Raw genomic sequence first — 56,548 nt, 5'->3', positions numbered from 1 at the left:
CGGCAGCACGATCTTCCACATCACTTCCCACGTCGTGCAGCCAATGCCGTAAGCCGACTCCTTGAGCAGAACGGGCGTGACTTCGAACACGTCGCGCATGACCGAAGCGATATACGGAATGATCATGATCGCGAGAATCACGCCGGCGCACAGAATGCCGATGCCGATGGGCGCGCCCTGGAACAGCGCGCCGACGATCGGCATGCCGCCGAGCAGCGAGCCGAGCGGCTTTTCGAACCACTGCGCGAAGATCGGCGCAAACACGAGCAGACCCCACATACCGTAGACGATCGACGGGATCGCGGCGAGCAGTTCGATGGCGATGCCGAGCGGGCGGCGCAGCCACGCGGGCGAAAGCTCGGTGAGGAACAGCGCGATGCCGAAGCTCACGGGCACGGCGATGATGAGCGCGATGATCGAGGTGGCGATCGTGCCGTAGATGGGCACGAGCGCGCCGAACTGCTCGCTGGGTGGATCCCAGTCGGCAGTCCAGAGGAATGCGAAACCGAATTTCTGGATCGTCGGCAACGAGGCGATGATCAGCGACACGATGATGCCGCCGAGCAGCAACAACGTGACGATGGCGGCGAGGCGTGCGAGGCCGCCAAAAATGATGTCCCCTGCCGGGCTGGGCGCTTTTTGCTGCGCGGCGTTGCCGGGCGGGTTCGACACGAGCGGGACGTCGGACATGGTGACCTGGGTTCCAGTTGCCGCGAGCGCGGGGCTCACGACGTTGATGCAGCCGTGGGACTGCAGATCGCCCGACTTCCGGCCGTTAATACTGACGACTCAGCCGGAAGGCGGACGGCACATCTTGGACAGCGCGGTTTCAGGCAAGCCACAAGCGAACAGGCCGCGCGCGTCACGCGGCGGCCTTTTTTTACGCTTGCCTGACGCCTTGCTTACTCAGCGATGGCTTTGCCGCTCGCGTCCTTGACCTTCTCCTTCCACTGCGACTTGATTTCGGTCACGACCGACTGCGGCAGCGAGATGTAGTCGAGGCTGTCAGCAGCCGGCGTGCCATTCTTGAACGCCCAGTCGAAGAACTTGAGCGTTTCCTTGCCCTGGTCCGGCTTGTCCTGTGCCGTGTGCAGCAGCACGAAGGTCGCGCCGACGACCGGCCATGCGTCCTTGCCCGGCTCGTTCGTGAGGATCTGGTAGAACGACTTCTTCCAGTCCGCGCCAGCGGCCGCTGCCTTGAACGTTTCGGTGTCCGGCTGAACCACAGCGCCCGACTCGTTCTTCATGGCAGTGTAGACCATGTGGTTTTGCTTCGCGTACGCCCACTCGACGTAGCCGATTGCGCCCGGCAGACGCTGCACGAAGGCCGCGACGCCGTCGTTGCCCTTGCCGCCCGTACCCGTCGGCCAGTTCACGGTCGTGCCTTCGCCGACCTTGCTCTTCCAGTCGGGGTTGACCTTCGAGAGGTAGTTCGTCCAGATGAAGCTGGTGCCCGAACCGTCGGCGCGGCGGACCACGGCGATGTCGAGATCAGGCAGCTTGACCTTCGGGTTCAGTGCGACGATGGCCGGATCGTTCCACTTCTTGATCTTGCCGAGGTAGATGTCGCCGAGCACCGGGCCCGACAGGGTGATCTCGCCCGGCTTCACGCCCGGCACGTTGATCGCCGGCACGACGCCGCCGACCACCGTCGGGAACTGGAACAGGCCTTCCTTGGCCAGATCCTCGTCCTTCAGCGGAGCGTCCGAGCCCGCGAAGTCAACGGTCTTGGCTTGAATCTGCTTGATGCCGCCCGACGAGCCAATGCCCTGGTAGTTGACCTTGCCGCCGCCCGACTTTTGATAGGCATCCGCCCATTTCGTATAGATCGGTGCTGCGAAGGTGCTACCCGCGCCGGTGATGTCAGCAGCCTGCGCTGCGATCGCGAAGAGCGCGCCAGCAACGCCAGCGAGCGCGGTTTGCATCAATTTCATGAGACCTCCAGTGTGTGAGCGGATGAACGACACCGCGAAGCTTAGGGGGTCTCTGTGACAGTACCGTGACGATTCATGAAGCGAACGTGACAGTTCGATTACTGGCTGAAAGGCGCGTGGATATGCGTCTTGGGCGATTTTGCAAGCGCGGTTGCGGCATGGCCTGCACGTGCTTTGATAGCTAAAAAGCCCGCCAGGCGGGCGTTTGGCGGCCGCCTGGGGTCCGATGAAAAATTCGAGGATTTCCTCGAAAATGGTTTGCAAACCGTTATGCGATTGTTTTAAACGTTTGCCTGCTTGCGTTGTGACGCCGAATAAATCGCAAAAAAAGATGAGCACGACGGCCAGTTGCCACGTCGTGCCCATCGGTTTGGTGCTGGCGCGACCCAGTCGCGCGGTTTGCGCGACTGACTCGCCGGCGATCACGCGATCGAACGCTTTACCACGCTGGCGATCGCCTCGGCGTAATGCAGCGTGTCGCGCTCCTCGCGGGCCTCGACCATCACGCGCAGGACCGGCTCCGTCCCTGAGGCACGAATCAACACACGACCCTTGCCCTTCAATTCTGCCTCGGCGGAAGCGATCGACTGCTGGATCTCGGCGTTGCCCTTCCAGTCGGCGCCCTGCGCGATGCGCACGTTGATGAGCTTCTGCGGAAACAGCTTCACGCCGTCGAGGAGCTGCGCGATCGTCTTGCCGCTGCGCTTCATCGCCGCGAGCACGAGCAGCGCCGAGACGATGCCGTCGCCGGTCGTGTGACGGTCGAGCGACAGGATGTGGCCCGAGCCTTCCGCGCCGAGCTGCCAGCCGCGCTCGCGCAGTTGCTCGAGCACGTAGCGGTCGCCCACGTTCGCACGCACCAGTTGCACGCCGAGGCCTTCGAGCGCCTGTTCCACCGCGAGATTGGTCATGAGCGTGCCCACCGCCCCTTCCACCTTGCCGTCGGTCGCGATGCGGTCCTTCACGAGCACGTAGAGCAGCTCGTCGCCGTTGTAGAGGCGGCCCTGGGCATCGACGATCTGGAGCCGGTCGGCGTCGCCGTCGAGTGCGATGCCGAGGTCCGCGTGATTCGCACGCACCGCGCGCACGAGCGCGTCGGGCGCGGTCGCGCCCACGCCGTCGTTGATGTTGAAGCCGTTCGGCGACACCCCGATCGGAATCACGTCCGCGCCCAGCTCATGGAACACGTGCGGCGCGATGTCATAAGCCGCACCGTTGGCGCAGTCGATCACGAGCTTCAGGCCGCGCAGATTGAACGCCTGCGGGAACGTGCTCTTGCAGAACTCGATGTAGCGGCCGCCCGCGTCGTGCAGGCGGCGTGCGCGGCCAAGCTGCTCGGACGGCGCGCAGGCGAGCGGCTGCTCGAGCTGCTCCTCGATCAGCGTCTCCACCTCGTCGGGGAGCTTGTTGCCGTCGGCGGAGAAGAACTTGATGCCGTTGTCGTAGTAGGGATTGTGCGAGGCGCTGATCACGACGCCCGCGGCGAGCCGCAGCGCGCGCGTGAGATAGGCGATGCCGGGCGTCGTCATCGGACCGGCCAGCATCACGTCGATGCCCGCAGCCGACAGCCCCGCTTCCAGGGAGGCTTCGAGCATATAGCCCGAAATACGCGTGTCCTTGCCGATCAGCACCGACGGGCGCGGCCCGGATGCCGCAGCCGCCCCCGCGAGCACCTTGCCCGCGGCATAGCCTAGCCGAAGCACGAAATCGGGCGTAATCGGCGCCTCGCCGACCTTGCCACGCACCCCATCAGTTCCGAAATAACGACGTCCCATCTTTCTACCCCTCGGTTTGGTGCTGCTTTGTCCTGTATTGTGGCGCCTGGATCTGCTCCGGCGCACTTCGCGCCCGCCGGCGTTCTGCGGGCGATGGCTCAGTCTTGTGTAGCCGACGTAGCGGCGGACATCGCGTCGCGCATCGCCGCCCAGACCTTGAGTGCGTCCACGGTGGGCGCCACGTCGTGCACGCGAATGATCGACGCACCGCGCTCCGCCGCGCACACGGCCGCCCCGACGCTCGCCGCCACGCGCTCGGGCGCGGGCCGGTTCACGAGCGCGCCGAGCATCGACTTGCGCGACATGCCGGCCAGGATCGGATACGGCGCGACACCTGCCGCAACCTCGGGCGCCGTCGCGGGCAGGTGCGCGAGCAGCGCGTAATTGTGCTCGACCACCGACTTGCCGAAGCCGAAGCCCGGATCCACGCTGATACGCGCCTTCGCCACGCCCGCCGCTTCGAGTTCGGCACAACGCCGGGCGAGAAACTCGCGCACCTCGCGTACGACGTCCGCGTAATCGGGCTCGCCCAGTTGCATCGTCTGCGGCTCGCCGAGCATGTGCATCACGCACAGCCCGCAGTTGCTCTCGCGCACGGCCTCGATCGCGCCGGGCATCCGGAAACCCCAGATGTCGTTGATCATGTCGGCGCCCGCCGCCAGCGCCGCGCGCATGACTTCGGGCTTGTACGTGTCGATCGACAGCGGCACGTTCGCGCCCTTGAGCTTTTCCACCAGCGGAATCACCCGTTCGAGTTCCTCGTCGAGCGGCACGGCCGGCGCGCCGGGGCGCGTCGATTCACCGCCGATGTCGATGATATCGACGCCGTCGAGCATCATCTGCTCGGCGCGGCGCAAGGCGTCGCCGAACGCGATATAGCGACCGCCGTCGGAAAACGAGTCGGGTGTGGCGTTGAGGATCCCCATGACGAGCGGACGCTCGAACGTCAGCGTGAAGCGGCCGCACGCGAGCGGTTCAGGTGGGAGACTACCTTGCGAGGAGATGTTGGGCACGTCAGAAAACGTCAGATGTGTAACGAGATGCGGCGGCACAGCGGCACGCCAGAAATGCAAAACGGGCCGATGTGAACTTCACACCGGCCCGCAACTTTACTCGATAAGGATCACGCCGGTGCGGTCGCGCTACCGGGCTTGACTTCGGTGCCCGTGCTGCCGCCCGACGATGCGTCGCCCGGCGACGGCGTGCTCTTCGGCGAGCGAGGCGGACGGCCGGCCATGATGTCGTTGATCTGGTCGGCGTCGATCGTTTCCCACTCCATGAGGGCCGCGGTCATAGCTTCGACCTTGTCGCGGTTCTCGTCGAGCAGGCGCTTCGCGAGGTTGTACTGCTCGTCGAGCACGCGGCGGATTTCCGCGTCGACCTTCTGCTGTGTCGCTTCCGAGATCGCACGCGTGAAGCCCTTGCCGAACGGGCCGCCGTCGTTGTCGTCGTCGGCGTAGACCATCGGTCCGAGCGCGTCGGTCATGCCGAAGCGCGTGACCATGGCGCGGGCCGTTTGCGTGGCCTTGTTGAAGTCGTCCGAGGCGCCCGTGCTGATCAGGTTCATGAACAGCTCTTCCGCCACACGGCCGCCGAACAGGATGGCCAGACGATCCAGCAGATAGTCCTTCGAGTACGTTTCGTTGTCGTGCTCCGGCAGCTGCCACGTCACGCCCAGCGCGCGACCGCGCGGGATGATCGTGACCTTGTGCACCGGGTCCGCCTTCGGCAGCAGCTTCGCGATCACCGCGTGACCCGACTCGTGGTACGCCGTGGCGCGCTTCGCTTCTTCGCGGATCACCGCCGACTTGCGCTCCGGACCCATGAAGATCTTGTCCTTCGCGTCTTCGAAGTCCTGCATTTCGACGATGCGCTTGCCGCGGCGCGCCGCGAACAGCGCAGCTTCGTTCACGAGGTTCGCAAGATCGGCGCCCGAGAAGCCCGGCGTGCCGCGTGCGATCACCGCTGCATCCACGTCGTTGGCGATCGGCACCTTGCGCAGGTGCACCTTCATGATCTGTTCGCGGCCGCGGATGTCCGGCAGGCCCACATAGACCTGGCGGTCGAAACGGCCCGGACGCAGCAGCGCCTTGTCGAGCACGTCAGAACGGTTGGTTGCCGCGATCACGATGACGCCCGAGTTCGCCTCGAAGCCGTCCATCTCGACCAGCATCTGGTTCAGCGTCTGCTCGCGCTCGTCGTTGCCGCCGCCCATGCCGGCGCCACGATGGCGGCCGACCGCGTCGATTTCGTCGATGAACACGATACACGGCGCGTGCTTCTTGGCCTGCTCGAACATGTCGCGCACGCGGGCCGCGCCCACGCCGACGAACATTTCGACGAAGTCCGAACCCGAGATGCTGAAGAACGGCACCTTCGCTTCGCCGGCAATGGCGCGTGCCAGCAGCGTCTTACCCGTACCCGGAGGGCCGACGAGCAGCACGCCGCGCGGAATGCGCCCACCCAGCTTCTGGAATTTTTGCGGATCGCGCAGGAAGTCGACGAGCTCGGACACCTCTTCCTTCGCTTCGTCGCAGCCGGCGACGTCGGAGAAGTTGACCGCGTTGTTGTTCTCGTCGATCAGGCGGGCGCGCGATTTACCAAAGGAGAACGCCCCGCCTTTGCCGCCCCCCTGCATCTGTCTCATCATGTAGAACCAGAACACGATGATGAGTATGGTCGGCCCGAGGTAGTACAGCGCGGAAACGAGCGCGTTCGGCTCTTCATCGGCCTTGCCGCTCACCTGCACGCCATATTTCATCAGGTCGCCGACCATCCAGATGTCGCCTGGGGAGACGATCTGGTATTTCTGGCCATCAGCCGGAGTGACCGTGAGGTTCCGCCCCTGCACCACGACGCTCTTGACCTTGCCGTTCTTCGCGTCGTCCATGAACTGCGAATAGGAAACGCCTTCCTGGACACGGGGCTTGTCGAACTGCTTGAACACCGTAAACAGCACCAGTGCGATTACCAGCCACACTGCTGCCTTCGAAAACATGTTGTTGTTCAAAGCACCACTCCTTCACTCATAGATGGGCGCCTACATTTGCCTTGCGACTGCGACACCACCAAAGCATTCTAATCCAGTACACGGACCCCTGCCATAACGTTTCGCTACCGCAGGAATAGCCCGAGCGCCTTGTCCGGACCGCCTCTCGGGGTCATTTTGCGACCAGATTGCGCCATTTGCACGGCAATCATGCCCCGTTTAACAGGGACGCTTCAGATGTTTACCCAATATAAACGTTTCGGACGATTTATCACGCGAAGCCTTCGGTTTGCGCGCCGCCACGACCTTGAACTGCTGCTTGAACTTCTCGACGATCTGACTGTAACCGCTGCCGTGGAAGCATTTGACTAAAAGGGCTCCATCGGGTTTCAGATGATTCTGCGAGAACTCGAGCGCGAGGTCGCACACGTGCTCGATACGCGCCGCGTCGGCCGACGCGACCCCCGAGAGATTGGGCGCCATGTCCGAAATTACAAGGTCGACCGGGCGGCCGCCCACCAATTCTTCCAGTTGCGCGAGCACGTCGTCCTCGCGGAAGTCGCCTTGCAGGAACTGCACGTCGGAGATGGGTTCCATCGGCAGGAGATCGAGCGCGATGATCGTGCCGTCGATGCCACCCTGCCGCTCTTCGTCGCGCTTCGTGCCTTGCGCGAGCTTGTTGCGGGCGTACTGACTCCAGCTGCCGGGCGCCGCGCCCAGGTCCACGATCACCATGCCGGGGCGGATCAGCTTGTCCTGCTCGTCGATTTCCTTCAGCTTGTAGGCAGCGCGGGCACGATAGCCCTCCCGCTGCGCCATTTTCACGTACGGATCGTTGATATGGTCGTGCAGCCACGACTGGTTGAAGCGATTTTTTGCCATTAAAGATGAACTCTTGCTGCGTGATTCCGCGCTTTTAGCGGATAATACGCGTTTTATTCGTGCGGCCGTCGCGGCCCGCCTGGCCGGATGTTTGTTGCTCCGCCGGCGTTTTTTGGCCCGCGCCCTGCCGTTCCCCACGGTTTTCCGTTGTTCCGACGCGCTTTGCCCGCTGGCGGCCCGCTTTTCGCGGACCGCAATCCACGTCTGCCCAGGTTGTCAATTCACGCCTGTCGACCCGCGCGGCGCCGTCATTTTAGTCGAGTCTGCCACATCCCATGCCCGCCCTCACTCTTTCCGCCGAGCAGCGCTCCGAGCTGCGCTCCCAGGCTCACGCGCTCAAACCGGTCGTGCTTATCGGCGCCGAGGGACTGACCGACGCTGTCCTCAAGGAAATCAAGGTTCACCTGGCCGCCCACCAGCTCATCAAGGTGCGCGTGTTCGGCGACGAGCGCGAAGAGCGCCTCGCGATCTATGAAGAGATCTGCGACCGCCTGAGCGCCGCCCCGATCCAGCACATCGGCAAGCTGCTCGTCATCTACAAGCCCGAGGAAGCCAAGGCGAAGGCCACGACCGCGCGCGCCGGCGCCCGCGGCACCGTGTCGCGCCCGGCCGCCGACGTGCCGAGCGCGCGCGAAGCGGGCAAGCGTGGCGCCGCGCCGCGCACCGTCAAGGTCGTCAAGGCCAGCGACAACCCCATGCGCAAGCCGAAGGCGCAAAAGGTGACGGTCAAGGGCAACGAGCGCGTCACGCAAGGCGGCAACATCAAGCGCGCCAAGAAGCGCCAAACCAGTTCCAAGCGAGCCCACCAGGGTTCGAAGTAAAAAAGCGCGGCCTTCGAGCCGCGCTTTTTTTCGCCTGAACCGGCTTCAGGCCACTTTCAGCGCGGCGCGGTTTCCATGCGCTGCGCCAGCGTGCCGCGTGCAGAAGGCAGCAGCCAAACGAGCCACGCACCCAGCAGGCTCTGCACGAGATAGAACAGGCTCGACACGCCGTGCAGCAAGCCGAAGCGGCTCGCATACGGCGAACTGGCCACGTCCATGCCCGCGCTCATCGCCTGAACGCGCAACGCGTTCATGAACGGCTGCAGCGCGAAATAGCCGATCAGCACGCACAGCAGCATCACGGCCAGAATCCAGCGCAGCCGGCGATAGCCCAACGCGCCGCGGCGCACGAGCACGCTCGAGAGCCCGAGCAGCAGCACGCCGCACACCACGCCGATCAGGCCTTCGAGGCGAAACAGCTGCGCGGCGAGTTCGCCGGCCACCGGCCTTTCGAGCGATGCGAACAGCACGGGCGCGACCGCATAGCCGATGGTCAGCTGACTGCCGACCCACAGCATGGCGAGCAGCCCGAAGAGCCGGTGCGGAACGAGCGAAACGGGAGTGGCGGAACCCACGTGGCTTGCAGTACTCACGTCGACGCGCCCTCAGACGTAGCGAACCTCGATGACCTCGTACTCGCGCACGCCGCCAGGGGCCTGCACTTCGGCGACATCGCCTTCGGACTTGCCGATCAGCGCACGCGCGATGGGCGAGCTAACCGAGATCAGGCCGTGCTCGAGATCGGCTTCGTCGTCGCCGACGATCTGGTAGGTCACCGTCTTGCCCGAGTCGAGGTCTTCGAGATCCACGGTCGAGCCGAACACCACGCGGCCGTCCGCTTCGAGCGTGGCCGGGTCGATGATCTGCGCGGCCGCCAGCTTCGACTCGATCTCGGCGATGCGGCCTTCGATGAAGCCCTGCTTTTCCTTTGCGGCGTCGTATTCCGCGTTTTCCGACAGATCGCCCTGCGCGCGCGCTTCCGCGATCGAATTGATGACCGCCGGACGCTCGACGGATTTCAGGCGCTGCAACTCTCCGCGGAGTTGGTCTGCACCGCGCTTGGTCAAGGGAATCGTGCTCATAAACAACTCGTACGGCCCACGAGGGCCTAAAGGAGACCGCGCCACGCACGCTTGTCGCGCACGTTGCGGCCATAAAAAAATTCCGCGGTTAAGTGCATCCCGCGAGGGCGGCTGCGCGGTCTGGCGCAGCCTGAAAACCCTGTTGGGACGCCGCTTAACCGCGGCACATTCAGCTTTTGTAGCCTGCCTCGTCGAGCGTTAGACAGACAATTGAAGCCTTAGTTTAGGCGAGCATGGAGGCCTTGTAAATCATAGACTTCCAGGTTCTTCAGGTAGCGCAGACCCTCGACGGCCGCGCGTGCGCCCGACATCGTCGTGTAGTAGGTGACCTTGTTGGCCTGCGCGCTCATGCGGATCGAACGCGAATCGGCGATCGCCGAGCGGGTTTCGTCGACGGTCGTGAAGACGAGCGAAATCTCGCCGTTCTTGATCATGTCGACGATGTGCGGACGGCCGTCCTTCACCTTGTTCACGACCTTCACCGGCACGCCGGCCGCCTCGATCGCGGCAGCCGTGCCGCGCGTGGCGACGATCGGGTAGCCGAGTTCGTGCAGCATGCGCGCGACTTCGACAGCCTTGGGCTTGTCGGCGTCCATCACGGTGATGAAGACGGTGCCCGACTCCGGCAGGCGCGAGCCCGCTGCGAGCTGCGACTTGAAGAGCGCTTCGCCGAAGGTCTTGCCCACGCCCATCACTTCGCCCGTGGAACGCATTTCCGGTCCGAGCACCGGGTCGACGGTCGGGAACTTGATGAACGGGAACACCGCTTCCTTCACGCTGAAGTACGGCGGCACGACTTCCTTCGTCACGCCCTGCTGCGCCAGCTTCTGGCCGACCATCGCACGCGCCGCGATCTTCGCGAGCGGCAGGCTCGTGGCCTTCGAAACGTACGGCACGGTACGCGAAGCGCGCGGGTTCACTTCCAGCACGTAGATGATGTCCTTCTTCGAACCATCGTCCTGCGGCACTTGCTGGATCGCGAACTGCACGTTCATCAGGCCGACCACGTTCAGCGCCTTGGCCATTGCGGCGGTTTGACGCTTGAGTTCGTTGACCGTTTCCTTCGACAGCGAGTACGGCGGCAGCGAGCAGGCCGAGTCGCCCGAGTGCACGCCCGCTTGCTCGATGTGCTCCATCACGCCGCCGATGAACACGTCCGTGCCATCGGAGATGCAGTCCACGTCGCATTCGATCGCGTCGTTCAGGAAGCGGTCGAGCAGCACCGGCGAGTCGTTCGACACCTTCACGGCCTCGCGCATGTAGCGCTCGAGGTCGCGCGGCTCGTGGACGATTTCCATGGCGCGGCCGCCCAGCACGTACGACGGACGCACGACGAGCGGGTAGCCGATTTCGTCGGCGAGCTTGAGCGCTTCGTCTTCGGCGCGTGCCGTGCGGTTCGGCGGCTGGCGCAGGTTCAGGGCCTGCAGCAGCTTCTGGAAGCGCTCGCGGTCTTCTGCGGCGTCGATCATGTCCGGCGACGTGCCGACGATCGGCACGCCGTTCGCCTCGAGGTCGAGCGCGAGCTTCAGCGGCGTCTGGCCGCCGTACTGCACGATCACGCCAAGCGGCTTTTCCAGGTCCACGACTTCGAGCACGTCTTCGAGCGTGAGCGGTTCGAAGTACAGGCGGTCGGACGTGTCGTAGTCGGTCGAAACGGTCTCGGGGTTGCAGTTGACCATGATCGTTTCGTACCCGTCTTCGCGCATGGCGAGCGCGGCGTGCACGCAGCAGTAGTCGAACTCGATGCCCTGGCCGATCCGGTTCGGGCCGCCGCCCAGCACCATGATCTTCTTGTTGCTGGTCGGGTTCGCCTCGCACTCTTCCTCGTAGGTCGAGTACATGTAGGCGGTCTTCGTGGCGAACTCGGCCGCGCAGGTGTCCACGCGCTTGTAGACCGGGCGCACGTTCAGTTCGATACGGCGCTTGCGCACATCCGTGGCGTTGCTGCCGAGCAGCTTCGCGAGACGGCGATCCGAGAAACCGCTTTGCTTCAGGAAACGCAGCTCGTCCTTCGAGAGGCTTTCGAGCGTGCGGCCCTTGACGGCCTCTTCCTTCTTGATAATTTCTTCGATCTGCGCGAGGAACCATGGGTCGATCGCGGTTTCTTCGAAGATCTCTTCGCGCGTCATGCCCACGCGGAATGCGTCGCCCACGTACCAGATGCGGTCCGGACCGGCTTCGCCGATCTCGCGGATGATCTCGTCGCGGCTGGTGGTTTTTTCGTCCAGACCGTCCACGCCGACTTCGAGGCCGCGCAGCGCCTTCTGGAACGACTCCTGGAACGTGCGACCGATCGCCATGACTTCGCCCACCGACTTCATCTGCGTGGTCAGGCGCGGGTCGGCTTCGCGGAACTTCTCGAACGCGAAACGCGGAATCTTCGTGACGACGTAGTCGATAGTCGGCTCGAACGAAGCCGGCGTCTGGCCGCCCGTGATTTCGTTCTTGAGCTCGTCGAGCGTGTAGCCCACGGCCAGCTTCGCCGCGACCTTGGCGATCGGGAAGCCCGTGGCCTTCGAAGCCAGCGCCGACGAACGCGACACGCGCGGGTTCATTTCGATCACGATCATGCGGCCCGTGCGCGGGTCGATCGAGAACTGCACGTTCGAGCCGCCCGTATCCACGCCGATCTCGCGCAGCACCGCGAGCGAGGCGTCGCGCAGGATCTGGTATTCCTTGTCGGTGAGCGTCTGCGCCGGCGCAACCGTGATCGAGTCGCCGGTGTGGATGCCCATCGGGTCGAGGTTTTCGATCGAGCAGACGATGATGCAGTTATCCGCCTTGTCGCGGACCACTTCCATCTCGTATTCCTTCCAGCCGAGCAGCGACTCTTCAATCAGCAGTTCGCGCGTGGGCGAGAGGTCGAGACCGCGCTTGCAGATCTCTTCGAACTCTTCACGGTTGTAGGCGATGCCGCCGCCCGAACCGCCGAGCGTGAACGACGGACGGATCACGACCGGGTAGCCGCCCGTGCCGGTGGCTTCGGCGATTTCGCCTTGCACCTTGAGCGCCTCTTCCATCGAGTGCGCGACGCCCGACTTCGCCGAGCCAAGGCCGATCTTCGTCATCGCGTCCTTGAACTTCTGGCGGTCTTCGGCCTTGTCGATGGCTTCCGGCGAAGCGCCGATCAGCTCGACGTTGTACTTCTTCAGCACGCCGTGGTGGTGCAGGTCCAGCGCGCAGTTCAGCGCGGTCTGGCCGCCCATCGTCGGCAGGATCGCGTCGGGGCGCTCCTTCTCGATGATGCGCTCCACCACTTCCCACGTGATCGGCTCGATGTAGGTGACGTCGGCCGTGTTCGGGTCGGTCATGATCGTCGCCGGATTGCTGTTGACGAGGATGACCTTGTAGCCTTCTTCACGCAGCGCCTTGCATGCCTGCGCGCCCGAATAGTCGAACTCGCACGCCTGGCCGATGATGATCGGACCCGCGCCGATGATGAGAATGCTCTTGATGTCTGTCCGCTTGGGCATAACGCTCTCGCTAAATATTCCTGTGTCTTTTACGTCTGACGGCTCGCGGTGACTCAGCTTGCCGCCCGGGTGCGCGCGTGGGCCGTTCTTCGAACCGGCTCGCTGCGCACCCTGCTCTGCTCTTGCGCTCGAGGCGGCGCTTACGCCGTCTTGGCCTTGTCCATCAGCGCCGTGAAGCGGTCGAACAGATAGCCGATGTCCTGCGGACCCGGCGACGCTTCCGGGTGGCCCTGGAAGCAGAACGCGGGCTTGTCGGTCAGCTCGAAGCCTTGCAGCGTGCCGTCGAACAGCGAAACGTGCGTGACGCGCGTGTTCGCGGGGAGCGTCGCGGCGTCCACCGCGAAGCCGTGGTTCTGCGACGTGATGACGACGCGGCCGTCGGCGAGATCCTTCACCGGATGGTTCGCGCCATGGTGGCCCGTCTTCATCTTCATGGTCTTCGCGCCCACGGCGAGACCCATGATCTGGTGGCCGAGGCAGATGCCGAAGGTCGGGATGCCGCGCTCGATGAAAGCTTGCGTCGCCTTGATCGCGTAGTCGCACGGTTCCGGGTCGCCGGGGCCGTTCGAGAGGAACACGCCGTCCGGGTTCAGTGCGAAGGCGTCTTCAGCCGTGGCTTGCGCAGGCAGCACCGTGACGTCGCAGCCGCGCTCCGCCAGCATGCGCAGGATGTTCTGCTTCACGCCGTAGTCGAACGCCACGACCTTGTACTTCGGCGCCGATTGCGTGCGGTAGCCTTCGCCCAAACGCCATTCGGTGGTGTTCCACTTGTACGGCTTGTCGGTCGAGACGACCTTCGCGAGGTCCAAGCCCGCGAGGCCCGGGAACGAGCGCGCGAGTTCGATGGCCTTCGCTTCGTCGTCGGAGCCTGCGAGGATCGCGCCGTTCTGCGCGCCCTTGTCGCGCAGGATACGCGTGAGCTTGCGCGTATCGATGCCGGCGATGGCGACCACGCCTTCGTCCTTCAGATACTGGCCGAGCGTGCGCTCCATGCGGAAGTTCGAGGCGAGCACGGGCAGGTCGCGGATGATCAGACCGGCGGCATGGACTTTCGTGGCTTCGACATCTTCGGCGTTGACGCCGACGTTGCCGATATGCGGATACGTGAGGGTGACGATCTGGCGAGCGTAGCTCGGGTCGGTCAGGATTTCCTGATAACCGGTGATGGCCGTGTTGAACACGACTTCACCGATCGTATGACCCGGCGCGCCGATCGAGTAACCACGAAAGACCGTGCCGTCGGCGAGCGCGAGCAGAGCGGGAGAGAATGACGGCAACACGGGAGACTCCTTGGGGGAGCACCCTGTGCCGACCTGTTATCCGACGTTGCGATCTTGCGACCTGTGGGAGCGGCTGCGGCGTCGGCCCCCCTTTCCGTGAGGATCAGGATGCGCGCGCGGCTCGCTCGCTTGCGCGACCTCTTCGTGCGGTCGACCGTTGTGGCGCCGGGCCACGAGCGCGCGTTTGTGACGCAGGATCGGGCGGCAGCCGGCCAGTTGACGATGAAGCGCGGGCGGCGGATGAACGGATGGGAGGAGGTAGGCGCTAGGGTGCGGGTTGATAAGCTCAAACCTTGAAATTATAGCGCGAAAGTCACCTTTCCTTCAAATTTCAGGATGACGCTGGCGACGGGGAGCGTGCTCGCAGCCCGGTGCGCGGCGCTTTCCACTATAGCGGGCGGGAGCGCGGCGGCAAGCGCCGCTCGAAGTGTTACCCATGTCCCCGCACACCTGTTACCCATGTCTGCGCTCACACCCACCAATGAAAACGCCGCCACCTGGCGGGGTGACGGCGTCAAACACAACAAAAACGGAAAAGTGATCGGAGCGAAATACCATGCGCTGCCCCCGCAACGCATGTTTGAGCACCCTTCGCCAGCCGCTATTTTGTATGGTGTTTCTGCGTGTGGGTTTCGGCCTTCGGGCGGCTCGCCGCACCCTTCGACGCCTTGCTGGGCGCAGCGCTGACCGTCTTTGCCTTGACAGGTTCGGAAACCTTGACAACCTCGGTGCGCGCGCGACCGTGCTTCTTATCGTATCGCGACTTCGACCCGGTGTCTGCAACGCGGGTGCCAATTCGCTGCACGCCACCACCAGAAACGTTCGTTGCCAGACGCTCCGGCCCGGGTTCGCTCGGCATCGCCTTGTTGACCGGCACGTGCAACACCAGCACCTGGCCCGGCGCAACGTAGTCGCGGCGGGTCTTGTTCCATGCCTTCAACTGGCCGAGCGACACGCCATAGCGGCTCGCCACCGCTTCCATCGACTGCTTGCGGCGCACGCGGATCAGCATCTTGCGCGTGTCGGGCACGTCCGGCTCCATGGCCAGCACGGCGCTTTCCGCCACGTCGGCGCTGATGTCCTCGTCGTCGCCGTCGTCGGTGCGCGGCACCACGAGCGTCGAGCCCGCCTTCAGTCGCATGCCCGCCGGAATCTTGTTCACCGACATCAGCGTGTCGGCGTCCACGCCGATCTTCTGCGCGATCGCCGCCGGCGTGGCGCGCGAGTCGGTCGTGTAGACGGTCCACGACGAAAGCTGGCCGGAATAGGCCTTCAGGTTGCGCTCGAACGCGCTCGCGTTGTCGAACGGCAGCAGGATCTGCGGATCGGTCGCGCCGAGAATCACGGGCTTCTTGAACGACGGGTTGAGCGAGCGGAACTCGTCGGTCGTCATGTTCGCGAGCTTGGCGGCGACGTCCACATCGATGTCGTGCGAGGTCGTGACCGTCACGAAATACGGGTGGTTCGGAATGGACGGCAGCGTGAGCCCGTACTGCTGCGGGTTCATCACGATGTTCTTGACCGCCTGCAGCTTCGGCACGTAGTTACGTGTTTCGCTGGGCATGCGCAGGCTCTGGTAGTCGGTCGGCAGGCCCGCCGCCTCGTTGCGCGCGATGGCGCGCTGCACGTTGCCCTCACCCCAGTTGTAGGCGGCCAGCGCGAGATACCAGTCGCCGAACATGTCGTGCAGGCGCGAAAGATAGTCGAGCGCGGCGCTGGTGGAGGCCAGCACGTCGCGGCGCTCGTCCTGCCACATGTTCTGCTTGAGGTTGTAGGTGCGGCCCGTGCCCGGCACGAACTGCCACATGCCGGCGGCCTTCGCGACCGACAGCGCCTGCGGGTTGTAGGCGGACTCGATGAACGGCAGCAGCGCGAGCTCGGTAGGCATGTGACGCGCCTCGAGCTCTTCGACGATGTGATAGAGATACTTCTGCGAACGCTCGGTCATGCGCGCGACGTAGTCGGGCCGCTGGGCGTACCAGTTGGCGTTCATGTCGACGAGGTCGCTCTGCAGGTCGGGCATCTGGAAGCCGCGGCGAATGCGCGCCCAGAGATCGGCGTCGGGACTCGTCAGCTGATCGACGGAGCCTTGATCGACGTTAATGGTTTCTTTCGCAGCGGAGGTCTTACGAATGAGGTCGGCGTTGGCCTGGGCGTTGGCTGGTGCTAGAGAAGTCGCAGACGGTCCCCCGCTCGCACAGGCGGCGAGCATGAGGACCAGCAGCGCACTGATTATGAATCGCATGAAAATCTACATCCGCATGGCTGGAATTTGCAGCCGATAGTACGGAACGCGTCCGTTTCCGTCAATCGGAATTATTGGAAAAAAAGCCATGAAATCCGCAGCTTGGGCGTGATTCCATACGATTGGGTTGAGCATGCCCCCTGACCCGGCTGGGTCAGCGGAACCGATTCTTCCATTCACGCATCATTGCGAAAGCCGCCAGCCGGTCCGGCACCGATTCGTGCAGCGCCTCGGTGAGCGCGGCTTGCACCGCCGCATCGCCCGCGCGCAGGAAAGGATTGACGGCGCGCTCGTGCGCGATCGTCGTGGGCAGCGTCGGCACGCCGCGCTCGCGCAGCGCCGCCGCCTCGCGGCTCCAGTCGCGCAGATCGGCGTTCTCCGGATCGCAGGCGAGCGCGAAGCGAATGTTCGACAACGTGTATTCGTGTGCGCAATGCACATGGGTATTGCCGGGCAGCGCCGCGAGCGCGTCGAGCGAGTCGAGCATCTGCGCGGGGGTACCCTCGAAGAGGCGGCCGCAGCCGCAGGCAAAGAGCGTGTCGCCGCAGAACACGTGAGGCGTGCCGGCGGCATCCGCTGCCTGGAAATAGGCAATGTGGCCACGCGTATGGCCAGGCACGTCGATCACCGTCAGGTCGAGCGCGGGTGCATCCAGATGGACGGCGTCGCCGCCCTTCACGCGCGTGACAAACGCATCGAGCGGGCCGAGCGCCTCGCCGGCCGGGCCATATACGGGCACGCGGGCGTCGTCGAGCAGATCCGCCACACCGCCGACATGGTCGTTGTGGTGATGGGTGAGTAAAATAGCGACGAGCCGCCAGCCGCGCTTCGCGAGGTACGCGCGAACCGGAGCGGCGTCGCCCGGATCGACGGCAACGGCATTCCGGCCGTCCGAAACGACCCAGATGTAATTGTCTTCAAACGCCGGAACCGGTACGTACTCGTAGGCGCACGCATCGCTCGAACGCGCGTACTCAAGCGGACTCTTCATGGGGCGACGTATTCTTCGACATGTCTGACCGATTGATTATAGACTGGCCCGCCTGGACCGCCTCACCCGCTGGCAGGTATGTGCTCGGCTGGGAGCAGGAGCAGCTCGACCGCGTGGTGTCGAACATATTCGGCTACCATGCGCTGCAGCTCGGCCTGCCGCAGCTCGACGCCCTGCGCGAGAACCGCATGTCGTGCCGCGGCCTCGTGCTTGACGCCGCCAGCGCCGCGAGCGCGCCCTACTCCGTACCCGGCGCGGCGGCCCATGCGCACCCGAACGGCGGGCAACCGTCGCCCGACGCGGGCGGCGCAACCCCAGACCGCGCCCCGGCTGCGGGCGGCAGCACGTTGCTTCACGCGCCCGCGGGCCGCAGCGCCGTCTGGTGCGACTTTCTCGATCTGCCGTTCGAGGCGCAGAGCGTCGACCTCATCGTGATGCCGCACACGCTCGAATTCACGAGCGACCCGCACCGTCTGCTGCGCGAAGCCGAACGTGTGCTGATGCCCGAAGGGCAACTGCTGATCGTCGGCTTCAACTCGCTTTCGCTGTGGGGTGCGCGCCAGTCGGTCGGCAAGCTGACCGGCCATCCGTTCCTGCCCGCGCGCCAGGACCTGATCGCCTTCACGCGCCTGAAAGACTGGATCAAGCTGCTTGGCTTCGAGCTTGAACGCGGGCGCTTCGGCTGCTATCGTCCGCCGCTCGCGACGGACCAGTGGCTCGGCCGCTACGGCTTCATGGAAGCCGCCGGCGACCGCTGGTGGCCGATTTTCGGCGCTATCTATATGGTGACGGCGATCAAGCGCGTGCGCGGCATGCGCCTCGTCGGCCCACTGAAGGTCAAGAAGCCGGTGCTGGCCGCGAGCCTGAAGCCCGCGGCGACCACGCCTTCCCCAACACGCAACAAGGACTCATGAGCACACCCGACTTCGTCGAAATCTTCACGGACGGCGCCTGCAAGGGCAACCCCGGCCCCGGCGGCTGGGGCGCGCTGCTGCGCTTCGGCGCGCAGGAAAAAGAACTGTTCGGCGGCGAGGCCGGCACGACCAACAACCGCATGGAGCTGATGGCGGTGATCGCCGCACTCGACGCGCTCAAGCGCCCGTGCAAGGTGATCGTGCACACCGACTCGCAGTACGTGCAAAAAGGCATCAGCGAGTGGATTCACGGCTGGAAGAAGAAGAACTGGATGACGGCCGCCAAAACGCCGGTCAAGAACGACGACCTCTGGAAGCGCCTCGACTCGCTCGTCGCCCAGCACGAGATCGAGTGGCGCTGGGTGAAGGGTCACGCCGGCCACCCCGAGAACGAGCGCGCCGACGCGCTCGCGAACCGCGGCGTCGCCACGCTCGCCGAACTCTGAGACCGCGGCTTTCCAGGACCGCTTCGCGGCTGCCTCACGCTTTCACGCCTTACAAGACATGCGCCAGATCATTCTCGATACCGAAACCACCGGCCTGAACGCCCGCACGGGCGACCGCATCATCGAAATCGGCTGCGTCGAGCTGGTGAACCGCCGGCTCACGGGCAACAACCTGCATTTCTACGTGAACCCGGAGCGTGACAGCGACCCGGGCGCACTCGCCGTGCACGGCCTCACGACCGAGTTTCTCTCCGACAAGCCGAAGTTCGCCGAAGTCGCGGACGAGATCCTCGACTTCATTCGCGACGCGGACATCATCATCCATAACGCGCCGTTCGACATCGGCTTTCTCGACGCCGAACTCGCGCTGGTCGGCAAGCCGGGGTTCAAGGAGCACTGCGGCGAGGTGATCGACACGCTCGTGCAGGCCAAGCAGATCTTCCCCGGCAAGCGCAACTCGCTCGACGCCCTGTGCGACCGCTTCGGCATCAGCAACGCGCACCGCACGCTGCACGGCGCGCTGCTCGACTCGGAGCTGCTCGCCGAGGTGTATCTCGCGATGACGCGCGGCCAGGAAAGCCTCGTGATCGACATGCTGGGCGAGCACGCCGCACCCGGAGCGGCCGCCGCGCCGCGCATCCAGCTCGGGTCGATCGATCTGCCGGTGATCATGGCGAGCGACGAAGAAATCGCCGAACACAACGCCGTGCTCGACGGCCTCGACAAGGCGATCAAGGGGACATCGGTTTGGCGCACCGAGCCGGCTCCCGCCGAAGCCAATGCGGCCGATGCGCAAAATGCTTAAAAAGGGCTTTACAAGAGCGAAAACACCCTGCATAATCTCAATCTCTTCGGGTGGTTAGCTCAGCGGTAGAGCACTGCCTTCACACGGCAGGGGTCACTGGTTCGATCCCAGTACTACCCACCAGAATTCCTGGTGTTGGTAACGACAAACACCGAAGAATAAAAGGCCTCGTTGCGAAAGCAACGAGGCCTTTTGCTTTGGGCTTCGGCTTTACGCGAAACATCCGATCGGCGCGCTTCACTGTCAGCAATCCGAATCAACCAATAGAACGGGTTTTCTGTTTCGCAGCGAAATTGACGACCTGAGTGCGCCCTACTCGCCGCCGGTATCGAGACCGATGCCGCGCGCCATGCCCGTGGCCGCGAAAACCATCACGACGAGCAAGAGCGTCTGCCATCTGCCGATAAGTGCGTATTTCCGCGCGCCGGTGAGATCCGGCACGTCGCCGCGCCGCACGGCGAGGCGCCAGCGCAGCAGCGCCATCATGGGGACGATCTCGAGCAGAAGGATCAGCACGAGCGCGGCCATCTTCACGAGAAAGAGCGGTTCGTGGATGTAGTACTCGGCGCCCTTCTCGAAACCACCGAACGCACGCATGGCGCCAGTGACGATCAGGACGACCGCCGAGCCGCCCCAGCCGTTGTCGGCGCTGAAGATCATCGGCAGGTCTTCGGTGGACGTGCAGCGGCGCAGGCCGCGCGTGCGCCGCAGGATCGAAGCGAGCGCGAAGCCGAAGGCGAGCAGATGAACGGCAGCGAGCAACCAGCGTATCGGCATTGCAACTCCTTCCGGTGGACGACAGGAACGGCAAGCAATGGTAAAGCGGCTAGTGCGCGGATGGCGCGCAATGCGGCCGGGCAGCGGGTCGTCAGGCCTGCCTGAGCGCGGCGTCGAGGGCGCGTGCAGCCGTGCGGTCGCCTTCGGAGGCGAGCCCCACGCGAAACACAGTCTGACGGTTGTGGCCCGCCGCAGCGGGCGAATCCCAGAGCAATTCGATCTTTGCGCGGCGCGCAGGCTTGCCCGCGGGCGCCGCAGCAGAGGATGCGGATGCCGGCCGCTGCGCAGCGGGCGCGCCCGGCTCAGGCGTGGCCGCAGACTGGCCGGCCCCCAGCGCCGCGGTGGAATCCGCAGAATCCACCGAATTTGCGGCATCCGAAGCAGCAACCGGTTCGGCGACGCCACCCGCGGGCGCAGGATCGTCGGTCTGCGGCGGCGCGGGCAAGAGCGCGGGTCCGGACGCAACGGCCCCGCCCCGCGGCGCGCCGGAGAGCCAGCGCACCGACAGCTCGCGGGCATCGTACTGGCCGACCTTGCGGCTCTCCTGCCAGACGACCGTCGTGCGCGTCGCGGCATCGATCGACACGGCGAAGCGGCCGATCGCGAAGCGCCGCGCCGCGAAGTTGCTGCGCCAGAGAGCGCGCGGCCGGCAGATCCAGACCACGGCCGCATAGAGCGCGGGCGCGGCCACGAGCCAGCCGTTGGTGTCGGCCACGGCGTGGAAGGTGCGCCGCCAGCCGGCGGTCCAGACGAACACGCCGATCGAGCCGATTGCGAACAAGAAGCCGAGCACGCCGAAAAAGCGCAGCGCCTGACGCAGCCACTGGGGCAGCGGGTGAAACGGCCGCTCGACGCGCGCCCTGGCGCCCGGCAGCACGATCAGCAGAAACAGGAAGACGAGATTCAGGCTCGCCGCCGGCGACGACGCCATGCCTTCCAGCGCGGCGACGAAGTTCATTTGCGCCATGGAGTGCAGCCAGCGCGCGAGGATCACGAGCCCGATCGCGCGCAGCGCGAAAAGCGTCCCGGCCCCGGGTACGGTGGCCGTGGGCGTCGGTCGGGTTCTGGCCAAGGGTATTCTCCTCTGTCGACCAGAGTCGACGCTTTAGCGTCTTACTCTGGTCCCATGCATAGCTGTTGCCCGGAGTCGACGCTTTAGCGTCTTACTCCGGTCCCATGCAAAGCTGTCGACCAGAGTTCGCGCTTTGGCACGTCACTCTGGTCCCATGCAAAGCACGCTTTCGTGGGCGCCGCGGATTTTACGGCACGGCCATTATAGGGACATTAAGCGTGCGCCTCACCCGCCGCCGCCGCGAATGCGACAACGCCCCGGTGCATAGGCACCGGGGCGTTGGAAAAGCGGGAAAACCGGGCGCGCCGCAGCGCATCCAGTTTCGGTCGTACCTTAGCCGGCGTTGACTTCGCGCAGCACGGTGCGATGCTTCTGGCGCAGCAGTTCTTCGTACACGGCCACGTAGTTGCGTGCCATCACCTTCGACGAGAAGCGCGCCTCGAACGCAGCGCGCACCTTCTCGCGCGACAGCGTCGACAAACGCTTGACCGCCGCGACTGCGCTGATTTCGTCTTCCACGACGAAGCCCGACACGCCGTTCTCGATGACTTCCGGCACCGAGCCGCGCTTGAACGCGATGACCGGCGTACCGCAGGCCATGGCTTCGATCATGACGAGGCCGAAGGGCTCCGGCCAGTCGATCGGGAACACCAGGGCATGCGCATTGCCGAGGAACTCGCGCTTTTCGTGCTCGCCGATTTCGCCGATGTACTCGACATGCGGCAACGCCATCAGCGGCTTGATGACTTCTTCGTAGTAGGCGCGGTCGGCCTTGTCGATCTTGGCGGCGACCTTGAGCTTCATGCCCGCCTGGCCGGCGATGCGGATCGCGCGGTCAAGGCCCTTCTCCGGCGAAACGCGGCCGAGGAATGCGAGGTAGCCGGGCTCGACGTTCGGAATCGGCGTGAGCACGTCTTCCGGCAGGCCGTGGTACACGGTCTGCTGCCAGTTGGCTTGCTGCAGCGGAATGCGCTGGTTGTCCGAGATCGACACCACCGGCACGTCGTTGAACGCATTGAACACCGGCTGCAGTTCGGGCAGGTCCAGACGGCCGTGCATGGTCGTGACGAACGGCACCGGCTGGCGCTGGAACAGCGAGAACGGGTAGTAGTCGATGTGGAAGTGCAGCACGTCGAACTCGTCCGCGCGGCGGCGAACTTCTTCGAGCAGCAGCATGTGCGGAGCCATCACGTCGCGAATCGTGGGGTCGAGGCGCAATGCCTGCGGCCAGAACGCTTCGAGCTTTGCCGAGGTGATCGAATCGCCGCTGGCGAACAGCGTGACGTCGTGGCCCTGTTCGACCAGCGCTTCGGTCAGGTAGGAGACCACCCGTTCCGTGCCGCCGTACAGCTTGGGAGGAACCGCCTCGTGCAACGGAGCGATTTGAGCGATTCGCATAGTGGTGAACTCCTTCCTCGTAATAAATCGGGCAATAGACTGCAAATTTGACAATCGACCTATGCAGGCTGCGGCTTCCTTGTCGCCACGCGCCTTACAGGCGTTCCATACCGCTAACCGCGCCGGAAATCCGGACACAGACCCGACGCAGTTGTGAAGCGGCAAGAGAGCGCACACGCGGCGGTTCAGGCGGTAAACGCGCAGGGTTCGCGGCCGTTGACACAGAAGCTGTCAAATTCCCTACGCTGTCCGAGTCGGCATTATCCCGGTCCAGGGTAAATACCGGCTAGATCATTTCAAAGTCTTTACGTTGTTACAAACCGGAAACACTCCGCAACCCATTGTTTTCCAAGAGAGTTCTAGATTGGGTGCTGCGCTGCGGGAAGCAACTGCGCGAGATTGTCGCGGCCCTTGTGCGCATGAATCGATCCTGCTCGTTTCCTGGTTCGCAACCGGCGGACAGCGTGTTGCGAGCAAGCACAGCGCTTTTCCGAATGCAATCCGTAATTCTATCTCTAAAACACCTATCTCTAAAACGGTCCACGATTCCTGTTGAACCTCCACTGCAACAACGTGTCCCCAATCTGTATCCCGCGCTATCGTGTCGCGATATGATGCGCGTCCGCCGGGCACAGGCGGTGCGCGAGACCCATGGGGTGTTTACAATGCGGTAAGTCCGCCTTCGTTGCCGTGCGCCCGAAGCCGTTCGTCGCCTCAGCGCCCGCCATCTTCCTTGAACTTGCACGGACGAAATTCCGTCAGACCGACCACCCGATCAATTGGAACATCTGACCATCGCTCAGCGTAACGCCCACAACGCAAAGCTTGCGAGCTATGCGCGGCACCCGCTCGCGTTCCTTTTCCGCTACATCAAGCGCCATCCGTTCGCCCACACTGTCGTGCTCGCCAGCGTGTTCGCGGCAGTCGGTTGCGCGCTTGCGTCGCAGTACGCCATCAAGCATCTGATCGACGTGCTCGGAGCGGGACGCCATCATCCGGGCCCGCTGTGGACCGCGTTCGCCATCCTCGTCGGCCTGATCGCCGCCGACAACCTGCTCTGGCGGGTCGGCGGCTGGTTCGCGGCGCACACCTTCGTCGCCGTGACGGGCGACCTGCGGCGCGACCTCTTTCAGTATCTGAGCGGACACTCGCCCACTTACTACGCCGAAAAACAGCCCGGCACGCTCGCCAGCCGCATCACGGCGACGTCGAACGCCGTCTACACGGCCGAGAACACCACCGCCTGGAACGTGCTGCCGCCCTGTATCGCCGTGGCCGGCGCGATCGTCATGATCATCGCCGTGAACCCGCTGATGGCGGCGGGGCTCCTGCTCTGCTCGGCGATCCTTTCGGTGATCCTCTTCAAGCTGGCCGGGCGCGGCTCGTCGCGCCACCACACCTTCGCCTCGAAAGCGGCCGCGGTGGATGGCGAGCTCGTCGACGTAATCGGCAACATGGCGCTCGTGCGCGCTTTCGGCATGACGTTCCGCGAGCAGAAGCGCTTCGGTTCGACCGTCAAGGCCGAACTCGACGCGCGCCGCTCGAGCCTGCTCTACCTCGAAAAGCTGCGTCTGCTGCACGCCGTGATCACGGCCATGCTGTCCGCCGGCCTGCTCGGCTGGGCGCTGTGGCTCTGGGATCAGGGCAAGGCGACGTCGGGCGACATCGTGCTGGTCAGCTCGCTCGGTTTCACGATCCTGCACGGCACGCGCGATCTCGCCGTGGCGCTCGTGGACGTGACCCAGCACGTGGCACGCCTCGCCGAGGCCGTGCAGACGCTGCTGGAGCCGCACGGCATGCCTGACCGCGACGACGCCAAGGAGCTCGTGGCCCAGGGCGGCCGCGTCGATTTCGAAGGCGTGACCTTCGCGTATCCGCACCGCAAGGCGATCCTCGACCATTTCGACCTGCGCATCGAGGCCGGTCAGCGCGTGGGCCTGATCGGCAAATCGGGCGCGGGCAAGACCACGGTGCTCGCGCTGCTGCAGCACTTCTACGACGCCCAGGGCGGCGCGATCAAGATCGACGGCCAGGACATCGCGCACGTCACCCAGGACAGCCTGCGCCATGCCATCGCGCTCGTGCCGCAGGACATTTCGCTGCTGCACCGCTCGATCTACGAAAACATCGCCTACGGCCGCCCCGAGGCGAGCCGCGAGGAAGTGCTCGCCGCGGCCCGCGAGGCGCGCTGCGCCGAATTCATCGAAGCGATGCCCGAGGGCTACGACACGATCGTGGGCGACCGCGGCGTGAAGCTGTCGGGCGGCCAGCGCCAGCGCATCGCGATCGCGCGCGCCATTCTCAAGAATTCGCCGATCCTGCTGCTCGACGAAGCCACCTCGGCGCTCGACAGCGCGTCCGAAGAGGCCATCCAGCAGGCGCTCGACCGGCTGATGGTGGGCCGCACGGTGATCGCGATCGCGCACCGCCTCTCCACGCTCAACAACTTCGACCGCATCATCGTGATGAGCGCGGGCAAGGTGATCGACGACGGCAGTCCGGAAGAGCTGCGCAACCGTCCGGGCCTCTACCGCGACCTCCTCGCCAAGCAGTACGGCAAGCAGTCCACGCTGCATCTGGGCAGCAAGAAGGCCGACGAAAAGCACGTGGCCTGACACCACCACCGCGCAGGCAGGCGCCTTGCCCGCTGCGTCTCGCCCCGGACGCCCAAACGCAAAAAAGCCGCTTCAGTGCATCGACTGAAGCGGCTTTTTTTTCGCTCTCGTACGGGTGCGCGAGGCGCGGGTATTCAGCCCTGCGCGCGCTCGAGCGGCGGCGCGCTCACCCCTTGCCGCACGCTGACCCGGCCGAGATCGCGCATGAAGCGGTCGCGCCAGACCGAGACATTGTTCTCGCGCAGCTGGGCCATCATGTCCTGATAGCGCGCGAGGCGCTCGGCAAGCGGCATGGCAAGCGCGGTGCCCAGCGCATCGGCCATGCCGTCGATATCGAGCGGATTGACGATCAGCGCGCCCGACAGCTCCTGCGCCGCGCCGGCGAAGCGCGAGAGCACGAGCACGCCCGGATCCTCGGGATCCTGTGCCGACACGTATTCCTTGGCGACGAGGTTCATGCCGTCGCGCAGCGGCGTGACGTAGCCGACGTTCGACGCCCGGAACAGCGCGGCCAGCACCGCCCGTTCGTACTGGCGATGGATGTACCAGATCGGCGTCCAGTCGAGTTCCGCGTAACGGCCGTTGATGCGCCCCGACTCCGCCTCGAGGCGCAGCCGGATGTCCTGATACGCGTGCAGGTCGGCGCGCGTAGGCGGCGCGATCTGCACGAACGAGACCTTGTTGCGCTGCGCCGGCGCGTGGTCGAGCAGGCGTTCGAAGGCGCGAAAACGCTCCACGAGCCCCTTCGAGTAATCGAGCCGGTCCACGCTCATGATCACCTTGCGTCCGTGCAGCGTGGACTTGAGCGTGCGCACCGGCTTGCCGCGCTCGCCGGCCTTGGCGAGTTCCGCGATCTCGTCGGGATAGACGCCGATCGGGTAATCGCCCGCGCAGAGCGTCTGCCCGAACGCCTCGATGCGCGTGAGGCCGTCCGGCTGCAGCGCCGTCGTGCCCCCCGCCTCGTTCACGATGTAGTCGCAGAACGCGCGCAGATCGGGTTTGGTCTGGAAGCCGAGCAGGTCGAACGCGCACAGCGCCTCAACCAGCTCGCGATGCGGCGGCACCGCGAGCAGCACCTGCGAGGCCGGAAACGGAATGTGCAGGAAGAAGCCGATGCGGTTCTTCACGCCCGCCGCGCGCAACGCCTGGGCGAACGGAATGAGGTGATAGTCGTGGACCCAGATCACGTCGTCTTCGCGCAGCAGCGGCACGAGTTGCTGCGCGAGCCACGCGTTCACGCGGCTATAGCCCTCGTATTCGTGGCGGTCGTACTGGACGAGATCGGCGCGGTAATGGAACGCGGGCCAGAGCGTCGCGTTCGAGAACCCGCGGTAGTACTGGTCGTAGTCGCGCCGCAACAGGCCGATGGTGGCGAAGGTGACGGCCCCGCGCTCCTCGAGCGCGATCTGCGGCTGGCCGGAGGTGAGCACGTCCCCGCTCCAGCCGAACCACATGCCGCCGGTTTCCTTGAGTGCGTCGTACACGCCCACCGCGAGGCCGCCCGCGGCTGGACCGCCTTCGGAAATCGGCGCGACGCGGTTCGACACGATGATCAATCGGCTCATGAGGGGCGGGGTCCGTGCAGGAAATCGGGAAGGCGTGGCGCGCGCGAGGCGAGGCTTCGGCTCGGGCAAGGCAGGCAATCTACTTGGGTGATGGAGCGACGCATGCGTGCGATCACCGGGCGCCCGGCATGGCCGCAACGAGCGAGGCGAGCCAGCCGATCAGCGCGTCGACCGAGTCGACGCGCGTCTGCGCGATGGTGTCGCCGCCGCCGACCTTGATCGACAGCCCGCCCAGCGCGTTGACGACAGAGAAACCCTTCTCGTCGGTCAGGTCGTCGCCGGCGAATACCGGGCTGCGGCCCGCGAACGGCGGCTCGTCGAGGAACGCGCGCAGCGCGCGGCCCTTGTCGACGTCCTTCGGCTTGATTTCGTAGACCATCTTGCCGGGCTGCAGCACGTAGGCGTCGGCGTAATCGGCGGCGAGGCGCTCGGTCGCCGCGCGCGCTTCGGCCTCTCGCTCGGGCGCGTTGCGGTAGTGCAGCGCGAGCGACGCGCCCTTGATCTCGAGCAGCATGCCCGCATGCGTACGCACCACTTCCGCGAGCACCTGCTCCATGTGCAGCAAGCGCTGGTCGTTGAAGCCGACACGCTGCGTGTCGCCGTTGGCATCGCGCCGCTCGGCGCCGTGCAGGCCGGCGACGGGCAGATCGGGCATGCCGAGGAAACCGTCGATGCTCTCGATGCCGCGCCCGGAGACGATCGCCACCGCGCCGTGCGTCGCGCGGCGCAACTCGCGCAGCAGCGCGAGCATGTCGCGACGAACGAGCACGCCATCGGGCGTGGGCGCGAGCTCGACGAGCGTGCCGTCGAAGTCGAAGAAAAATGCCGTCTGTTCAGGCGGCAGGACTGCCGGAAGTGCTTGCATTGCGTTCTTTTCACCCATCGGCCTGCTGGCCGGGTATGGCCCCGGGCTGCGCCCAGGGAAAGTGTGCGAATCTTACCGCGCCTTGGATCGATTATCGAGAAAGTAAGGGGCTGACCGCCTGTGCAGGCATCCCGGACTCGAAGATGCGGCATATCGACGCGAGCAATCGCGCCGACCGGGGCGCGCGCGACCGCGCGGACCCAATTTTGCTACAGTCGCAGCGACAAGCCGAGCCTGATGGTCTGAGCGAGCGCGGCCGACATAATCCATATCGAGTCGACGAGATTGCCTTTGTTCCCCACCTTCGAGCCCACGCTGCGCACGTTCCGCACCCGCTTGAGCCGCTATCTCCGCGGCGGCATGCGTAGCCTGCGGCACGCGGCGGTGGTGGCCGGTGCGGTGCTGCTCGCCGCGTGCTCGCACCCGGGCGAGGCGTGGCAGCTTACGAACGTGAGCGGTCATCTGCCCGACCTGGACTTCGCGCTCACGGCCGACAATGGCCAAAGCGTGACCGGCGCCAGTTTTCGCGGGGACACGACGCTCGTCTACTTCGGCTACACGCATTGCCCGGACGTCTGTCCGGAAACCATGGCGCGCCTGATGCAGGTTATAGCGAAGCTCGGCCCCGATGCGGACAAAGTGCGGATACTCTTCATCAGCGTCGATCCGGCGCGCGACACGCCGCAGGCATTGCACGCCTATGTAGGCGCGTTCGACGCGCGGCATGCGCGCGGCCTGACCGGCACCGACGCCCAGATCGAGTCGCTCGCGCGGCGCTACCGTGTGGCCTACCAGATGGAAAAGCGCGACCCCGACGGCAGCTACGAGGTCACGCACAGTTCGGCCGTGTATGTGTTCGACGCGCAAGGCCATGCGCGCCTGCTCGCCACCGACCACGACTCTCCGGACGCGATCGCGCATGACCTGCGCCGCGTCATAAACGACACGGCGTGAACGCATGCGGCCTCGCCGGTCCAATCATCGGGTTTTGACGCAACAGCAATCGCAACAGGAAACGTTATGACGAAGAACCTCAAGTCACTCACCGTCTCGCTCGGCTGCGCGCTGAGCACCTTCGGTGCGCTCGCCGCCTTCGCGCCCGCCGCACACGCCGCCGCCGGCACGCTGAGCGCGCAGGACGCATGGGTGCGCTGGCTGCCCAACGACCTCCCGGCCGCGGGCTACGTGACGCTCAAGAACGATGGCGACCAGCCGGTCGACCTCGTGGGGGTATCGAGCGACGCTTACGGCATGGTCATGCTGCATCAGACGGTCTCGAATGGCTCGACGCAGAAGATGATCATGGTGCACAAGGCGACGGTGCCTGCGCACGGCACGCTCGCCATCGCACCGGGCGGCTATCACCTGATGCTGGAGAAGGCGAAGCACAAGGTCGCGCCGGGCGACACGGTGAACGTGAAGCTGCAGTTCTCGGACGGCGAAACGCTCGACACGCCGTTCGCGGTCAAGCCGCCCTCGGGACAGTGACGCCGCAGCAATACCACCGCGCGCATACACCGCATTTTTCATTGGTTGCGCGCGCAAGCAAGTTGAATCCGCGATGAAGCCGCCGCCATGCTCGCGATGACCCTGCTCTACTGGCTCCAGCCCTGGGAGCCTTCGCCGACCGTGATGATCTGCACCCTGCTCGCCGCGGTGCTGTTCGTGCGCGGCAAGCGGCACGCGCGGGTGTCGCTCGCACGCCAGATCTCGTTCTGGTTCGGGCTTGGCGCGCTCTACGTCGTGCTGCATACGCGCCTCGACTACTACTTCGAGCACGAGTTCTTCATGCATCGCGCGCAGCACCTGGTGCTGCACCATCTGGGGCCGTTCTTCATCGCGCTCGCCTACCCGGGCGCGGCGCTGCGCGCGGGCATTCCGTTCAGGTGGCGGCAGCGCTTCGTGCGCCCCGCGCTCGCCGCACGACCCGTGCGCGTGGCGCTCGACATCGTCATGCATCCCGTCGTCGCGGTCGGGCTCTTTGTCGGGCTCATCTACTTCTGGCTCTTTTCGCCGATCCACTTCATCGCGATGCTCGACTGGCGTCTCTACCGCGTCATGAACTGGAGCATGGTGATCGACGGGCTGTTGTTCTGGTGGCTCGTGCTCGACTCGCGCCCCGCGCCGCCCGCGCGCCTCTCGCCGGGCAAGCGCGTGCTCGTCGTGATCGCGGCGATTCCGCCGCAGATCGTGCTCGGCGCGTTCATCTTCTTCACGCCGCGCGAGCTTTACCCGGTCTACTCGATCTGCGGCCGCGCGTTCACCTGGCTCTCGCCCATGCGCGACCAGCAGATCGGCGGCCTGCTGCTGTGGATTCCGGGGTCGATGATGAGCGTGGTCGGCGCGCTGGTCGCGCTGCGCCACTGGATGCGGCTATCCGCGCGCGGACGCTTGCAGCGGGACCGGCGGCCCGGCATGCGTCCGGCAGACGGCGAGCGTCAGGAGGAAGAGCGCCCCTTGCGCACGTAACGCACTCGAGTGCCGGCGCAAGGTGTGACACACGTCGAATCAGGCCGAGCGCATCCACACGTGCGGAATGCCGTCCTCGTCGTGAATCTCGCCAACGGGTGAGAAGCCGAACGCACCGTAGAACTTCTGCAGGTGCGCCTGCGCATGCAGACGCATGGCGACGTCCGGCCATTGACGGACGATCTGCGCGATGGCGCGTTCGAGCAGCGCGTTGCCGAGCTTGATGCCGCGGTGGTTTTGCGACGTCACCACGCGGCCGATGCGCACGTCGGCGTCATGCGCGTCGGGCAGCAGCACGCGCAGATAGCCCGCGAGCTCTCGCACGCCGCCCTGCTCGCTCCATGCAAACAGATGCCACGCGCCGAAGTCGAGACCGTCGATATCCCCATACACGCAGTTCTGCTCGACGACGAACGCGTCGGAGCGCAGCTTGAGCATGGCGTAGACTTCGCGCGCATCGAGCGCATCAAAGGCTTTCCATTGCCAGTCGAATTGGGGCAGCGGCAAGGCGGTGGACTGCAAGGTCATGGTCGGTGATTTCCGTCAAAGCATCGTCAATGACCACGATTATGCCGCGCGCCGCGCGCGCCACAAACCCGCCACTGCGCAGCGCTCACTTGCGCCGGCGCGGTTGCTCGTATTTGCGCCAGTACTGGAACGGCTCTTCGTGCAGATCGATGTCGAGATCGACGATGCGTGCCTGCATGCTCTCCTGCGCGTCGGCAATCGCCTTGTTGTAGACCGCCGGCGCGATCTCTTCGAGAAAGAAGCCCAGCAGCGCGCCTGCCGCGACGTTGCCGATCGGCTCCTCCATGTTCGCGTCGAAATAGCGCTGGATGGAGGCAATCGCTTCGCTGCGCGCGTCTTCGGGGAGTTCGATGGACATGTTGGGAAACCGCAGAGGAAGGGTTGCGGCTATTTTGCGCCACGTGCGTTCGCGCATCGCGAAAAACGCAGCAAGGCGGACGCAAAAAACAAAAGCCACCCGAAGGTGGCTTTTGTTTTGCATCTGGAGGCGCGAGCCGGAGTCGAACCGGCCTACACGGCTTTGCAGGCCGCTGCATAACCGCTTTGCTATCGCGCCAGAAGCGGACTGACCGGGGTGCGGAAAACTGCTTGCGCTCGCAACGACCGGACAGATTTGTTTGATGGCTTGATACGCTCAAAGCCTGCCAAACAAAAAGGGAAGCGCTGCTTCCCCTTGGCATTTGGAGCGGGAGACGAGTCTCGAACTCGCGACCTCAACCTTGGCAAGGTTGCGCTCTACCAACTGAGCTACTCCCGCAAATGTCCTGCTTTACTGCGACTTTTACTGCTTCGGCACCTCGTTTTTCCTGCTGAAAAAACGCCGCACCTTGAAATCTGGAGCGGGAGACGAGTCTCGAACTCGCGACCTCAACCTTGGCAAGGTTGCGCTCTACCAACTGAGCTACTCCCGCATATCTGCTTCAGATTTCGCCGAATTTTCAACTAACTTCAGCTTATCTTCTGCGATCTCTACTGCATCTGCCTACTTGCTACTTCGTCGTGCAGCGGAGAAGTGAGATTATGTATAACCCGCAGAATCGTGTCAACCCCTTCGCGTGATCTTTTTGGAAAAAGACATAAGGGATTCACAAGCTCCCGCGTTCGCGGATCTGGGGCCACGCGAGCTTCATGTAGTAAAGCATCGACCAGATCGTGAGGAACGCCGCCACGTAGATGAGCCACGCGCCCCACACGCGCGAGTCGAACAGCGTCACGCCGCCGAGCGTGAGCGGCGCGTAGAACAGCAGCATGGGAATCGCGACCATCTGGCACGCGGTCTTGAACTTGCCGAGCGAATTCACGGCCACGCTCTTCGACGCGCCGATCTGCGCCATCCACTCGCGCAGCGCCGAGATCGCGATTTCGCGTCCGACGATCACGAGCGCGATCACGGCGTCGAGCCGCTGCAGATGCACGAGCACAAGGAGTGCCGCGGTCACCATGAGCTTGTCAGCGACGGGGTCGAGAAAAGCGCCGAACGAGGAGGTCTGATTCCACTTGCGCGCGAGAAAACCGTCGAACCAGTCCGTGAGCGCCGCCAGCACGAAGAGCAGCATCGCCAGCACGTTCTGCTGCATCGGGGAAAGCATCGTCTGCGGCAGATAGAACACGCCAACCACGAGCGGAATCGCCAGGATCCGCAGCCAGGTCAGGAGAATCGGGATATTGAACGGCATCGGCTGGCGCTATCTGTCGGGGAGATGCAATTATGGGAGATGCAATTGTGCCGCGTCGCCGCACGTGCCACAAGCAACCGTAAGGAATGGCCAGGCCGGAGCTGGCCAACGACGCCGCCGCATCAGTGCAGCTGCTGGTAGATCTGCTCGGCGAGCGAGCGCGAGATGCCCTCCACGCTCGCCAGATCCTCCACGCTCGCCGACATCACGCCGCGCAGGCCGCCAAAGCGCGCGAGCAGGCGCTGGCGACGCTTCGCCCCCACGCCCTCCAGCTCTTCGAGACGCGAAGTCTGACGCATTTTGCCGCGCTTCGCGCGCATGCCCGTGATGGCGAAGCGGTGCGCCTCGTCGCGGATCTGCGCGACGAGCATGAGTGCGGCGCTCTCCTTGCCGAGTTCGAGCGGCGCGCGGCCATCGGCGAACACGAGCGTTTCGAGGCCGACCTTGCGGCCCTCGCCCTTCGCCACGCCCACCAGCATCGCCGGATCGAGACCCAGTTCGGTGAATACCTGGCGCGCGATCTCGACCTGCCCCTTGCCGCCGTCGATCAGCACGATGTTGGGCAGCGTGCCGCCGGGCGGCGGGGCTTCGACGGTCTCGCCGGCCGCCATAGCTTGCGCCTCCGCATCCGGGTCGGCCGGATCGGGCGCCGGCACGGGCGGCGCAGGCGTCTCGTCGGCTTCGGCGCGCGCCGCTTGCGCGACCATCTTCTCGTAGCGCCGCGTGAGCACCTGGCGCATGGCGGCGTAGTCGTCGCCGGGCGTGATGCCCGTGATGTTGTAGCGCCGGTACTCGGCCGACTGCATCTTGTGATGGTGATAGACCACGCATGAGGCCTGGGTCGCCTCGCCCATCGTGTGGCTGATGTCGAAGCACTCGATGCGCAGATGCGCGAGATCGTCCAGTTCGAGCCCGAGCAGTTGCGCGAGCGTGCGCGTGCGGGCCTGCTGCGAGCCCTGCTCGGAGAGCAGACGCGCGAGCGCGAGGCGCGCGTTTTGTTCGGCCATCGCTAGCCATGCGCGCTTCTGACCTTGCGGCTGACGCAGCACCGCGACCTTGTGCCCGGCCTGCTCGCTCAGCACGTCCACGAGTTCGCGGTTCGCGGGCGGATGGCTCACGACCAGCACGGGCGGCACGCGGTTGCCGAAGTAATGCTGCGCGATGAAGGCGTCGAGCACTTCCGATTCGATGCCGATCTCGCGCGTCCTGCGCGCATCCGCCTGCGGCTCGAGTGCGGCCGTGGCGGATTCGGCATCGCTTGCCGCGTCGTCATCGCCGGCGAGATCGGCCGCAATGGCGAGCGGGTCCGCTTCGAGCGCCGCATCGTCATGTGCGTCGTCCGCTTGCGCTTCCTCGACGTAGTCCTCCACCGTCTTGCGCGCGAGCGTTGGCAGCGACTTCAGCGCGCTCGCCGCAACCACGGTCTCGCTGTCGATTTCCTCGGCGACGCCGCCCTCCTCGTCGGTCAGCGCGCGCTCCACATGCGCGGGGAAATACGCCTTGTCGCCCAGATGCCGGCCGCCGCGCACCATCGCGAGATTCACGCAAACGCGCCCGCCCAGCGCCACCACGGCGAGAATATCGACGTCGCTCTCGCTACCCGTTTCGATGGCCTGTTGATGCAGCACTGTCGAAAGCGAACTCATCTGGTTGCGCACGGACGCCGCCTGCTCGAACTTCAGCTCGGAGGCGAACGCGTGCATCTTCGTCTCCAGTTCCCTCATCACCTCGTTCTGGCGGCCCAGCAAAAAGCGCGATGCGTTGCTCACGTCGCGCGCGTAATCCTCTTCGCCGATGGCGCCCACGCAAGGCGCCGTGCAACGCCCGATCTGATGCAGCAGGCAAGGCCGCGTGCGGTTGTTGAACACCGAGTCCTCGCAGGTGCGCAACTGGAATACGCGTTGCAGGATCTGGATGCTCTCGCGCACCGCCGAGGCGCTCGGAAACGGCCCGAAGTACTGGTTGTTGCGATCCACTGCGCCGCGGTAGTACGCCATGCGCGGGAACTTGTGCCCGGTGATCTTGAGAAACGGATACGACTTGTCGTCGCGAAAAAGGATGTTGTAGCGCGGCGTGAGCGCCTTGATGAGGTTGTTCTCGAGCAGCAGCGCCTCGGCCTCGGAACGCGTGACCGTGGTTTCGATGCGCGCGATACGCGTGATCATCATCGCGATGCGCGGTGAAAGCTGCGTCTTGGTGAAGTAGCTCGACACGCGCTTTTTCAGGTCGCGCGCCTTGCCGACGTAGAGGACCGCGCCTTGCGCGTCGTAGTAGCGGTACACACCCGGCAGATGCGGCAACTGCGCGAGCGCCTTTTTCGGGTCGAAAACGTCGGTGTCGGTCATCCAGTTTCGGGGACGGGCGGTGCGTCGAGAGAGATGAGACCTGGCCTGGCGCCGCCGTCGCGACGCATTCATGGCTGTGTCCTAGAATCGCAAGTTTAGATCATTCCATGCCGCACGGAGCCTGCGCCGAACCTGCCGGCCGGGCGTTCCCCACCCGCTTGCAGCATGGCGGTCCTGATTCTCCGCGTCGTCCGCCACCCATGACAGAAGCCCCCACGCCCACCACCGCCAGCGCTAGCGCCATTGCCTGCGACCTCTTTTGCGCGGTCATCGACAATTTCGGCGACATCGGCGTGTGCTGGCGGCTCGCGCGCCAGCTCGCGCACGAGCACGGCTGGCAGGTGCGCCTCTTCGTCGACGACCTGCACGCGTTCCAGCAGCTCTGCCCCGCGCTCGACCCGGGCCGCGCCACGCAAGCGGTCGAAGGCGTAGTGATCGAACACTGGCACGCGCCCGAGCATGCGGGCGACACGCTGCAGATCGCCGATGTCGTGATCGAGGCGTTCGCGTGCGAGCTGCCGGGCGTCTATGTCGCGGCGATGGCCGGGCGGGCGCGCAAGCCCGTCTGGCTCAACCTCGAATATCTGAGCGCCGAGGACTGGGTCGCCGACTTTCATCTGCGGCCCTCGCCGCACCCGCGCTACGCGCTCGCCAAGCACTTCTTCTTTCCCGGCCTCGGCCCCGGCACGGGGGGCGTGCTCAAGGAGCGCACGCTCGATGGCGGGCGCGCGGACTTCGAGCGCTCGCCCGACGAGCGTGACGCATGGTGGCAGCGCGCCACGGGCGGCCCGCCGCCCGGGCCGGACGCCACCGTGATCTCGCTGTTCGCCTATGAGAACCCCGCCGTCGACCCGCTGCTCGAGCAATGGCGCGACGGCGCGAAGCCGGTGGTCCTGCTCGTGCCGGAGGGCCGCATCTCTGGCGCGCTCGCGCGTTTTTTCGGGCAGCCGGCATTCGGTGCAGGCTCGCAGGCCACGCGCGGCGCGCTGCGCGCGCACGCGTTGGCGTTCACCGAGCAGCGCGGTTACGACCCCCTGCTGTGGGCGAGCGACCTCAACTTCGTGCGCGGCGAGGACTCGTTCGTGCGCGCGCAATGGGCCGCGCGACCGTTCGTGTGGCACATCTATCCGCAAGCCGACGACGCCCATCTGCCGAAGCTCGACGCCGCGCTCGCGCACTACGGCCGCACGCTGCCGAAGGCGCCGCGCGCCGCGCTCGAACGCTTCTGGCATGCATGGAATGGCCGCGGCACGCCGGACTGGGCCGATTTTGCGCAGCATCTGCCGGTCTACACGGCGCGTGCCGACGCCTGGGCGGCCGAGCTCGGGCAGGTTGGCGATCTCGCCGGAAATCTCGCCGAATTCGCAAAAAGTCAGTTAAAATAAGCGGTTATCCGACGGCAGCCGTCTCAAGCGCTTCGAGTTCCGCGCCCTCCATCGTGCACGCATGAAAGAGGGTCGCAGCAACTGCAGCAGCAGCAACCGAATCCGCTTGCGACGTTTGCCGTCGAGCACACTCGAAGCTACTCAATCTGGACAGGACAGTTTTTTACTATGAAGACCGCACAGGAACTCCGCGTCGGCAACGTCGTGATGATCGGTAACGACGCAATGGTCGTGCAGAAGGCCGAATACAACAAATCGGGCCGCAACTCCGCCGTCGTGAAGATGAAGTTCAAGAACCTGCTGACCGGCGCGGGCATGGAAACCGTGTACAAGGCGGACGACAAGTTCGACGTCGTCGTGCTGGATCGCAAGGAAGTGACGTACTCGTACTTCGCCGACCCGATGTACGTGTTCATGGACGCCGACTACAACCAGTTCGAAGTCGAAGGCGAGATGATGGGCGACGCCCTGAACTACCTCGAAGACGGCATGGCCTGCGAAGTCGTGTTCTACAACGAGAAGGCCATCTCGGTCGAACTGCCGACCGTGCTGGTGCGCGAGATCATCTACACGGAACCGGCCGTCAAGGGCGACACGTCGTCGGGCAAGGTCCTGAAGACCGCCAAGCTGAACACCGGTTTCGAGCTGCAAGTGCCGCTCTTCTGCAACATCGGCGACAAGATCGAAATCGACACGCGTACGAACGAGTACCGCAGCCGCGCCTAAAAGCAGCCTGAACGCAGCGTCAGGCCAACAAGGCGCCCGCCCGCCGCCCCGGCGGCAAAAGGCGGACACCGCGATGAAAGCGCCCCCTCGGGGCGCTTTTTCTTTTTTTGCCGAACGTGTATGTTTGAGAGTGCTACGGAAAACCTTACCGGTTATGCGCAATGGATTGCGTGCTTGCCGCCTTTAGCGGGCAAGCGGCCAAGCATGCGCGGCGCGCACCGGTCAAAGTGACTCCCGCGGCACGGTTTCTGCTGTGGGGTGAGAGAGCATGCGTACCACGCTCTTTCCCCTTATCAGGAGAAACACAATGAACAACGACATTGCCGAAGGCAAGTGGAAGCAGATGATCGGCAAGGCCAAAGCGGCATGGGGCGAGTTGACGGACGACGAACTCGCAAAGGCCGAAGGCCGTGCGGATCGGCTCGCCGGGCTTATCCAGGAACGTTACGGCAAGACGCGTGACGAGGCAGAACTGGAAGTGCGCCGCTGGTTCGACGCGCACCGGCCACGCGACTGACGCACCGTCCACGGCATGGCCGGTGCGGTGGTCGCCCACTTGCAGGCAAACAGGGGGTTGCACGCATGCCAAAGCGCCTCGCGCTTCGGGCTTGCGCTGCTGCTCGGCCCCGCCGGCGGTTCACTGCCCGGCAACGCCGTCGCGCCCCCGTTCTGGCGCAGCACAACTGGGAGGACCGGAACTGAACACCCTGCTACGAGACATCTCCGTGATCTCGGTGAAATCTTTCGCATCGTGCCGCGCTCCCGCGCGCCGCGCGGCTGCCTGCCGGGGCGCGTGCGCGACCCCGCGCGCGCAGCGCCGGCGCGACCGCGCTCATCCGTAAGCCGCTACCGCCATGCCACACGCCCTGATTGTCGAAGACGATCCCAATAGCCTGTCAGGTCTCTCTGCGATCCTGTCGGCCGACGGGTTCTCCGTCGACACCGCTGCCACCCTCGCCGAAGCGCGCGCCGCCCTAGCGCGCTTCATCCCCGACGTCGTACTCGTCGACCTGAACCTGCCCGATGGCGGCGGCCTCGAGTTGCTGCCGCATTTGCCCGCGCAGCCGCCAGGCGGCGCGCTGCCCGTGATCGTGATGACCGGCAACGCCACGGTCGAAAGCGCGATCGAAGGCCTGCGCCACGGCATCTGGGACTATCTGCTCAAGCCCGTCAACATTCCGCGCCTGCGCAGCCTGCTCGCGCGCATTCCGCGTCCTTACGAGCTGACCGAGGAAGTCCGCGCGCTGCGCGCCACGCTGCGCAAGATGGGCCACTTCGGGCCGATGCTCGGGCGCAGCAGCGCGATCCAGCATGTCTACGACACGCTCGAACAGCTCGCGCCCACCGAAGCGGCGCTGCTCGTGCACGGCGAAGCCGGCACGGGCAAGGAAGTCGCGGCGCGTACGCTGCACCAGCTGAGCCGCCGCCGCAAGGGGCCCTTCATCGTGTGCGACGCGCGCTCGCTCGTGGCCGAGGCGGCCGCGGGCCGGCCGCTGGCGAGCGTGCTGTTCGGCCACGAGCGCGGCGCGTTCAGCGGCGCGGAACAGCGCGAGCCGGGTCTCGTCGATCAGGCGAGCGGCGGCACGCTCTTCATCGACGAGCTGACCGACCTGCCGCGCGAGCAGCAGGAAACGCTGCTGCGCGCGCTCGATTCGCAGACCTTCATGCGCGTGGGCGGCAACAGCGAGGTGGGCACCGATTTCCGCCTGATCGCGGCAACCCGCGCGAACCCGCGCGAGGCCGTCCAGCAGGGCGCGCTGCACGACGATCTGTGGCTGCGCCTCGACGCCGCGGCGATCCAGCTGCCACCGCTGCGAGAGCGCGACGACGACGCCGCCCTGCTCGCGCTCGCGTGCATCGACGAACTCAATCAGGAGGCCCAGGCGCACGGTCTGGCCGGCGCGACGCGGCTCGTCGCGCCCTCGTTCATCCGCGAGTGCCTCGCGTATGACTGGCCCGGCAACGTGCGCGAACTGCACGAACGCGTGAGGCGCGCGTGGCACGCCTCGGGCGAGGTGCTGGAAACGCTGCAGGCGGAGGAAAGCAGCGGCGCGGGCCCGCGCGAGATGAACGGCGGCCGCGTGCAGGTCACCGTGGGCACGCCGCTCGCCGACGTGGAGGAAATGCTGATCCGCGCGACGCTCGACGCCGTGGGCGGCACGCGGCACCGCGCCGCGTCGCTGCTCGGCATCAGCCCCAAGACGCTCTACAACAAGCTCCAGCGCATGCGGCTGAACTGAACCGGCAAAGCGCACGCACGTTGTAAAAAGGCTGCCCTTCGTTTCCGAAGGACAGCCTTTTTTCATTGCGCCGATGCGGCAGTCAGGGCGTCAGGGCAATACGCTGCGCAGCAATGCCTGCGCCTCGATGTACCCCGGGTCCGCCACCATCCTGTCCCAGCGCTGCGCCTTGCCGCGCGCGCGCATGCGCCTGATGCGCAGGCCCGAAGCCTTGGCGGCGCGGCGCGGCTCAATGGTACGCAACGCGTCGAGCACCTTTTCGGCCTCGTGCGGCTGATTGCAGATCAGCACCATGTCGCAACCCGCCTCGAGCGCGGCGCGCGCGCCCTCGGTGAGCGTACCGCCCTGGCGCGCGGCCTCCATCGAGAGGTCGTCGCTGAAGATCGCGCCCGTGAAGCGCAGGCGCTTGCGCAACACTTCCTCGACCCAGATGCGCGAAAAGCCCGCGGGCTTCGAGTCGACTTTCGGATAAATCACGTGCCCCGGCATCACCGCTGTGAGCGACAGACCGAGCCAGTCGTAAGGCTGCGCGTCTTCGCCGAGGATCGCTTCGAGCGGACGCTCGTCGACGGGCACCGCGACGTGCGAGTCCGCCGTCGCGAAGCCATGCCCCGGAAAATGCTTGCCGCAATTGGCCATGCCCGCAAGCGATAGCCCGTGATTGAGACTCTTGGCGAGCAGCGTGACGACGCGCGGATCGCGATGGAACGCGCGATCGCCCACCACCTTCGACTGGCCGTAGCCGAGATCGAGCACCGGCGTGAACGAGAGATCGATGCCGCACGCGCGCAGCTCGCTCGCGAGGATATAGCCCACTGCCGTCGCGAGCTTGGTGGCGAGCAGCACGTCCTTGTCCCACAGCGCGCCGAGGCGCCCCATGGCCGGCAGCACGGTGAAGCCGTCGGTGCGAAAGCGCTGCACGCGGCCGCCTTCATGGTCGACGGCGATCAGCAGGTCCTCGCGCACCGAGCGGATGGCGTCGGTCAGCGCGACGAGCTGCGCGCGGTTCTCGTAGTGCCGCGCGAACAGGATCACGCCGCCGGTCATCGGGTGCGCGAGGCGGCGCACATCGTCGTCGTTCAGCGTGGTGCCGACCACGTCGAGCATTACTGGCCCGGGATTGTTCTTCATCGATGAGTTTTGCGTAGATGCCGCGCAACGCACGGCGATAGATATCAGCCGTTGATTTCCGCAACCACGAACGACACCGCGTAGTCATGCTCGTCGGTGATGCTCACGCGCGCCGTGATACTGCGTTCATCGAGCCACCGCGCGAGTTCGCCCGAAGCGACGATCACCGGACGGCCGCCCGGCTCGTTGAGGGTCTGCATGGCGCGCCAGGTCATCGGCATGCGCATGCCGAGGCCGATCGCTTTCGAGAACGCCTCTTTCGCGGAGAAGCGCGTGCTCAGATACGCGAGACCCCGCGCCGCCGAGCGCGCCTTGCGCGCCTCGTAGACGGCGAGTTCGTCCGGGCCGAGCACGCGCGGCGCGAAGCGCCCGTTGGTGCGCTCCATGACTGCCGCCACGCGGCTCACCTGGATGATGTCGGTGCCGATACCGTAGATCGCCATGAGACTCCCGTCGATGTCTGTCGATTGCGCGCGGCGCGATGGTGCGGGGTCGCAGTCAGCCGCGCGTGCCGAGGCGCGCCGCCACCATGATCGCCTTCATTTCGCGCACCGCGTTTTCCCAACCCGCGAAAATTGCGTGCGCCACGATCGCGTGGCCGATGTTCAGCTCGACGATGCCGTCGATGGCCGCGATCTGCTGCACGTTCGTGTAGTGCAGACCGTGGCCGGCGTTCACCTTCAACCCGAGGCTGTTGCCGCAGCTCGCGCCGGTGACCACGCGCTCGTATTCGCGTTCCTGCTCGCCGGCGTCGTGTGCCTCGGCGTAGCGGCCCGTGTGCAGCTCGATCACGGGCGCGCCCGTTTCGTGCGCCGCGCGGATCTGCGTTTCGTCCGGGTCGATGAAAAGCGAGACGCGGCAGCCCGCATCGGCAAGCTGACGGCAGGCGGCGGCGACGGCGTCGAAGTGGCCCGCGACGTCGAGGCCGCCTTCGGTCGTCAGCTCCGCGCGCTTTTCGGGCACGAGGCAAACGTCGTGCGGTTCGATCTCGCACGCGATGTCGAGCATCTCGGCCGTCACCGCGCATTCGAGGTTCATGCGCGTTTTCAGCTGCGGGCGCAGCGCGCGCACGTCGGCGTCGACGATGTGACGGCGATCCTCGCGCAGATGCAGCGTGATCGCGTCGGCGCCCGCCTCTTCGGCGAGGAGCGCCGCGCGGATCGGATCGGGATAAGCGGTGCCGCGCGCGTTGCGCAGCGTGGCGACGTGGTCGATGTTCACACCGAGGTCGATCACGTTGGGCGAAGTGAGAAAGAAGCTCATAGGTTCTGCAAGTCGATCAGAATCTGGCGCGTCGCGAGCGGCGTGCCGCCAAGGTACGTGTTCAGCAGGAAGCGCATGAGCGCCTTGCTCTGCGCAACCGTCTGGGGTCGATGGTAATCGTCCTCTTCCATGTCGAGCAACGTCTGGCCCGAAAGCCGGGGCCATTGGGAAGGCCATTCGTCCGACGCCTCGCGCACGCCGCGTTCCGGATCGAACACGTAGCGCCCTTCGGCCACGACGGTCTTGCGGTTCACGGTGCGGTTGAGCGCGAGCGCGTAGCCCGCCTCGCGCAGCAGCACGCGCTCGAACGAGCGCAGCACCTGCACGGGCGGCTCGTCGTGCGCGAGGCGCGTGAGCGTCACGACGTAGTGGCGAAAGAGTTCGGGGTGCGGGTCTTCGCGCGCGATGAACTTCACGAGCAGTTCGTTCACGTAGAAGCCACACAGCAGCGCGTCTCCGGTCAGCGGCAACATGCCGCCGACCCACTCGGCGCCGGTGAGCGTGCGCACCTCGCCCTTGCCGGTCCACGAAAGCGCGAGCGGCTGGAAGGTCTGCAGCACGCCGCGCAACGCCGAATGCGGACGCTTCGCGCCCTTCGCGACGAGCGCCACGCGGCCGTGATCGCGCGAGAGCACATCGATGATGAGGCTCGTCTCGCGGTACGGATAGCTGTGGAGCACGAAAGCCGGCTGCTCGGCGATGCGGTAATCGGGGGTCGTGCTGCGTGACGCGCGCGGAAATTGCGAGCGCGCTGTGGTCTTGCGGCCGTTGCGCGGTTCGGCACGGCCTTCGAGCGTGGCGTCGGCGCCTTCGGTCATCGCGTTGCGCGTGGCGGCGCCTTTCGTCGCCTTCGTGCTGCGCGTGCTCGTCGTGCCTTGGGTGCCTTTCGCGGGCGAGCGACGCGCGCTGCGGGAACCGGTCGGTTCGTCCGCAGCGATTGCCTCGTCGGCCTGCGCGTCTTCGTGCGCGGGCCAGTCGTCGTGCAGGGTTCCGGCTGCGCCGTCACTCATACGCGGTGCCCGTCGTGCTTACTCGTAACCGTAGGCGCGCAGCCCGGCTTCGTTGTCGGCCCAGCCGCTCTTCACCTTCACGAAGGTTTCGAGGTACACGGGACCGTCGAACAGCTTCTCCATATCGAGTCGCGCCTCGGTGCTGATCTGCTTGAGCTTCGCGCCCTTCTGGCCGATCACCATCGCCTTCTGCGTGTCGCGCTCGACGAGAATCGTCGCGAAGACGCGGCGCAGCCGCCCTTCCTGCTCGAACTTGTCGATCAGCACCGTGCTCGTGTACGGCAGTTCGTCGCCGGTCCAGCGGAACACTTTCTCGCGCAGGATTTCGGCAGCGAGGAAGCGCTCGCTGCGATCGGTGAGGTCGTCCTCGCCGTAGATCGGCTCGCCTTCGGGCAGATACGGCTTGAGCGTCGCGAGCAGGCGCTTGATGTCGTCCGGGTTATTTGCCGAAAGCGGCACGATCTCGCGGAACTCGCGCAGACCCTGCACCTGCTGGATGAACGGATACAGCGTGCCCTTGTCGGTCACGCGGTCGATCTTGTTGGCGATCAGGATCGTGGGCGCACTCGGGGGAATCAGGTCGAGCACTTTCTGGTCGTCGGGACCGAACTTGCCGGCCTCGATCACGAACAGCACGGCATCGACCGAACTGAGCGTGGAGGTCACCGCGCGGTTCAGCGAGCGGTTGAGCGCCGTGCTGTGGCGCGTCTGGAAGCCGGGCGTGTCGACGAAGATGTACTGCGCGTCGTCGATCGTGTTGATGCCGGTGATGCGATGGCGCGTGGTCTGCGCCTTGCGCGAAGTGATGCTGATCTTCTGGCCGACCAGCGCGTTCATCAGCGTCGATTTGCCGACGTTCGGACGGCCGACGATCGCGACCATGCCGCAACGGAAACCGGCAGGAGTGGAGGTGGGAGCGTTCATGATCGGACCGGAATAGAAAAACGGGAGGCGCGCTCGCGGCGCGCCTCGGTGGAATCAGTGGCCGGCATCGGCCGCGCGCACGGGAATGGCCGTCGTGGCTTCGGCATGGGTCTGGGCGTCGGCGCTGGTGCCGCCGGCCGTTGCGGTTTGCGCGCGCTCGACAGTGCGCAACGCCGCTTCGGCTTTCACCGCGGCCGAGCGGTGGCCGATGGCGCCGGCGCTCGGTACGGCGTCGAAGCCCGTGGCTTTGTCGGCAGGCTTGTCGCTGGCCTTCTCTGCACCGCGTTCGGCCTTTTCCACGGGCTTTTCAGCCGGTTTGTCCTTCTCCGCCGGACGCTCCTGGACGTGCGCCGCGCGTATCACCGCGAGCGGCGCGCCTTCGGCTGCCGCGGTTTGCGCCGCACGCTCGCTACGCGCCGAAGCGCGCTCGCGGCGCTCCGGCGAGCGCAAATCGAGGGCGCCCTGCACACCTGTCACGCCGGGGACGACCTCAGGCTCCGGTTTGGGAGCACGCGCGCCCTTCGAGCGGCGCGGCTTCGCAACCAGCGCGGGCGCCGCCGCCATAACCTCGTCGAGCGCCTTCTTCGCCGCGGCCTGCTCCGCCGCGCGACGGCTCGCGCCCGAACCCGACACCTTCACGTCGAGCTTCGGCACCGTGCATTCGACTTCGAACTGCTGATTGTGCGCCGCACCATGCGTCGCGACGACCGTGTAGGTCGGCAAGGCGATCTTGTGACCCTGCAGGTATTCCTGCAGCAGTGTCTTGGAATCCTTGCCGAGCGTGCGCGGATCGATGTGATCGAGGATCGGCACGTAGAGGCGCTTGATGACCGTCTGGGCGGCGTCGAAGCCGCCGTCGAGGAAGATCGCCCCGAAGATCGCCTCCAGCGCGTCGGCGAGGATCGACGGGCGGCGGAAGCCGCCGCTGCGCAACTCGCCTTCGCCGAGGCGCAGGCCGTCGGCAATATTGAGGGCCTGAGCGATCTCGTAGAGCGACTGCTGCTTGACCAGGTTCGCGCGCACGCGCGAGAGGTCGCCTTCGTCCAGCTTGCCAAAACGTTGGAACAATAGGGCAGCCACCGCGCAATTCAGAACCGAATCACCGAGGAATTCGAGGCGTTCGTTATGCGTGGCACTGTGACTGCGGTGGGTTAAAGCCTGGCGCAGCAATTCCGCATTGCGAAATTCGTAGCGCAAACGGCTTTCCAACGGAGATTGGGGCATGGGGAGAGTATAACGCGCCCGCCGCCCCCGGCGAAAACAGGGGGCGGCGGGCGAAAAACCGTGACGAAGCGACGTTACCGGGGATTCTTCAAGTAGCGCGCGAAGATGCAATGCGCGTGATGCGAGTGAGTCTCGGGTTCGCGCATACGCTTTTCGTTGCTGCTTCTAATGCTTCTTCGCGCGCGTGCTCGACGTGCATCGCACGTCGAGCCAACACGAATTACTCGAACGAACCGATGCGACGCAGGTTGCTGAAGTTCATCCAGATGAAGAACGCGCGGCCCACGATGTTCGCGTCGGGCACGAAACCCCAGTAGCGGCTGTCCGCGCTGTTGTCGCGGTTATCGCCCATCATGAAGTAATGGCCCGCCGGCACCTTGCAGATCACGCCGCGCGCGTTGTACTGGCAGTTGTCGCGATACGGATAGTCCTCTGCGCCCACGATGAACGGCGGCACCGCGGGGTTGTTGAGGATGTTGTTCTTGCGGCCGCTGCCGAGGTCTTCCGTGAACTGCTTCGCATAGCCGATGCGCTCTTCGTCGAAGAAGTCGCCCTGCGGCACTTCCGGCACCGGCTTGCCGTTGATCGTGAGCTGCTTGTCCTGATAGGAAACCACGTCGCCCGGCAGGCCGATCACACGCTTGATGTAGTCGACCGACTCGTCCTTCGGATAGCGGAACACGACCACGTCGCCGCGCTCGAGCGGGCGGCCCTGGGTGATCTTCGTGTTCGTGATCGGCAGGCGGATGCCGTAGTCGAACTTGTTCACGAGGATGAAGTCCCCCACGAGCAGCGTGGGCACCATCGAACCCGACGGAATCTTGAACGGCTCGACGACGAACGAGCGTACGAGGAACACGATCAGGATGACGGGGAAGAAGCTCGCCGTGTACTCGAGCCACCACGGCTGGCGCAGCTTGTCGTTGCGCAGGTTCTGACGCGTGACGGGCGCGTTTTCATCGGCGAAGCGCTCGCCCACCCGTTCCTGCTGACGGTCGAACTCCGCGACCGCCGCATCGGCGGCGAGGCGCCGGCGCGGCATGAACACCAGTTTGTCTGCAACCCACGCAACGCCCGTCAAGATGACGAGCACAAAGAGTATCAGCGCAAAATTCATGTAGAGAGATCCGTTGTCCGGCTTATTTGCGTTACTTATTTATCTTCGACACGAAGGATGGCGAGGAAGGCCTCCTGCGGAATCTCGACCGAGCCGACCTGCTTCATCCGCTTCTTGCCTTCCTTCTGCTTTTCGAGCAGCTTCTTCTTACGCGTGATGTCGCCGCCGTAGCACTTGGCCAGCACGTTCTTGCGCAGCGCCTTGATGTTCTCGCGCGCGATGATGTGCGCCCCGATCGCGGCCTGAATGGCCACGTCGTACATCTGGCGCGGAATGATCTCGCGCATCTTCGCCGCGACTTCGCGGCCGCGATACTGCGACTGCGAACGGTGGACGATGATGGACAGCGCATCGACCTTGTCGCCGTTGATCAGCATGTCGACCTTCACGACGTCGGAGGTGCGGTATTCCTTGAACTCGTAGTCCATCGACGCATAACCGCGCGACACCGACTTCAGACGGTCGAAGAAGTCGAGCACGATTTCCGCCATCGGAATTTCGTACGTGAGCTGCACCTGGCGGCCGTGGTACTGCATGTTGATCTGGTTGCCGCGCTTTTGCGTACAGAGCGTGATGACCGAACCCACGTACTCTTGCGGCATGTACAGGTTCACCGTCACGATCGGCTCGCGGACCTCGGCAATCTTCGAGGGCTCCGGCATCTTCGCCGGGTTCTCGACCTTGATCGTGCTGCCGTCCGCCTGCACGACTTCGTACACCACGGTCGGCGCCGTGGTGATGAGGTCCATGTCGAACTCGCGCTCGAGACGCTCCTGCACGATTTCCATGTGCAGGAGGCCGAGGAAGCCGCAACGGAAGCCGAAGCCCAGCGCCTGCGAAACTTCCGGCTCGTATTGCAGCGAGGCGTCGTTGAGCTTGAGCTTTTCGAGCGATTCGCGCAGCGCGTCGTACTGGTTCGCCTCGACCGGATAGAGGCCCGCGAACACCTGCGGCTTCACTTCCTTGAAACCCGGCAGCGGCTCGGCTGCAGGCTTCGTCGCGAGCGTGACGGTGTCGCCCACCTTGGTCGCGGCGAGTTCCTTGATGCCGGCGATGATGAAGCCCACCTGCCCCGCCGAAAGCTGCTCGAGGTTGCGCGACTTGGGCGAGAACACGCCGACGTGCTCGACCGGATACTGCGCGCCGGTGGCCATCAGCTTGATCTTGTCCTTCGGACGCAGCGTACCGTTGACGATACGCACAAGCATCACCACGCCCACGTAGTTGTCGAACCACGAGTCGATGATGAGCGCCTGCAGCGGCGCTTCCGGATCGCCCTCGGGCGGCGGCACCTTGGCGATGAGCGCTTCGAGCACGTCTTCCACGCCGAGGCCGGTCTTCGCGCTGCAGCGTGTGGCGTCGGTGGCGTCGATGCCGATCACGTCCTCGATCTCTTCGATCGCGTTCTCGGGGTTGGCCGCGGGCAGGTCGATCTTGTTGAGCACCGGCACGACTTCCACGCCGAGTTCGATCGCGGTGTAGCAGTTCGCCACCGTCTGCGCCTCGACGCCCTGGCTCGCGTCCACCACGAGCAACGCGCCCTCGCACGCGGAGAGCGAGCGGCTCACCTCGTAGGAGAAGTCGACGTGCCCGGGCGTGTCGATCAGGTTCAGGTTGTAGACCTTGCCGTCACGCGCCTTGTACGAGAGCGCAGCCGTCTGCGCCTTGATGGTGATGCCGCGCTCGCGCTCGAGATCCATCGAGTCGAGCACCTGCGATTCCATTTCGCGGTCGGACAAGCCGCCGCACAGCTGGATGATGCGATCGGCGAGCGTCGACTTGCCATGGTCGATGTGCGCAATGATCGAGAAGTTACGAATATGATCCATTCAGTGCCGATCAAGCGAAAAAGGCGCGCCCCAACGAAAGCTGGACACGCCTCGTAAACAGATGAAAAACCGGACTATTTTAGCCGAAAAGGGGTCCCACGGGCGAACCATCCGGTGATGTAACGGATGGGTCACGCCCTGCGCACGCGTTTCACGCACCGCCGGGCGGCGCCGGCGGCACGCTCGGTGCGTCGGCGCCCAAGCCCAGCGTAGCGCGCACGCGTGCTTCGTCGAGATGGTAGTGACACAGCTCGATGCCGTCGCAAAGGAGCACCGGCACGAGCTCGTCGTAACGCGCCAGGAGTGCGGGGTCGGAATCGACATCGACGACGTCGAGCCGCGCGCCCGCCGCGGCGGCGAGCGGCTCGAGCGCCACGCGCATCTCCTCGCACAGGTGACACCACGCGCGCCCGTAGAGCACGAGGTGCGCGCTCGCCCGTTCGAGCGCGCCCGGCGCCTCCGACTCAGACCGCATGGGCGTGCGCATCGGCGTTACTTCTGCCCCGGCGCGCGCGGGCGCAACGGCACGAACTGCGTGTTGTCGCCGCGACGCACGAGCACCGCGACCGTCTTCTGCGGGTCGAGATGCGCCGTCACCTCCTGGAACTGCTTTGCGCTGGTGATGTCCGTGTCGCCCACGCGCAGGATGATGTCGCCCTTCTGCAGGCCGGCGCGCTGTGCCGGGCCATCGACCGAGTCCACCATCGCGCCGCCCTTGATCTTGAGCTGGGCGAGCTGGTCGGCGGGAATGTCGACCACCGCGATACCGAGCGCGTTCATCGCGCGCGGCTTGGGCTCGGGCGCCTTTTTCTGGTCCGCCTTCGCGTTCTTGTCGGTCTGCATCTCGGCGATCGTGATCGGCAGATCGCGCGTTGCGCCCTTGCGCCAGATCGTCACGGTCGCCTTGGTGCCCGGCTTCGTGTCGCCGACCATGCGCGGCAGGTCGGTCGCGGCGTCGACGCTCGCGCCGTTGAACTTCAGGATGATGTCGCCCGGCTGGATGCCCGCCTTGTCGGCCGGGCCGCCCGGCTCGACGCTGGAAACCAGCGCGCCTTGCGCCTTGGGCAAACCGAGCGAGTCGGCCACGTCCTTCGTCACCTCGCCGATGGCCACGGCAATGCGGCCGCGCGTGACCTTGCCCGTGGACTTGAGCTGATCCGCCACGCGCATCGCTTCGTCGATCGGAATCGCGAACGAGATGCCCATGAAGCCGCCCGTGCGGCTATAGATCTGCGAGTTGATGCCGATCACCTCGCCCTGCATGTTGATGAGCGGACCGCCCGAGTTGCCGGGGTTCACGGCCACGTCGGTCTGGATGAACGGCAAATAGTCGCCCGTGTCGCGCCCCTTCGCGCTGACGATGCCCGCCGTCACGGTGTTCTCGAGGCCGAACGGCGAACCGATCGCCACGACCCACTCGCCCACGCGCACCTTGTTCGAGTCGCCCATCGTCACGGCCGGCAGATTGGCGGCCTGGATCTTCACCACGGCGACGTCCGTGCGGTCGTCCACGCCGATCAGCTTCGCCTTGAATTCGCGCTTGTCGGTGAGCGTCACGTAGATGCTGTCCGCGTCGTCCACGACGTGCGCGTTGGTCATCACGTAGCCGTCGCTCGAGAGGATGAAACCCGAGCCGACGCCGCTGTTCTGTTCGGTGTCGTTGCCGCTGTCCGGGCCGGAGTCCGAACCGCCGCCCGGGCTTCCGCCCTGGCTTCCGCCCTGGCTGCCACCCTGACCGCCGCCCTGCCCACCCTGCGGCCCTTGCGGGAGCGGGATGCCGAAGAAGCGGCGGAAGAATTCCGACATGTCGCCCTGATCCATGCCCGGCGGCAGACCGCGCTGAGCCGAGGAGATACGCGTCGTGGTGCGGATATTGACGACCGACGGCCCCACTTTGTCCACGAGGTCGGCGAAGTCGGGCAGGTTGGCAGCCGGCGCCGCCGATGCCACGTGCGGTGCGAACGGCAGGCACGCCGCCACGACCGCGGCCGCGAAGAATTTGCGCAGCGGGAGAATCGTCATATCGAAGTCAGCCGAAGGAAGGAGTTACCTGGGAGCCTTGTATTCTATGGCAGACGCAAACTGCTGCAACGTGGTCTGGGGCACTTCGCCAAGCAACGTGATGAAGTAATCGCCGTTGCGCTTCACGAGCACGTGGGTCGCGCCACTGCTGCCCGAGCCTTCCTTGCGACTGTTGTTCTTGACCGGTTCGATAAACACCGAAAGCGTGGAGAGTCCGTCAGAGAATACCGCCTGATCGACCGGGATGGGCGGATCGCTCGCGTCGCGCGCCGCCATCGGCCGGCGCACTTCGCGAATCTTCTGGAAGCCCGGCGCGGCCTGCCCAAACGACCAGCCCTGCGCCTCGATGTCGATCGGCTGAAGCGGCGGGCGCACGACGTTCCAGCCCTCGATATTGCGCATGCCGTTGACGATCGGCGTCTTGTCGACGGGACCGCCGATGCGCACCTGCGTGAACGCGAGCTGCTGGAGCACCTGCCCATTCGACGGGTCGAGCATCTGCGAGCGCAGCAGCAGACCGGTTTTCGCGTCCGCCCACAGCTTGTAGGCGAAGCGGAAGTTGTCTTTCGGGTCGAGCTGGATCACCTGACTGTCGAGGCCGGCCACCCGGTCGTTGGCGAGCATCTTCGGCTCGTAGACACCCAGCACCTGGTCGCCGCTCGTGGAAAGCAGCGCCGGGAAAGCGTCCTTGTTCTGGCGCTTTTCGACGACGAGCAGCTTGCGCTCGGGCACGAAGGTATAGAGATCGTCGTTGTGGCGCAGCATCGTGCGCGGCTTGCCGTCGAGGCTTTCGAGCTTTTCGAACTCGCCGTCCTGCTTCGAGGCGTAATGCGTGATGCGCGAGGACTGCACGAACTCGCCGCGCTGGTAGACGAAGGTGCCTTCGTAACTTTGCTGCTGGGCGGCCTGCTGGATGCGGTCGAGCAGCTGTGCCGCGCTCTGGCGCGTGGCGGCATCGGCCGCCGACGCGCCTTGCGCGTGGGCACGCGGGGCGACAGACAGAGCGGTGAACATCACGGCTGCGCAGCACAGGAATGCCGGCAACCGCCCCCAGATTGTCTTTTTATTCAACCGCAATGTCTGCATCAAACTTATTGGCCTTGCGTGGTAAGAGCGGCTGAACGGATGTACGGCATGGAATCCGAAATGACCGGCTGCTGCGCGAACTGCTGGTGCGCCTGGAGATATTCGTCGAGGCGCGCGTCGCGGATGATGTTGCCGTCCTGACCGCCCGCCACAGGCGCCGGCGTGGTGTTCATCGCCACGCGCTGCACGCCGTCGCCCTGCGACTGCACAGCGGCGATTTGCGGCGCGCCGGCCATGCCCACACCGCGCATTTGCGGCATGACGATCCAGGTGAGCGTGGCGGCCGCGGCGGCCACGGCCAGCGACGGCATCACGCGGCGGCGCAACGCCAGAATGCGGCCCACGCGCTCATTGCGGCCAGCCTGCGCCTGCGGCAGCGCGGCCGGCGCGAGCAGATGCGGCTCCGCTTCGAAGCGCGCCGCGAAACCCGTCATGAAGGCGCGGCTCGCGGCCTGGCTGAGGGCCAAATCGTCGGAACGCAGCACGTCGCCGATCAGGTGGTACTCCGACCAGGCTGCGCGCCCTTCGCCGTCGAGTTCCAGAAAATTTCCGTTCAGATGCTCCTGCGCCGACGCTTCACCGTCGACGAAGGCGGACAGACGCTCGCCGCGCGAGCTTGATACCGATTGCATCGAGACCGAACCCATGATGCTCCCCATTCCCTAACAGACGTCCCTGTGACACCAACTCATTCTGGTGAATCGCGTCGCCGCCCGGGGCGAAGCTGGTTCTTCTTCTTACCAGCGCTTGCCTTCCGGAGTGTCCAGCAGCGGACGCAATTTTGCCGCAATGGCTTCCCGAGCGCGGAAAATTCTCGATCTGACGGTGCCGATCGGGCACCCCATCATTTCGGCGATTTCCTCGTAGCTTAGGCCTTCTATTTCCCGAAGCGTAATGGCGGTGCGCAGTTCTTCCGGTAAAACCGCCATCGCAGCATTGACCGTCTGTGCGATCTGCTTGCTCATCAACATCGACTCGGGCGTATTGATATCCCTTAGTTGATCGGCGTCCGAGAAAGTTTCCGCTTCTTCAGCATCTGCCTCGGTAGAAGTCGGCGCGCGTCTTCCCTGGGTCGCAAGGTAGTTCTTCGCCGTATTGACAGCAATCCGGTACAACCACGTATAGAAAGCCGATTCGCCACGAAACTGCGGTAGTGCGCGGTAAGCCTTGATAAAGGCGTCCTGGGCCACGTCCTCGACCTCGGCGGGGTCCCGCACGAGGCGCGAGATCAGCCGGATGATCTTGCGGTGGTATTTCGAGACCAGGAGCTCGAACGCGGCCTTGTCGCCTTTTTGCACGCGCTCGACCAGAACCTGATCAATTTCTTTTTCGCTCACCTGAGAAATCCGTTAGCACATGAAGTAGACGTGGGGGCACCATTGTAGCGTCCTCGCCACGGTCTCACGTTACGCGAGTAACAGCGGTTACAAGCTTTACAGCGAAGGGAAGCTCAGCGGCCGGCCGCGCTGCGCGCGCGCACGGCGAGTGTGCGGAAGACTTCTGCCGGAACGGCGTCGGCGGCAACGAGAATCGTCGTGCGGCGTGCGCCCTGCTCCACGACGAGCGCGAGCAGCCACGCGCCCCATTGCGACGCGCCGGCAAGTCGCCCGGCTGCGAGGCAGGCACCGTCGCGCGACCAGGCCGCGAGAAAATCTGACCCGATTTCGAGGAAGGCCGGCTGCTTGCGTCGCCACGCCGCAGCCGCGAGGCCGCCGGTCGCCAGGAACGCCAGCGTGGCGGGCAACGCTTGCCAGACGCCGGACCAGGGTGCGAGCGTCGTGTAGACGGCGGCCGCGGCCACGCCGAGACCCGCGGCAACGAGCAGTTGCAGCGCAAGCGATGGACGCAGGGAAAGCAGCGGCGCGCCCGCGCGCCGCGAGGGGAATGCAGGAGGAACGCGGCCGGCCGAAGCATTCGGCGCGGCCGCTGTCTCGTCGTGCAGGATCAAGCGTGGCGCTTGAAGACGAGCGTGCCGTTGGTGCCGCCGAACCCGAACGAGTTCTTCAGCGCGACGTCGATCTTCATGTCCCGCGCGGTGTTCGCGCAGTAGTCCAGGTCGCATGCCGGATCCTGGTTGAAGATGTTGATCGTCGGCGGCGACACCTGGTTGTGCACGGCGAGCACGGTGAACACCGACTCGAGGCCGCCCGCGCCACCCAGCAGGTGGCCCGTCATCGACTTGGTCGAGTTCACGACGATGTCCTTCGCATGGTCGCCGAAGGCGCGCTTGATCGCCGTGGTTTCCGCGAGGTCGCCGAGCGGCGTGGAGGTGCCGTGCGCGCTCAGCCAGTTCACTTCGCTGGTGTTGACGCCCGCGTTCTTCATCGCGGCGATCATGCAGCGGCGTGCGCCGTCGCCGTCTTCGAGCGGCGCGGTCATGTGATACGCATCGCCGCTCATGCCGTAGCCGCCGATTTCCGCGTAGATCTTCGCGCCGCGCGCCTTCGCGTGTTCGTACTCTTCGAGCACCATCACGCCCGCGCCTTCGCCGAGCACGAAGCCGTCACGGTCCTTGTCCCATGGACGGCTGGCCGTCGCCGGATCGTCGTTGCGCTGCGACAGCGCGCGCGCTGCCGCGAAGCCGCCGATGCCGAGCGGCGAGACGGTCGATTCCGCGCCGCCCGCGATCATCACGTCGCAGTCGCCGTATTCGATCAGACGCGACGCTTCGCCGATGCAGTGCAGGCCGGTCGTGCAGGCCGTGACCATCGCCAGATTCGGGCCCTTGAGGCCGTACTTGATCGACAGATGGCCCGAGATCATGTTGATGATCGAGGCCGGCACGAAGAACGGCGAGATGCGGCGCGGGCCGCGGTTGAGCAGCTCGGTTTGCGTGACTTCGATCATCGGCAGACCGCCGATGCCCGAGCCGACGTTCACGCCGATCCGTTCCGCGTTCGCTTCGGTGACTTCGAGACCGCTGTCCTGGATCGCCTGCATGCCCGCCGCGATGCCGTAATGGATGAACGTATCCATATGGCGCGCTTCTTTCGCCGGCATGTAGTCTTCGACGTTGAAGCCCTTCACTTCGCCGGCAAAGCGGGTCGAGAAGTTCGTAGCGTCGAACTTCGTGATGTTGGCGATGCCGGACTTCCCGGCGACCAGATTGGCCCAGCCGTCGGCAACATTATTGCCAACAGGCGAAATCAGCCCCAGGCCTGTAACAACAACTCGACGACGGCTCACGGTAACCCCTTATCCATAGATGACAAAAACAAAAGCCACAGAGGCCACAGGAAATGCTCCTGTGAGCCCTGTGGCTAGTTGACCGGCAGATGCCCCGCAGCGAGTGCAGCAGGCGTACGCGGTTTCACGGGCAAGCGTCCTCGCGGGCCGCCAGCGCACTGCGTTGCGCGGCCCAGGCGGGAATCTGGCGCTTAGGCCTTGACGTTCGCGCGAGCGTAGTCGATCGCTTGCTGAACCGTCGTGATCTTCTCGGCTTCCTCGTCCGGGATTTCCATGCCGAACTCGTCTTCGAGAGCCATGACCAGTTCGACGGTGTCGAGCGAGTCGGCGCCCAGATCGTTCACGAACGAAGCTTCGTTCTTGATTTCAGCTTCGGCGACGCCCAGTTGCTCGGCGACGATCTTCTTGACGCGCTGTTCGATGTTGTCCATTACCCCTCCAAGGGAAAAAAGTTAGCTCATGAATGCGAGTGCGCGCATTTTATCAGGTTTGACCTGGCTGAAAAGCGGCGCTCAAGGTTCCGGAAGGCTATCCGCGACGGCGCTTGCGCAATGTTCTGCATCAAGCGCATCAAGGCGCGGATAGTACCTGAATCCGGTTAAGACATATACATGCCGCCGTTCACGTGCAACGTCGTGCCCGTGATGTAGGCCGCCTGCGGCGACGCGAGGAACGCGACCGCATGCGCGATGTCGTCCGGGCTGCCGAGGCGGCCCAGCGGAATCTGCTGTTTGAGGGCGGCCTGCTGCTCCGCCGGCAGGTCCTTCGTCATGTCGGTGTCGATGAAACCGGGCGCGACGCAGTTCACGGTGATGCCGCGGCTGCCGATCTCGCGTGCGAGCGCGCGCGTCATGCCCGCCACGCCGGCCTTGGCGGCGGCGTAGTTGGCCTGGCCCGGGTTGCCCGACGAGCCCACCACCGAGGTGATGTTGATGATGCGGCCGCCCTTCGCCTTCATCATCGGGCGCAGCACGGCGCGCGACAGGCGGAACACCGACTTCAGGTTGGTGTCGATGACCGAGTCCCACTCGTCGTCCTTCATGCGCATCGCCAAGTTGTCCTGCGTGATGCCCGCATTATTGACGAGGATCGCAAGACCGCCGAATTCCTTGACCGTTGCGTCGATCAGCGCTTCCGCTGCAGCGGCGTCGTTCACGTTGAGCACCGCGCCGCGGCCCTTCAGGCCCGCCGCTTCGAAAGCGGCCGAGATGGCCTGCGCGCCGGCTTCGCTCGTTGCCGTACCGATCACCGTCGCGCCCTGGCGCGCCAGTTCCAGCGCGATCGCGCGGCCGATGCCGCGGGTGGCGCCGGTCACGATCGCGGCTTGATTGTCGAAAGTCTTTTCCATCGTTTGAATCCGTTAGCGGTGGTGGCGTAGGCGCTTAAGCCTTCAGAAGCGCGAGCGCTTCGTCGAGCGACTTCGGATCGAGCACCGAGGCGCCGACCAGGTTGCCGTCGATACGCCTGGTGAGGCCCGCAAGCACCTTGCCCGGACCGCATTCGACTACGTGCGTCGCGCCTTGCGCCGCGATGGCCTGCACGCACTCGACCCAGCGCACGGCGCCCGCGGCCTGGCGCACGAGCGCGTCGCGGATCTTCGCGGGGTCGGTTTCGAAAGCCACGTCGACGTTGTTCACCACGGGAATCTGCGGCGCGTTCAGCGTGACGTTCGCGAGGTAGTCGCGCAGCTGATCCGAGGCGGGCTTGAGCAGCGACGAGTGGAACGGCGCCGAAACCGGCAGCGGCAGCGCGCGCTTGGCGCCCTTTGCCTTGGCGATTTCGCAGGCCTTTTCGACCGCACCCTTGTGGCCCGCGATCACGACTTGCGCCGGCGCGTTGAAGTTCACGGCTTCGACCACGCCGCCGCTCGCAGCCGCGGCTTCCGCACAGACTGCGCGCACGGTGTCGTCGTCGAGACCGAGCACGGCGGCCATGCCGCCCTCGCCCACCGGCACCGCGCTTTGCATCGCCTGCGCGCGAAAACGCACGAGCGGCACGGCGTCGCGGAATGCGAGCACGCCGGCGGCGACCAGCGCCGTGTATTCGCCGAGGCTGTGGCCGGCGACGATAGCAGGCAGAGGACCGCCCGCCTGCTGCCACGCGCGATAGACGGCGTAAGCGGCGGTGAGCATGACCGGCTGCGTGTTGGTGGTGAGATTGAGTTCTTCGGCAGGGCCTTCGGCGATCAGCTTGCCTAGGTCCTGGCCCAGCGCGTCGGACGCTTCTTGCAGCGTCTCGCGCACGACGGCGTTATCGGCGAAGGCGTCGAGCATGCCGACGGCCTGCGAGCCTTGTCCGGGAAAAACGAACGCGAATTTCATAACGTCCCCAAATTCGTTCAATACGGGTGGGCAATGCGCTCGGATGAACCGCCGCCGGCTGCGCGCGACGTGTTCGTCGTGCGCCAGGACCGGCTACGGGAGCGCGAGAGCCCGCTCAGGATGCTTAGAAGCGGATG

52 protein-coding genes and 4 tRNA genes (2 of these 56 cut by a window edge) are annotated in these 56,548 nt (G+C 65.2%); 13 read left to right on the top strand and 43 right to left on the bottom strand.

The window, feature by feature from the left end; genetic code table 11:
- From pstC to AB4Y42_RS14650, 6 genes are all read right to left on the bottom strand, one after another.
- Window positions 1-690: the 5' portion of a phosphate ABC transporter permease PstC gene (pstC, locus tag AB4Y42_RS14675; protein ID WP_342921887.1), read on the bottom strand. The gene continues 297 nt to the left of window position 1, outside the view; only the first 690 of its 987 coding nucleotides appear in the window; its start codon is at window positions 688-690; its stop codon lies beyond the left edge, outside the window.
- A 212-nt stretch (window positions 691-902) separates the two neighbouring features.
- Window positions 903-1,934 (bottom strand): phosphate ABC transporter substrate-binding protein PstS, encoded by a 1,032-nt coding sequence (gene pstS, locus AB4Y42_RS14670; RefSeq protein WP_368686586.1) that lies wholly within the window; start codon window positions 1,932-1,934, stop codon window positions 903-905.
- 422 nt (window positions 1,935-2,356) lie between these two features.
- Window positions 2,357-3,709 carry a phosphoglucosamine mutase gene (glmM, locus tag AB4Y42_RS14665; RefSeq protein WP_342921884.1) on the bottom strand — a complete coding sequence of 451 codons (1,353 nt, stop codon included), beginning with the start codon at window positions 3,707-3,709 and terminating at the stop codon, window positions 2,357-2,359.
- 98 nt (window positions 3,710-3,807) lie between these two features.
- Window positions 3,808-4,713: a dihydropteroate synthase gene (folP, locus tag AB4Y42_RS14660; protein WP_368694743.1), complete on the bottom strand. Its 906-nt coding sequence runs from the start codon at window positions 4,711-4,713 to the stop codon at window positions 3,808-3,810.
- 119 nt (window positions 4,714-4,832) lie between these two features.
- On the bottom strand, window positions 4,833-6,719 hold the full coding sequence (gene ftsH / locus AB4Y42_RS14655) for an ATP-dependent zinc metalloprotease FtsH (RefSeq protein ID WP_133183568.1): 1,887 nt from the start codon (window positions 6,717-6,719) through the stop codon (window positions 4,833-4,835).
- 198 nt (window positions 6,720-6,917) lie between these two features.
- Entirely contained in the window at window positions 6,918-7,580 is a 663-nt protein-coding gene (locus AB4Y42_RS14650; RefSeq protein WP_368686721.1) for an RlmE family RNA methyltransferase, read from the bottom strand.
- A 275-nt stretch (window positions 7,581-7,855) separates the two neighbouring features.
- Between AB4Y42_RS14650 and AB4Y42_RS14645 the strand changes: the two genes are divergently transcribed.
- Window positions 7,856-8,401, top strand: coding sequence for a YhbY family RNA-binding protein (locus AB4Y42_RS14645; protein ID WP_368686587.1), 546 nt, complete (start codon window positions 7,856-7,858; stop codon window positions 8,399-8,401).
- 56 nt (window positions 8,402-8,457) lie between these two features.
- Here AB4Y42_RS14645 and AB4Y42_RS14640 read toward each other — a convergent pair whose 3' ends face one another.
- The 6 genes from AB4Y42_RS14640 to gloB all read right to left on the bottom strand — a co-directional run bounded on the left by AB4Y42_RS14640 (window position 8,458) and on the right by gloB (window position 17,472).
- Window positions 8,458-8,919, bottom strand: a complete 462-nt coding sequence (locus AB4Y42_RS14640; protein WP_368694742.1) for a DUF4149 domain-containing protein — start codon at window positions 8,917-8,919, stop codon at window positions 8,458-8,460.
- A gap of 87 nt (window positions 8,920-9,006) precedes the next feature.
- Complete coding sequence (greA, locus tag AB4Y42_RS14635; protein ID WP_042261359.1) at window positions 9,007-9,483, bottom strand: transcription elongation factor GreA; 477 nt, start codon at window positions 9,481-9,483, stop codon at window positions 9,007-9,009.
- 218 nt (window positions 9,484-9,701) lie between these two features.
- The gene (gene carB / locus AB4Y42_RS14630; RefSeq protein ID WP_368694592.1) at window positions 9,702-12,956 is read right to left on the bottom strand and encodes a carbamoyl-phosphate synthase large subunit; all 3,255 of its coding nucleotides are present in this window, start codon (window positions 12,954-12,956) and stop codon (window positions 9,702-9,704) included.
- Between the two features lie 140 nt (window positions 12,957-13,096).
- The gene (gene carA / locus AB4Y42_RS14625) at window positions 13,097-14,236 is read right to left on the bottom strand and encodes a glutamine-hydrolyzing carbamoyl-phosphate synthase small subunit (RefSeq protein ID WP_368694591.1); all 1,140 of its coding nucleotides are present in this window, start codon (window positions 14,234-14,236) and stop codon (window positions 13,097-13,099) included.
- Window positions 14,237-14,837: 601 nt separating this feature from the next.
- Window positions 14,838-16,481 carry a transglycosylase SLT domain-containing protein gene (locus AB4Y42_RS14620; RefSeq protein WP_324160201.1) on the bottom strand — a complete coding sequence of 548 codons (1,644 nt, stop codon included), beginning with the start codon at window positions 16,479-16,481 and terminating at the stop codon, window positions 14,838-14,840.
- Between the two features lie 154 nt (window positions 16,482-16,635).
- Entirely contained in the window at window positions 16,636-17,472 is an 837-nt protein-coding gene (gene gloB, locus AB4Y42_RS14615) for a hydroxyacylglutathione hydrolase (protein WP_368686591.1), read from the bottom strand.
- A gap of 20 nt (window positions 17,473-17,492) precedes the next feature.
- On the opposite strand from gloB, the gene AB4Y42_RS14610 reads away from it, so the two are divergent.
- From AB4Y42_RS14610 to AB4Y42_RS14595, 4 genes are all read left to right on the top strand, one after another.
- Window positions 17,493-18,386, top strand: coding sequence for a class I SAM-dependent methyltransferase (locus AB4Y42_RS14610; RefSeq protein ID WP_368686592.1), 894 nt, complete (start codon window positions 17,493-17,495; stop codon window positions 18,384-18,386).
- Window positions 18,383-18,832, top strand: coding sequence for a ribonuclease HI (gene rnhA / locus AB4Y42_RS14605; RefSeq protein ID WP_069262548.1), 450 nt, complete (start codon window positions 18,383-18,385; stop codon window positions 18,830-18,832). Before AB4Y42_RS14610 ends, rnhA begins: the two co-directional genes overlap by 4 nt.
- A gap of 58 nt (window positions 18,833-18,890) precedes the next feature.
- Window positions 18,891-19,637, top strand: a complete 747-nt coding sequence (gene dnaQ / locus AB4Y42_RS14600) for a DNA polymerase III subunit epsilon (protein ID WP_368686593.1) — start codon at window positions 18,891-18,893, stop codon at window positions 19,635-19,637.
- A gap of 48 nt (window positions 19,638-19,685) precedes the next feature.
- Window positions 19,686-19,760, top strand: a tRNA-Val gene (locus AB4Y42_RS14595).
- Between the two features lie 189 nt (window positions 19,761-19,949).
- On the opposite strand, the gene AB4Y42_RS14590 is transcribed toward AB4Y42_RS14595, so the two are convergent.
- The 3 genes from AB4Y42_RS14590 to AB4Y42_RS14580 form a co-directional block, all read right to left on the bottom strand.
- Complete coding sequence (locus AB4Y42_RS14590; protein ID WP_368686594.1) at window positions 19,950-20,414, bottom strand: DUF2214 family protein; 465 nt, start codon at window positions 20,412-20,414, stop codon at window positions 19,950-19,952.
- A 91-nt stretch (window positions 20,415-20,505) separates the two neighbouring features.
- A complete protein-coding gene (locus AB4Y42_RS14585; RefSeq protein ID WP_368686595.1) occupies window positions 20,506-21,486 on the bottom strand; it encodes a hypothetical protein in 981 nt (326 codons plus the stop codon).
- Window positions 21,487-21,819: 333 nt separating this feature from the next.
- Entirely contained in the window at window positions 21,820-22,884 is a 1,065-nt protein-coding gene (locus AB4Y42_RS14580; RefSeq protein WP_368686596.1) for a glycosyltransferase family 4 protein, read from the bottom strand.
- A 779-nt stretch (window positions 22,885-23,663) separates the two neighbouring features.
- Between AB4Y42_RS14580 and AB4Y42_RS14575 the strand changes: the two genes are divergently transcribed.
- Window positions 23,664-25,499: an ABC transporter ATP-binding protein gene (locus AB4Y42_RS14575; protein WP_368686597.1), complete on the top strand. Its 1,836-nt coding sequence runs from the start codon at window positions 23,664-23,666 to the stop codon at window positions 25,497-25,499.
- 134 nt (window positions 25,500-25,633) lie between these two features.
- Here the strand turns inward: AB4Y42_RS14575 and otsA are convergent, their stop codons facing one another.
- On the bottom strand, window positions 25,634-27,064 hold the full coding sequence (gene otsA / locus AB4Y42_RS14570) for an alpha,alpha-trehalose-phosphate synthase (UDP-forming) (RefSeq protein WP_368686598.1): 1,431 nt from the start codon (window positions 27,062-27,064) through the stop codon (window positions 25,634-25,636).
- A 112-nt stretch (window positions 27,065-27,176) separates the two neighbouring features.
- On the bottom strand, window positions 27,177-27,929 hold the full coding sequence (otsB, locus tag AB4Y42_RS14565; RefSeq protein ID WP_368686599.1) for a trehalose-phosphatase: 753 nt from the start codon (window positions 27,927-27,929) through the stop codon (window positions 27,177-27,179).
- A 360-nt stretch (window positions 27,930-28,289) separates the two neighbouring features.
- On the opposite strand from otsB, the gene AB4Y42_RS14560 reads away from it, so the two are divergent.
- The 3 genes from AB4Y42_RS14560 (at window position 28,290) to AB4Y42_RS14550 (ending at window position 30,398) form a co-directional block, all read left to right on the top strand.
- Entirely contained in the window at window positions 28,290-28,883 is a 594-nt protein-coding gene (locus tag AB4Y42_RS14560) for an SCO family protein (RefSeq protein WP_368694741.1), read from the top strand.
- A gap of 66 nt (window positions 28,884-28,949) precedes the next feature.
- Entirely contained in the window at window positions 28,950-29,417 is a 468-nt protein-coding gene (locus tag AB4Y42_RS14555) for a copper chaperone PCu(A)C (protein ID WP_368686600.1), read from the top strand.
- 96 nt (window positions 29,418-29,513) lie between these two features.
- Window positions 29,514-30,398, top strand: coding sequence for a cytochrome c oxidase assembly protein (locus AB4Y42_RS14550; protein WP_368686724.1), 885 nt, complete (start codon window positions 29,514-29,516; stop codon window positions 30,396-30,398).
- Window positions 30,399-30,437: 39 nt separating this feature from the next.
- Here the strand turns inward: AB4Y42_RS14550 and AB4Y42_RS14545 are convergent, their stop codons facing one another.
- The 7 genes from AB4Y42_RS14545 to uvrC all read right to left on the bottom strand — a co-directional run bounded on the left by AB4Y42_RS14545 (window position 30,438) and on the right by uvrC (window position 34,947).
- Window positions 30,438-30,926 carry a GNAT family N-acetyltransferase gene (locus AB4Y42_RS14545; RefSeq protein ID WP_368694590.1) on the bottom strand — a complete coding sequence of 163 codons (489 nt, stop codon included), beginning with the start codon at window positions 30,924-30,926 and terminating at the stop codon, window positions 30,438-30,440.
- An 85-nt stretch (window positions 30,927-31,011) separates the two neighbouring features.
- Entirely contained in the window at window positions 31,012-31,284 is a 273-nt protein-coding gene (locus tag AB4Y42_RS14540) for a DUF2164 domain-containing protein (RefSeq protein WP_233882287.1), read from the bottom strand.
- A 124-nt stretch (window positions 31,285-31,408) separates the two neighbouring features.
- Window positions 31,409-31,482 (bottom strand) — tRNA-Cys (locus AB4Y42_RS14535).
- Window positions 31,483-31,607: 125 nt separating this feature from the next.
- Window positions 31,608-31,683 (bottom strand) — tRNA-Gly (locus tag AB4Y42_RS14530).
- Window positions 31,684-31,761: 78 nt separating this feature from the next.
- Window positions 31,762-31,837: transfer RNA gene (locus AB4Y42_RS14525), tRNA-Gly, on the bottom strand.
- Window positions 31,838-32,011: 174 nt separating this feature from the next.
- Window positions 32,012-32,602 carry a CDP-diacylglycerol--glycerol-3-phosphate 3-phosphatidyltransferase gene (gene pgsA / locus AB4Y42_RS14520; RefSeq protein WP_042261239.1) on the bottom strand — a complete coding sequence of 197 codons (591 nt, stop codon included), beginning with the start codon at window positions 32,600-32,602 and terminating at the stop codon, window positions 32,012-32,014.
- A gap of 122 nt (window positions 32,603-32,724) precedes the next feature.
- Window positions 32,725-34,947, bottom strand: a complete 2,223-nt coding sequence (uvrC, locus tag AB4Y42_RS14515; RefSeq protein WP_368694589.1) for an excinuclease ABC subunit UvrC — start codon at window positions 34,945-34,947, stop codon at window positions 32,725-32,727.
- A gap of 200 nt (window positions 34,948-35,147) precedes the next feature.
- Between uvrC and earP the strand changes: the two genes are divergently transcribed.
- The 4 genes from earP to AB4Y42_RS14495 all read left to right on the top strand — a co-directional run bounded on the left by earP (window position 35,148) and on the right by AB4Y42_RS14495 (window position 39,298).
- Entirely contained in the window at window positions 35,148-36,332 is a 1,185-nt protein-coding gene (earP, locus tag AB4Y42_RS14510) for an elongation factor P maturation arginine rhamnosyltransferase EarP (protein ID WP_368686603.1), read from the top strand.
- A 168-nt stretch (window positions 36,333-36,500) separates the two neighbouring features.
- Window positions 36,501-37,058 (top strand): elongation factor P, encoded by a 558-nt coding sequence (efp, locus tag AB4Y42_RS14505; RefSeq protein ID WP_133183590.1) that lies wholly within the window; start codon window positions 36,501-36,503, stop codon window positions 37,056-37,058.
- A gap of 307 nt (window positions 37,059-37,365) precedes the next feature.
- On the top strand, window positions 37,366-37,575 hold the full coding sequence (locus AB4Y42_RS14500; RefSeq protein WP_368686604.1) for a CsbD family protein: 210 nt from the start codon (window positions 37,366-37,368) through the stop codon (window positions 37,573-37,575).
- Between the two features lie 337 nt (window positions 37,576-37,912).
- Window positions 37,913-39,298: a sigma-54 dependent transcriptional regulator gene (locus AB4Y42_RS14495; protein ID WP_342921866.1), complete on the top strand. Its 1,386-nt coding sequence runs from the start codon at window positions 37,913-37,915 to the stop codon at window positions 39,296-39,298.
- A 90-nt stretch (window positions 39,299-39,388) separates the two neighbouring features.
- On the opposite strand, the gene nagZ is transcribed toward AB4Y42_RS14495, so the two are convergent.
- The 19 genes from nagZ to AB4Y42_RS14400 form a co-directional block, all read right to left on the bottom strand.
- A complete protein-coding gene (gene nagZ, locus AB4Y42_RS14490) occupies window positions 39,389-40,429 on the bottom strand; it encodes a beta-N-acetylhexosaminidase (RefSeq protein ID WP_368694588.1) in 1,041 nt (346 codons plus the stop codon).
- Window positions 40,430-40,473: 44 nt separating this feature from the next.
- Window positions 40,474-40,872, bottom strand: a complete 399-nt coding sequence (gene acpS, locus AB4Y42_RS14485) for a holo-ACP synthase (protein WP_368694587.1) — start codon at window positions 40,870-40,872, stop codon at window positions 40,474-40,476.
- A 55-nt stretch (window positions 40,873-40,927) separates the two neighbouring features.
- On the bottom strand, window positions 40,928-41,692 hold the full coding sequence (gene pdxJ / locus AB4Y42_RS14480) for a pyridoxine 5'-phosphate synthase (protein ID WP_368694586.1): 765 nt from the start codon (window positions 41,690-41,692) through the stop codon (window positions 40,928-40,930).
- Entirely contained in the window at window positions 41,689-42,702 is a 1,014-nt protein-coding gene (gene recO, locus AB4Y42_RS14475; RefSeq protein WP_368694585.1) for a DNA repair protein RecO, read from the bottom strand. Before recO ends, pdxJ begins: the two co-directional genes overlap by 4 nt.
- 18 nt (window positions 42,703-42,720) lie before the next feature.
- A complete protein-coding gene (era, locus tag AB4Y42_RS14470) occupies window positions 42,721-43,626 on the bottom strand; it encodes a GTPase Era (protein WP_069262565.1) in 906 nt (301 codons plus the stop codon).
- Window positions 43,627-43,680: 54 nt separating this feature from the next.
- Window positions 43,681-44,850 carry a ribonuclease III gene (gene rnc, locus AB4Y42_RS14465; protein ID WP_368694584.1) on the bottom strand — a complete coding sequence of 390 codons (1,170 nt, stop codon included), beginning with the start codon at window positions 44,848-44,850 and terminating at the stop codon, window positions 43,681-43,683.
- A 220-nt stretch (window positions 44,851-45,070) separates the two neighbouring features.
- A complete protein-coding gene (gene lepB, locus AB4Y42_RS14460) occupies window positions 45,071-45,967 on the bottom strand; it encodes a signal peptidase I (RefSeq protein WP_069262567.1) in 897 nt (298 codons plus the stop codon).
- Between the two features lie 35 nt (window positions 45,968-46,002).
- On the bottom strand, window positions 46,003-47,796 hold the full coding sequence (lepA, locus tag AB4Y42_RS14455; protein ID WP_368686611.1) for a translation elongation factor 4: 1,794 nt from the start codon (window positions 47,794-47,796) through the stop codon (window positions 46,003-46,005).
- 151 nt (window positions 47,797-47,947) lie between these two features.
- Complete coding sequence (locus tag AB4Y42_RS14450) at window positions 47,948-48,283, bottom strand: glutaredoxin family protein (protein WP_368694583.1); 336 nt, start codon at window positions 48,281-48,283, stop codon at window positions 47,948-47,950.
- 5 nt (window positions 48,284-48,288) lie between these two features.
- Complete coding sequence (locus tag AB4Y42_RS14445; protein ID WP_368686613.1) at window positions 48,289-49,818, bottom strand: DegQ family serine endoprotease; 1,530 nt, start codon at window positions 49,816-49,818, stop codon at window positions 48,289-48,291.
- A gap of 24 nt (window positions 49,819-49,842) precedes the next feature.
- Window positions 49,843-50,904: a MucB/RseB C-terminal domain-containing protein gene (locus tag AB4Y42_RS14440; RefSeq protein ID WP_368686725.1), complete on the bottom strand. Its 1,062-nt coding sequence runs from the start codon at window positions 50,902-50,904 to the stop codon at window positions 49,843-49,845.
- Between the two features lie 5 nt (window positions 50,905-50,909).
- Window positions 50,910-51,551, bottom strand: coding sequence for a sigma-E factor negative regulatory protein (locus AB4Y42_RS14435; protein ID WP_368694582.1), 642 nt, complete (start codon window positions 51,549-51,551; stop codon window positions 50,910-50,912).
- 90 nt (window positions 51,552-51,641) lie between these two features.
- The gene (gene rpoE / locus AB4Y42_RS14430) at window positions 51,642-52,241 is read right to left on the bottom strand and encodes an RNA polymerase sigma factor RpoE (RefSeq protein WP_027795258.1); all 600 of its coding nucleotides are present in this window, start codon (window positions 52,239-52,241) and stop codon (window positions 51,642-51,644) included.
- 113 nt (window positions 52,242-52,354) lie between these two features.
- Window positions 52,355-52,852 (bottom strand): protein YgfX, encoded by a 498-nt coding sequence (locus AB4Y42_RS14425; RefSeq protein WP_368686615.1) that lies wholly within the window; start codon window positions 52,850-52,852, stop codon window positions 52,355-52,357.
- Window positions 52,849-54,090 carry a beta-ketoacyl-ACP synthase II gene (fabF, locus tag AB4Y42_RS14420; RefSeq protein WP_254354937.1) on the bottom strand — a complete coding sequence of 414 codons (1,242 nt, stop codon included), beginning with the start codon at window positions 54,088-54,090 and terminating at the stop codon, window positions 52,849-52,851. Before fabF ends, AB4Y42_RS14425 begins: the two co-directional genes overlap by 4 nt.
- A gap of 191 nt (window positions 54,091-54,281) precedes the next feature.
- Window positions 54,282-54,521, bottom strand: a complete 240-nt coding sequence (acpP, locus tag AB4Y42_RS14415; RefSeq protein WP_004197638.1) for an acyl carrier protein — start codon at window positions 54,519-54,521, stop codon at window positions 54,282-54,284.
- A 167-nt stretch (window positions 54,522-54,688) separates the two neighbouring features.
- Window positions 54,689-55,438, bottom strand: coding sequence for a 3-oxoacyl-ACP reductase FabG (fabG, locus tag AB4Y42_RS14410; protein ID WP_368694581.1), 750 nt, complete (start codon window positions 55,436-55,438; stop codon window positions 54,689-54,691).
- 34 nt (window positions 55,439-55,472) lie between these two features.
- Window positions 55,473-56,411: an ACP S-malonyltransferase gene (fabD, locus tag AB4Y42_RS14405; protein ID WP_368686616.1), complete on the bottom strand. Its 939-nt coding sequence runs from the start codon at window positions 56,409-56,411 to the stop codon at window positions 55,473-55,475.
- A gap of 124 nt (window positions 56,412-56,535) precedes the next feature.
- Window positions 56,536-56,548, bottom strand: the end of a protein-coding gene (locus tag AB4Y42_RS14400; RefSeq protein ID WP_368686617.1) for a beta-ketoacyl-ACP synthase III. 977 nt of this gene lie beyond the right edge of the window; only the last 13 of its 990 coding nucleotides appear in the window; its start codon lies off the right edge, out of view; its stop codon occupies window positions 56,536-56,538.

Source organism: Paraburkholderia sp. EG286B, assembly GCF_040965655.1.
GTDB lineage: Bacteria > Pseudomonadota > Gammaproteobacteria > Burkholderiales > Burkholderiaceae > Paraburkholderia.
This window is presented reverse-complemented; position numbering and strand designations above follow the sequence as displayed.

Excerpts from the sequence above, each read along its gene's own strand:
- lepB (WP_069262567.1), bottom strand. The coding sequence starts at position 45,967 with ATGAATTTTGCGCTGATACTCTTTGTGCTCGTCATCTTGACGGGCGTT.
- acpP (WP_004197638.1), bottom strand. The coding sequence starts at position 54,521 with ATGGACAACATCGAACAGCGCGTCAAGAAGATCGTCGCCGAGCAACTG.
- lepA (WP_368686611.1), bottom strand. The coding sequence starts at position 47,796 with ATGGATCATATTCGTAACTTCTCGATCATTGCGCACATCGACCATGGC.
- efp (WP_133183590.1), top strand. The coding sequence starts at position 36,501 with ATGAAGACCGCACAGGAACTCCGCGTCGGCAACGTCGTGATGATCGGT.
- AB4Y42_RS14500 (WP_368686604.1), top strand. The coding sequence starts at position 37,366 with ATGAACAACGACATTGCCGAAGGCAAGTGGAAGCAGATGATCGGCAAG.
- pstS (WP_368686586.1), bottom strand. The coding sequence starts at position 1,934 with ATGAAATTGATGCAAACCGCGCTCGCTGGCGTTGCTGGCGCGCTCTTC.
- uvrC (WP_368694589.1), bottom strand. The coding sequence starts at position 34,947 with ATGACCGACACCGACGTTTTCGACCCGAAAAAGGCGCTCGCGCAGTTG.
- AB4Y42_RS14560 (WP_368694741.1), top strand. The coding sequence starts at position 28,290 with ATGCGTAGCCTGCGGCACGCGGCGGTGGTGGCCGGTGCGGTGCTGCTC.
- dnaQ (WP_368686593.1), top strand. The coding sequence starts at position 18,891 with ATGCGCCAGATCATTCTCGATACCGAAACCACCGGCCTGAACGCCCGC.
- earP (WP_368686603.1), top strand. The coding sequence starts at position 35,148 with ATGACAGAAGCCCCCACGCCCACCACCGCCAGCGCTAGCGCCATTGCC.
- AB4Y42_RS14540 (WP_233882287.1), bottom strand. The coding sequence starts at position 31,284 with ATGTCCATCGAACTCCCCGAAGACGCGCGCAGCGAAGCGATTGCCTCC.
- AB4Y42_RS14620 (WP_324160201.1), bottom strand. The coding sequence starts at position 16,481 with ATGCGATTCATAATCAGTGCGCTGCTGGTCCTCATGCTCGCCGCCTGT.
- AB4Y42_RS14550 (WP_368686724.1), top strand. The coding sequence starts at position 29,514 with ATGACCCTGCTCTACTGGCTCCAGCCCTGGGAGCCTTCGCCGACCGTG.
- gloB (WP_368686591.1), bottom strand. The coding sequence starts at position 17,472 with ATGAAGAGTCCGCTTGAGTACGCGCGTTCGAGCGATGCGTGCGCCTAC.
- nagZ (WP_368694588.1), bottom strand. The coding sequence starts at position 40,429 with ATGAAGAACAATCCCGGGCCAGTAATGCTCGACGTGGTCGGCACCACG.
- era (WP_069262565.1), bottom strand. The coding sequence starts at position 43,626 with ATGAACGCTCCCACCTCCACTCCTGCCGGTTTCCGTTGCGGCATGGTC.
- fabG (WP_368694581.1), bottom strand. The coding sequence starts at position 55,438 with ATGGAAAAGACTTTCGACAATCAAGCCGCGATCGTGACCGGCGCCACC.
- fabD (WP_368686616.1), bottom strand. The coding sequence starts at position 56,411 with ATGAAATTCGCGTTCGTTTTTCCCGGACAAGGCTCGCAGGCCGTCGGC.
- AB4Y42_RS14650 (WP_368686721.1), bottom strand. The coding sequence starts at position 7,580 with ATGGCAAAAAATCGCTTCAACCAGTCGTGGCTGCACGACCATATCAAC.
- AB4Y42_RS14640 (WP_368694742.1), bottom strand. The coding sequence starts at position 8,919 with ATGCTGTGGGTCGGCAGTCAGCTGACCATCGGCTATGCGGTCGCGCCC.
- pdxJ (WP_368694586.1), bottom strand. The coding sequence starts at position 41,692 with ATGAGCTTCTTTCTCACTTCGCCCAACGTGATCGACCTCGGTGTGAAC.
- greA (WP_042261359.1), bottom strand. The coding sequence starts at position 9,483 with ATGAGCACGATTCCCTTGACCAAGCGCGGTGCAGACCAACTCCGCGGA.
- otsA (WP_368686598.1), bottom strand. The coding sequence starts at position 27,064 with ATGAGCCGATTGATCATCGTGTCGAACCGCGTCGCGCCGATTTCCGAA.
- AB4Y42_RS14580 (WP_368686596.1), bottom strand. The coding sequence starts at position 22,884 with ATGCGAATCGCTCAAATCGCTCCGTTGCACGAGGCGGTTCCTCCCAAG.
- pgsA (WP_042261239.1), bottom strand. The coding sequence starts at position 32,602 with ATGCCGTTCAATATCCCGATTCTCCTGACCTGGCTGCGGATCCTGGCG.
- AB4Y42_RS14440 (WP_368686725.1), bottom strand. The coding sequence starts at position 50,904 with ATGCAGACATTGCGGTTGAATAAAAAGACAATCTGGGGGCGGTTGCCG.
- AB4Y42_RS14450 (WP_368694583.1), bottom strand. The coding sequence starts at position 48,283 with ATGCGCACGCCCATGCGGTCTGAGTCGGAGGCGCCGGGCGCGCTCGAA.
- AB4Y42_RS14645 (WP_368686587.1), top strand. The coding sequence starts at position 7,856 with ATGCCCGCCCTCACTCTTTCCGCCGAGCAGCGCTCCGAGCTGCGCTCC.
- rnc (WP_368694584.1), bottom strand. The coding sequence starts at position 44,850 with ATGCCCCAATCTCCGTTGGAAAGCCGTTTGCGCTACGAATTTCGCAAT.
- AB4Y42_RS14435 (WP_368694582.1), bottom strand. The coding sequence starts at position 51,551 with ATGGGTTCGGTCTCGATGCAATCGGTATCAAGCTCGCGCGGCGAGCGT.
- AB4Y42_RS14590 (WP_368686594.1), bottom strand. The coding sequence starts at position 20,414 with ATGCCGATACGCTGGTTGCTCGCTGCCGTTCATCTGCTCGCCTTCGGC.
- otsB (WP_368686599.1), bottom strand. The coding sequence starts at position 27,929 with ATGCAAGCACTTCCGGCAGTCCTGCCGCCTGAACAGACGGCATTTTTC.
- recO (WP_368694585.1), bottom strand. The coding sequence starts at position 42,702 with ATGAGTGACGGCGCAGCCGGAACCCTGCACGACGACTGGCCCGCGCAC.
- carB (WP_368694592.1), bottom strand. The coding sequence starts at position 12,956 with ATGCCCAAGCGGACAGACATCAAGAGCATTCTCATCATCGGCGCGGGT.
- AB4Y42_RS14555 (WP_368686600.1), top strand. The coding sequence starts at position 28,950 with ATGACGAAGAACCTCAAGTCACTCACCGTCTCGCTCGGCTGCGCGCTG.
- AB4Y42_RS14495 (WP_342921866.1), top strand. The coding sequence starts at position 37,913 with ATGCCACACGCCCTGATTGTCGAAGACGATCCCAATAGCCTGTCAGGT.
- AB4Y42_RS14545 (WP_368694590.1), bottom strand. The coding sequence starts at position 30,926 with ATGACCTTGCAGTCCACCGCCTTGCCGCTGCCCCAATTCGACTGGCAA.
- AB4Y42_RS14610 (WP_368686592.1), top strand. The coding sequence starts at position 17,493 with ATGTCTGACCGATTGATTATAGACTGGCCCGCCTGGACCGCCTCACCC.
- AB4Y42_RS14445 (WP_368686613.1), bottom strand. The coding sequence starts at position 49,818 with ATGACGATTCTCCCGCTGCGCAAATTCTTCGCGGCCGCGGTCGTGGCG.
- glmM (WP_342921884.1), bottom strand. The coding sequence starts at position 3,709 with ATGGGACGTCGTTATTTCGGAACTGATGGGGTGCGTGGCAAGGTCGGC.
- acpS (WP_368694587.1), bottom strand. The coding sequence starts at position 40,872 with ATGGCGATCTACGGTATCGGCACCGACATCATCCAGGTGAGCCGCGTG.
- rnhA (WP_069262548.1), top strand. The coding sequence starts at position 18,383 with ATGAGCACACCCGACTTCGTCGAAATCTTCACGGACGGCGCCTGCAAG.